Source organism: Longimicrobiaceae bacterium, assembly GCA_036375715.1.
In the GTDB taxonomy this organism is placed as follows: domain Bacteria; phylum Gemmatimonadota; class Gemmatimonadetes; order Longimicrobiales; family Longimicrobiaceae; genus DASVBS01.
This window is the reverse complement of the sequence record DASVBS010000074.1, coordinates 1-56,615: the sequence shown is the minus strand read 5'-3', so window position 1 is coordinate 56,615 and position 56,615 is coordinate 1. Positions and strand designations below refer to the sequence as shown.

54 protein-coding genes (1 of these 54 running past the window's edge) are annotated in these 56,615 nt (G+C 67.0%); 19 read left to right on the top strand and 35 right to left on the bottom strand.

Features of this window, described 5'->3' with window-relative positions; genetic code table 11:
• Positions 1 to 173, top strand: the end of a protein-coding gene (locus VF167_15820; protein ID HEX6926891.1) for a hypothetical protein. 1,036 nt of this gene lie to the left of the window's left edge; only the last 173 of its 1,209 coding nucleotides appear in the window; its start codon lies off the left edge, out of view; it ends in the stop codon at positions 171 to 173.
• 58 nt (positions 174 to 231) lie between these two features.
• On the opposite strand, the gene VF167_15815 is transcribed toward VF167_15820, so the two are convergent.
• Entirely contained in the window at positions 232 to 1,164 is a 933-nt protein-coding gene (locus VF167_15815; GenBank protein ID HEX6926890.1) for a right-handed parallel beta-helix repeat-containing protein, read from the bottom strand.
• A gap of 579 nt (positions 1,165 to 1,743) precedes the next feature.
• On the opposite strand from VF167_15815, the gene VF167_15810 reads away from it, so the two are divergent.
• The 3 genes from VF167_15810 to VF167_15800 are packed head-to-tail and all read left to right on the top strand — an operon-like array spanning position 1,744 to position 7,582.
• Entirely contained in the window at positions 1,744 to 4,704 is a 2,961-nt protein-coding gene (locus tag VF167_15810) for a protein kinase (GenBank protein ID HEX6926889.1), read from the top strand.
• A gap of 2 nt (positions 4,705 to 4,706) precedes the next feature.
• On the top strand, positions 4,707 to 6,353 hold the full coding sequence (locus VF167_15805; protein ID HEX6926888.1) for an Ig-like domain-containing protein: 1,647 nt from the start codon (positions 4,707 to 4,709) through the stop codon (positions 6,351 to 6,353).
• A 53-nt stretch (positions 6,354 to 6,406) separates the two neighbouring features.
• Positions 6,407 to 7,582: a tetratricopeptide repeat protein gene (locus tag VF167_15800; protein ID HEX6926887.1), complete on the top strand. Its 1,176-nt coding sequence runs from the start codon at positions 6,407 to 6,409 to the stop codon at positions 7,580 to 7,582.
• 36 nt (positions 7,583 to 7,618) lie between these two features.
• On the opposite strand, the gene VF167_15795 is transcribed toward VF167_15800, so the two are convergent.
• The 6 genes from VF167_15795 to VF167_15770 all read right to left on the bottom strand — a co-directional run bounded on the left by VF167_15795 (position 7,619) and on the right by VF167_15770 (position 16,271).
• On the bottom strand, positions 7,619 to 8,533 hold the full coding sequence (locus tag VF167_15795; protein ID HEX6926886.1) for a BadF/BadG/BcrA/BcrD ATPase family protein: 915 nt from the start codon (positions 8,531 to 8,533) through the stop codon (positions 7,619 to 7,621).
• A gap of 33 nt (positions 8,534 to 8,566) precedes the next feature.
• Positions 8,567 to 10,537, bottom strand: a complete 1,971-nt coding sequence (nagB, locus tag VF167_15790; protein ID HEX6926885.1) for a glucosamine-6-phosphate deaminase — start codon at positions 10,535 to 10,537, stop codon at positions 8,567 to 8,569.
• Between the two features lie 88 nt (positions 10,538 to 10,625).
• Positions 10,626 to 11,858: a serine hydrolase gene (locus VF167_15785; GenBank protein HEX6926884.1), complete on the bottom strand. Its 1,233-nt coding sequence runs from the start codon at positions 11,856 to 11,858 to the stop codon at positions 10,626 to 10,628.
• 44 nt (positions 11,859 to 11,902) lie between these two features.
• A complete protein-coding gene (locus VF167_15780; GenBank protein HEX6926883.1) occupies positions 11,903 to 13,447 on the bottom strand; it encodes a family 10 glycosylhydrolase in 1,545 nt (514 codons plus the stop codon).
• Positions 13,444 to 15,939, bottom strand: a complete 2,496-nt coding sequence (locus VF167_15775; protein HEX6926882.1) for a glycogen/starch/alpha-glucan phosphorylase — start codon at positions 15,937 to 15,939, stop codon at positions 13,444 to 13,446. The genes VF167_15780 and VF167_15775 overlap by 4 nt, the downstream gene beginning before the upstream one ends.
• Before the next feature lie 134 nt (positions 15,940 to 16,073).
• Entirely contained in the window at positions 16,074 to 16,271 is a 198-nt protein-coding gene (locus VF167_15770; GenBank protein ID HEX6926881.1) for a hypothetical protein, read from the bottom strand.
• 136 nt (positions 16,272 to 16,407) lie between these two features.
• Here VF167_15770 and VF167_15765 point away from each other — a divergent pair, with 136 nt between their 5' ends.
• On the top strand, positions 16,408 to 16,686 hold the full coding sequence (locus VF167_15765; protein HEX6926880.1) for an oxidative damage protection protein: 279 nt from the start codon (positions 16,408 to 16,410) through the stop codon (positions 16,684 to 16,686).
• A 246-nt stretch (positions 16,687 to 16,932) separates the two neighbouring features.
• Here the strand turns inward: VF167_15765 and VF167_15760 are convergent, their stop codons facing one another.
• The 9 genes from VF167_15760 to pyk all read right to left on the bottom strand — a co-directional run bounded on the left by VF167_15760 (position 16,933) and on the right by pyk (position 28,047).
• A complete protein-coding gene (locus VF167_15760) occupies positions 16,933 to 18,054 on the bottom strand; it encodes an AI-2E family transporter (GenBank protein ID HEX6926879.1) in 1,122 nt (373 codons plus the stop codon).
• 95 nt (positions 18,055 to 18,149) lie between these two features.
• Positions 18,150 to 19,004, bottom strand: a complete 855-nt coding sequence (locus VF167_15755) for a PspA/IM30 family protein (protein ID HEX6926878.1) — start codon at positions 19,002 to 19,004, stop codon at positions 18,150 to 18,152.
• Between the two features lie 11 nt (positions 19,005 to 19,015).
• Positions 19,016 to 19,405, bottom strand: coding sequence for a hypothetical protein (locus VF167_15750; GenBank protein ID HEX6926877.1), 390 nt, complete (start codon positions 19,403 to 19,405; stop codon positions 19,016 to 19,018).
• Positions 19,406 to 19,538: 133 nt separating this feature from the next.
• Complete coding sequence (gene uvrA / locus VF167_15745; protein ID HEX6926876.1) at positions 19,539 to 22,403, bottom strand: excinuclease ABC subunit UvrA; 2,865 nt, start codon at positions 22,401 to 22,403, stop codon at positions 19,539 to 19,541.
• A 32-nt stretch (positions 22,404 to 22,435) separates the two neighbouring features.
• Entirely contained in the window at positions 22,436 to 23,377 is a 942-nt protein-coding gene (locus tag VF167_15740) for a diacylglycerol kinase family protein (protein HEX6926875.1), read from the bottom strand.
• On the bottom strand, positions 23,374 to 24,270 hold the full coding sequence (locus VF167_15735; protein ID HEX6926874.1) for a zinc metalloprotease HtpX: 897 nt from the start codon (positions 24,268 to 24,270) through the stop codon (positions 23,374 to 23,376). The genes VF167_15740 and VF167_15735 overlap by 4 nt, the downstream gene beginning before the upstream one ends.
• Positions 24,271 to 24,396: 126 nt before the next feature.
• Complete coding sequence (locus tag VF167_15730) at positions 24,397 to 25,791, bottom strand: glucose-6-phosphate isomerase (protein ID HEX6926873.1); 1,395 nt, start codon at positions 25,789 to 25,791, stop codon at positions 24,397 to 24,399.
• Between the two features lie 61 nt (positions 25,792 to 25,852).
• Positions 25,853 to 26,629: an MBL fold metallo-hydrolase gene (locus VF167_15725; protein ID HEX6926872.1), complete on the bottom strand. Its 777-nt coding sequence runs from the start codon at positions 26,627 to 26,629 to the stop codon at positions 25,853 to 25,855.
• Positions 26,626 to 28,047: a pyruvate kinase gene (pyk, locus tag VF167_15720; GenBank protein ID HEX6926871.1), complete on the bottom strand. Its 1,422-nt coding sequence runs from the start codon at positions 28,045 to 28,047 to the stop codon at positions 26,626 to 26,628. The genes VF167_15725 and pyk overlap by 4 nt, the downstream gene beginning before the upstream one ends.
• 329 nt (positions 28,048 to 28,376) lie before the next feature.
• Between pyk and VF167_15715 the strand changes: the two genes are divergently transcribed.
• The 3 genes from VF167_15715 to VF167_15705 are packed head-to-tail and all read left to right on the top strand — an operon-like array spanning position 28,377 to position 30,189.
• On the top strand, positions 28,377 to 29,504 hold the full coding sequence (locus VF167_15715; GenBank protein ID HEX6926870.1) for a ribonuclease D: 1,128 nt from the start codon (positions 28,377 to 28,379) through the stop codon (positions 29,502 to 29,504).
• Between the two features lie 22 nt (positions 29,505 to 29,526).
• A complete protein-coding gene (locus VF167_15710; GenBank protein HEX6926869.1) occupies positions 29,527 to 29,895 on the top strand; it encodes a hypothetical protein in 369 nt (122 codons plus the stop codon).
• 15 nt (positions 29,896 to 29,910) lie between these two features.
• Positions 29,911 to 30,189 (top strand): hypothetical protein, encoded by a 279-nt coding sequence (locus VF167_15705; protein ID HEX6926868.1) that lies wholly within the window; start codon positions 29,911 to 29,913, stop codon positions 30,187 to 30,189.
• A 4-nt stretch (positions 30,190 to 30,193) separates the two neighbouring features.
• Here the strand turns inward: VF167_15705 and VF167_15700 are convergent, their stop codons facing one another.
• Entirely contained in the window at positions 30,194 to 30,880 is a 687-nt protein-coding gene (locus tag VF167_15700) for a hypothetical protein (protein ID HEX6926867.1), read from the bottom strand.
• Positions 30,881 to 31,120: 240 nt separating this feature from the next.
• Between VF167_15700 and VF167_15695 the strand changes: the two genes are divergently transcribed.
• A complete protein-coding gene (locus tag VF167_15695; protein HEX6926866.1) occupies positions 31,121 to 31,321 on the top strand; it encodes a hypothetical protein in 201 nt (66 codons plus the stop codon).
• Between the two features lie 110 nt (positions 31,322 to 31,431).
• Here VF167_15695 and VF167_15690 read toward each other — a convergent pair whose 3' ends face one another.
• On the bottom strand, positions 31,432 to 33,063 hold the full coding sequence (locus VF167_15690; protein ID HEX6926865.1) for a LysM peptidoglycan-binding domain-containing protein: 1,632 nt from the start codon (positions 33,061 to 33,063) through the stop codon (positions 31,432 to 31,434).
• Between the two features lie 304 nt (positions 33,064 to 33,367).
• Here VF167_15690 and VF167_15685 point away from each other — a divergent pair, with 304 nt between their 5' ends.
• Positions 33,368 to 34,111, top strand: a complete 744-nt coding sequence (locus VF167_15685; GenBank protein ID HEX6926864.1) for a PIG-L family deacetylase — start codon at positions 33,368 to 33,370, stop codon at positions 34,109 to 34,111.
• 15 nt (positions 34,112 to 34,126) lie between these two features.
• On the opposite strand, the gene VF167_15680 is transcribed toward VF167_15685, so the two are convergent.
• Positions 34,127 to 34,648 (bottom strand): hypothetical protein, encoded by a 522-nt coding sequence (locus VF167_15680; GenBank protein ID HEX6926863.1) that lies wholly within the window; start codon positions 34,646 to 34,648, stop codon positions 34,127 to 34,129.
• 212 nt (positions 34,649 to 34,860) lie between these two features.
• Here VF167_15680 and VF167_15675 point away from each other — a divergent pair, with 212 nt between their 5' ends.
• Positions 34,861 to 35,850 carry a M48 family metallopeptidase gene (locus VF167_15675; GenBank protein ID HEX6926862.1) on the top strand — a complete coding sequence of 330 codons (990 nt, stop codon included), beginning with the start codon at positions 34,861 to 34,863 and terminating at the stop codon, positions 35,848 to 35,850.
• Between the two features lie 18 nt (positions 35,851 to 35,868).
• The gene (locus VF167_15670) at positions 35,869 to 36,951 is read left to right on the top strand and encodes an AI-2E family transporter (protein HEX6926861.1); all 1,083 of its coding nucleotides are present in this window, start codon (positions 35,869 to 35,871) and stop codon (positions 36,949 to 36,951) included.
• Between the two features lie 321 nt (positions 36,952 to 37,272).
• On the opposite strand, the gene VF167_15665 is transcribed toward VF167_15670, so the two are convergent.
• From VF167_15665 to VF167_15655, 3 genes are read right to left on the bottom strand one after another with little or no spacing between them, the layout of a single operon-like run.
• Positions 37,273 to 38,103, bottom strand: coding sequence for a glycoside hydrolase family 16 protein (locus tag VF167_15665; GenBank protein HEX6926860.1), 831 nt, complete (start codon positions 38,101 to 38,103; stop codon positions 37,273 to 37,275).
• Positions 38,104 to 38,117: 14 nt separating this feature from the next.
• Positions 38,118 to 38,732: an adenine phosphoribosyltransferase gene (locus VF167_15660; GenBank protein ID HEX6926859.1), complete on the bottom strand. Its 615-nt coding sequence runs from the start codon at positions 38,730 to 38,732 to the stop codon at positions 38,118 to 38,120.
• A gap of 56 nt (positions 38,733 to 38,788) precedes the next feature.
• The gene (locus VF167_15655) at positions 38,789 to 39,214 is read right to left on the bottom strand and encodes an OsmC family peroxiredoxin (GenBank protein ID HEX6926858.1); all 426 of its coding nucleotides are present in this window, start codon (positions 39,212 to 39,214) and stop codon (positions 38,789 to 38,791) included.
• Between the two features lie 408 nt (positions 39,215 to 39,622).
• Here VF167_15655 and VF167_15650 point away from each other — a divergent pair, with 408 nt between their 5' ends.
• The gene (locus VF167_15650) at positions 39,623 to 40,378 is read left to right on the top strand and encodes an HAD family hydrolase (protein ID HEX6926857.1); all 756 of its coding nucleotides are present in this window, start codon (positions 39,623 to 39,625) and stop codon (positions 40,376 to 40,378) included.
• Between the two features lie 13 nt (positions 40,379 to 40,391).
• Complete coding sequence (locus tag VF167_15645; protein ID HEX6926856.1) at positions 40,392 to 41,879, top strand: trehalose-6-phosphate synthase; 1,488 nt, start codon at positions 40,392 to 40,394, stop codon at positions 41,877 to 41,879.
• Here the strand turns inward: VF167_15645 and VF167_15640 are convergent.
• Both VF167_15640 and VF167_15635 read right to left on the bottom strand, forming a co-directional pair.
• On the bottom strand, positions 41,866 to 42,270 hold the full coding sequence (locus VF167_15640) for a VOC family protein (protein HEX6926855.1): 405 nt from the start codon (positions 42,268 to 42,270) through the stop codon (positions 41,866 to 41,868). The genes VF167_15645 and VF167_15640 overlap by 14 nt on opposite strands.
• 4 nt (positions 42,271 to 42,274) lie before the next feature.
• Positions 42,275 to 42,631, bottom strand: a complete 357-nt coding sequence (locus tag VF167_15635; protein HEX6926854.1) for a hypothetical protein — start codon at positions 42,629 to 42,631, stop codon at positions 42,275 to 42,277.
• On the opposite strand from VF167_15635, the gene infC reads away from it, so the two are divergent.
• The gene (gene infC / locus VF167_15630) at positions 42,550 to 43,245 is read left to right on the top strand and encodes a translation initiation factor IF-3 (GenBank protein HEX6926853.1); all 696 of its coding nucleotides are present in this window, start codon (positions 42,550 to 42,552) and stop codon (positions 43,243 to 43,245) included. The two genes, VF167_15635 and infC, sit on opposite strands and share 82 nt — an antisense overlap.
• Positions 43,246 to 43,262: 17 nt before the next feature.
• On the opposite strand, the gene VF167_15625 is transcribed toward infC, so the two are convergent.
• Both VF167_15625 and VF167_15620 read right to left on the bottom strand, forming a co-directional pair.
• Positions 43,263 to 43,763 carry a DUF1572 family protein gene (locus tag VF167_15625; protein HEX6926852.1) on the bottom strand — a complete coding sequence of 167 codons (501 nt, stop codon included), beginning with the start codon at positions 43,761 to 43,763 and terminating at the stop codon, positions 43,263 to 43,265.
• Positions 43,760 to 44,191, bottom strand: coding sequence for a RidA family protein (locus VF167_15620; protein ID HEX6926851.1), 432 nt, complete (start codon positions 44,189 to 44,191; stop codon positions 43,760 to 43,762). Before VF167_15620 ends, VF167_15625 begins: the two co-directional genes overlap by 4 nt.
• A 158-nt stretch (positions 44,192 to 44,349) precedes the next feature.
• Between VF167_15620 and VF167_15615 the strand changes: the two genes are divergently transcribed.
• Both VF167_15615 and VF167_15610 read left to right on the top strand, forming a co-directional pair.
• Positions 44,350 to 44,724: a hypothetical protein gene (locus VF167_15615; protein ID HEX6926850.1), complete on the top strand. Its 375-nt coding sequence runs from the start codon at positions 44,350 to 44,352 to the stop codon at positions 44,722 to 44,724.
• 67 nt (positions 44,725 to 44,791) lie between these two features.
• Positions 44,792 to 45,004: a hypothetical protein gene (locus tag VF167_15610; GenBank protein ID HEX6926849.1), complete on the top strand. Its 213-nt coding sequence runs from the start codon at positions 44,792 to 44,794 to the stop codon at positions 45,002 to 45,004.
• A gap of 109 nt (positions 45,005 to 45,113) precedes the next feature.
• On the opposite strand, the gene VF167_15605 is transcribed toward VF167_15610, so the two are convergent.
• On the bottom strand, positions 45,114 to 45,890 hold the full coding sequence (locus VF167_15605) for a hypothetical protein (protein ID HEX6926848.1): 777 nt from the start codon (positions 45,888 to 45,890) through the stop codon (positions 45,114 to 45,116).
• Positions 45,891 to 46,167: 277 nt separating this feature from the next.
• On the opposite strand from VF167_15605, the gene VF167_15600 reads away from it, so the two are divergent.
• A complete protein-coding gene (locus tag VF167_15600) occupies positions 46,168 to 46,383 on the top strand; it encodes a hypothetical protein (protein ID HEX6926847.1) in 216 nt (71 codons plus the stop codon).
• Between the two features lie 254 nt (positions 46,384 to 46,637).
• Here the strand turns inward: VF167_15600 and VF167_15595 are convergent, their stop codons facing one another.
• The 6 genes from VF167_15595 to VF167_15570 form a co-directional block, all read right to left on the bottom strand.
• A complete protein-coding gene (locus tag VF167_15595) occupies positions 46,638 to 48,056 on the bottom strand; it encodes a DEAD/DEAH box helicase (GenBank protein ID HEX6926846.1) in 1,419 nt (472 codons plus the stop codon).
• Positions 48,057 to 48,239: 183 nt separating this feature from the next.
• Positions 48,240 to 49,106, bottom strand: a complete 867-nt coding sequence (locus tag VF167_15590; GenBank protein ID HEX6926845.1) for a DUF4159 domain-containing protein — start codon at positions 49,104 to 49,106, stop codon at positions 48,240 to 48,242.
• Positions 49,107 to 49,213: 107 nt separating this feature from the next.
• Positions 49,214 to 49,747 (bottom strand): GNAT family N-acetyltransferase, encoded by a 534-nt coding sequence (locus tag VF167_15585; protein ID HEX6926844.1) that lies wholly within the window; start codon positions 49,745 to 49,747, stop codon positions 49,214 to 49,216.
• A 239-nt stretch (positions 49,748 to 49,986) separates the two neighbouring features.
• Positions 49,987 to 50,397 carry a hypothetical protein gene (locus tag VF167_15580; protein ID HEX6926843.1) on the bottom strand — a complete coding sequence of 137 codons (411 nt, stop codon included), beginning with the start codon at positions 50,395 to 50,397 and terminating at the stop codon, positions 49,987 to 49,989.
• Between the two features lie 68 nt (positions 50,398 to 50,465).
• Positions 50,466 to 50,987, bottom strand: a complete 522-nt coding sequence (locus tag VF167_15575; protein HEX6926842.1) for a GNAT family N-acetyltransferase — start codon at positions 50,985 to 50,987, stop codon at positions 50,466 to 50,468.
• Entirely contained in the window at positions 50,984 to 51,400 is a 417-nt protein-coding gene (locus VF167_15570) for a GNAT family N-acetyltransferase (GenBank protein HEX6926841.1), read from the bottom strand. Before VF167_15570 ends, VF167_15575 begins: the two co-directional genes overlap by 4 nt.
• Before the next feature lie 92 nt (positions 51,401 to 51,492).
• Between VF167_15570 and VF167_15565 the strand changes: the two genes are divergently transcribed.
• Complete coding sequence (locus VF167_15565) at positions 51,493 to 53,358, top strand: Xaa-Pro dipeptidyl-peptidase (protein HEX6926840.1); 1,866 nt, start codon at positions 51,493 to 51,495, stop codon at positions 53,356 to 53,358.
• Positions 53,359 to 53,426: 68 nt separating this feature from the next.
• Here VF167_15565 and VF167_15560 read toward each other — a convergent pair whose 3' ends face one another.
• The gene (locus tag VF167_15560) at positions 53,427 to 54,773 is read right to left on the bottom strand and encodes a Gfo/Idh/MocA family oxidoreductase (GenBank protein HEX6926839.1); all 1,347 of its coding nucleotides are present in this window, start codon (positions 54,771 to 54,773) and stop codon (positions 53,427 to 53,429) included.
• A 284-nt stretch (positions 54,774 to 55,057) separates the two neighbouring features.
• Positions 55,058 to 56,615 (bottom strand): hypothetical protein (locus VF167_15555; GenBank protein ID HEX6926838.1); only part of this gene is annotated, 1,558 nt, incomplete at its 5' end.

Below are 56,615 nucleotides of genomic sequence, written 5' to 3'. Positions count from 1 at the left end.
AGGTGAGCGATGCCCACGACTTCAAGAACCTCAGCCTGGGCTGGGATCACACCTGCGGCGTAACCACCTCGGGCGAGGTCCTCTGCTGGGGCTACAACGGACACGGACAGGTCGGGACGGGAGACCGGACCAACGCGCTGGTCCCGCACCTGGTGAAGTTCGAGTCCGAGTGAGGAGGGTCGCTCCGGGATCGGGTACCCAGGTCGCGGGGCGGGGCCCGGGGCGCACCGGCTACGGACGCCCGATGGCGTTCGCCCGCAGCAACACCTTCTCGGTCCGATACCCGGAGCGGCACCTGGCCGGCCCGTTGCCGGCACGGTGGTCCTCCCAGATGCGGACGTCCTCCCGGCCGTTGGAGTGAATGACGTTGTCGTGAATCTCGACGTTCTTGCTGGAGGTCACGACGAGGCCGGCCCGTCCTTCGACGTTTCCCTGATTGTTGCGCACGATGAGGTTGCGCGCGATCACGGACGGGCCGCGTGAGATCTCGTTGAAAACCCCGGTCCCGAAGTTGTCGCTGACCACGTTGTCCTCGACCCGCCACCCCGGGTTGTCGCAGTCGGTCCAGAGGCCGTGGAAGTGGTTGTGATGGATGTAGGAGTGGCGAATGGAGTGAACGTAGATCGACTTGCTCGCGGCACTGTGGCCGGGGATGCGTGCGGCGGAATTGTCGGTGAGCTCGCTGTACTCCAGTGTCCCAGACCAGCCGCCGAGGCCCTTGTTGTCGTTGCCGTGGATCTTGACGAAGCGCACGGTACCTCGGCCGCGGTTGATCGCGACGCCGTCCTGATTCTGGTCGGAGACGAAGCGGGCGCCACTGATGTCGAGGTGCTCGATAGTCCAGCCCGAGCGGTTCTGCTGATTGAAGATCTGCGGACCGCTACCGCGGATCTTCACGGGCGCGTCGATCTCTCCCCGGGGGCCGCGGGTAGCATCGGGGCCACGGATGGTGGCGCCGTTCGGCAGCGTGAGCACGCGGTCGCCGATGTCGTAGGTGTATCCGCTTCCGTCGGGGAGGCCGTGCAGGAAGATGAAGCTCCCCTCCGGAGCGGTGTTCACGATGGTGACGAGGTCGTCGCCGGGATACACGTCGATCCGGTTAGCCGCCCGGGGGCCGGAAGCGGTTCCCAGTGGCTCTGTTTCCGAGGGCTCGGTTGCCGGCAACTCGGTTGTCGGTTCCGAAGTGGACTCAGCCGCCGGCGCCGGGGCTTCCGCGGCCGGCGCTGCCGATTCCGACGCAGCGGGGAGATCCGCGCGACGGGGTGATTCTGCGCCAACAGACGGTTGGCCCGGTTCCAGCGGGGGTTCGAGCCGATTCCTGGTACGGAGACTGACAACCAGGGCGACACCGGCAATCAGCGCGAAAAGGGCCACCAGCCCGGCGATGCGATAGCGATGCTTCACGGTTCCTGTCATCGAGTCACGAACTGCGGATAGGAGGGCGGCCGAGGAAAGAGTTGTACTCGCGCGCGGCAATGCCAGAGCTCGCGTGCCCTCGCGCCGACCCCGGTCAGGACGATGGCCCGCCTGGGTAGACGAAGCGCGCCAGGACCGCGTCACGAGCGGACGCCCTGTCGGAACTGGAGCCACCGATGCGGGGCTGGGTCGGGTGAGGGGTACGAGGGTGGGGTCAGGGTTCCTGGCTAGGGCGAGGCGGCGGGGGGTGGCACAGGGCATCTTCCGGGAGGCGCGCTACTTTCGACCGCCCGGCACGTTCTCCGGTGAAGCGATATGGGCCCAGATATGCTGGAAACGACGGAGACACCGCCTTCGGGCGGCTTCGTCGCGTCTTCGAAAGGCGAGGTCTATCACCCCGCGGATTCACCGGCCGCTCGCAACGTGCCCGCCGGCGAGCGGCGCTGGTTCGCGAGCGAGCGAGCGGCCCGCGTGGCCGGATATCGTCCGGCAGCGTACATCGTCGAAGGTCTCGAGGAATTCGAGATCGTCGATGAGCTCGGGCGGGGGGGGACCTCCTCGGTCTACCGGGCTCGCGACATTCTTCTGGGCCGTCAGGTGGCAATCAAGGTGCTGCACCCGACCGCCTCCGCCGACGAGGAGAGCCTCGCCCGCTTCACGCGGGAGGCCCGCCTGGTGGCCAACCTCAAGCACCCGCGCGTCGTCTCCATCTACGGAGTCAAGAAGCTGACCGACGGCGGGCTGGCCCTGATCATGGAGTACATCCCGGGCCGCACCCTCCGCGACCTGGTCCGGGAGGAGGGGCCGCTCCCCCTCGATCGGGCCATGGAGATCCTCCGCGACGTCGGCGAGGCGCTGATCGCCGCGCACAGCCAGGGGATCATCCACCGCGACATCAAGCCGCAAAACATCTTCCTGCACGCCACCACGGGGCGCGCGCTGCTCGCCGATTTCGGCATCGCCGTACCGCTCGACGACACGACTCGGATTACACACACCGGGTCGGTGATCGGAACGCCGGCCTACATGGCCCCCGAGCAGTTCGAGGGTGGGGCGCTGGACGCACGCAGCGATCAATACGCGCTGGGACTGGTCGCCTGGGAGATGTTGAGCGGTCGGGCGCCGTGGGAGGGGGAGAGCCTCTACAACGTCATCCGCAAGCAGAGGGAAGAGCAGCTTCCCTCCCTCCGCAAGCTGCGCCCTGACATTCCGAAGTCGGTATCCCTGGCGGTGAAGCGAGCGCTGGCGAAAGAGCCGGACGAGCGTTGGGCCGACGTCGCGGAGTTCATGGCCGCCCTCGAGGGCCGGTCGCCGCGCTTCTCCTGGCTGCGCCGCGAGCGTAGACAGGAGGTGATGAGCGCTCCTCCTTCGCCGTCGCGAGAAGACAAGGCGCTCGCAAGAGAAGTCACTCCGTTTGCACAGGACCCGGCGACTGCTCCCACCGTGCGCTTCGTGCCCGGGGAGACGCCGGTCCCTGCAGCCAGCCCGGCGACCGGGTCCGCCGAGGCGTCGGCGCTCGGGCCCCGTCCAGCCGCGGTCGTTGGAGGAGCCCCGGGCCCCGCGCGTCGTCCAGCAATGGTACTTGCAGGGGCGCCGGTCACCGGGCCTCGTCCGGCGATCGTGCCCACCCGCCGCGCGAAGTCGATGGCTCGCCGTCGCCGGAGGGCCGCAGCCGCGATCCTCTGTCTGGTCTTTGTCGCGCTCGCTTCCGCCGGGACGGCGTGGCATCTGGGATGGCCCCCCATAGCCGAGCCCGCCGAACGCCTGATCGCACCGGCGTGGGAGCAGGTCTCGGAGCAGGCGGAGCGCCTCGCCATGGTCGCGACGGGCGAACAGTCCGAGCAGTCGGGACCTGCGGGCGTCGAAGCCACCGCCGAGCGCGGCGGCAGCACTGGGGGCCCCGGCGCCACGAGCGGCCCGAGCGGCCCGAATGGATCGACCGGTGCGGGCGGTGCAGCGGGCGGGGCGGGGGCGCCGGACATCGAACGCGAGTGGATGACGCGGGTGCAGCCCGCCCTGCCGGCCACCGCGATCAGCACCGACGAATCGGACGACGCCGGCGAGGGCGGAGCCGACGCCGAAGCGGGCGAGGCCGACGTCGCGGCTGCGGAGTCCACCGATTCACCGGCAGCCACCGACTCCTCGGATGCGACTGAATCCGAGGAGGAAGCAGCCGAAGCGGAGGCGGACGAGTCCGAGCCCGAAGGCGCAGTGCCCGACCTGCCCCTCGTCCGGGATGGCTGGTCGCTGGCGGTGGGAGGTATGCACACCTGCGCGATCGAGGCAGGGATCCTCGCGTGCTGGGGAGGCAATGAACGGGGGCAGCTCGGCCCGGGAGGCCGACCGCGCACTCCGTCGCCTCGACGGATGGAGATCAACGTGCGCCCGCGCTCCGTTTCTGCCGGGAGCTTCCACTCGTGCATCCTGGACGGCCAGGGGACCGCCTATTGCTGGGGCGACAACCGGCACGGTCAGCTCGGTGCCGGAACGGTGGGGCCGGTCACCGGGCTACGGCGCATCGCCAACCGCCGGTTCGCTGCACTCGCGTTGGGTTCCGCCCACAGTTGCGGCATCGCGCTCGATGGGCGCGCCTTCTGCTGGGGGTCCGATTCCTACGGACAGCTCGGGATCGGCGGCGACGGCGCGCGGGCAGTTCCGACTCCGGTGGAAACCACCGAGCGCTTCGTCGGCATCGCCGCGGGCTGGAATCATACCTGCGCGCTGAACTCCCGTGGAGAGGCGTTCTGCTGGGGCCGCAACAACAACGGACAGCTCGGGGATGGCACGGTGGTTTCCCGTGTTCGCCCCGTTCCCGTCGCGGGTGGCCACCGTTTCCGCGCGCTTACGGCCGGCAGCGCGCACACCTGTGGCCTGACGCTCGAGGGGGAGGTCTTCTGCTGGGGTCAGGGAGCGGACGGGAGGTTGGGTGATGGTGGCAGTGGGGACAGCCTGGTCCCCCTTCGACTCCCGACCTCGCTACGGTTCGTGCAGGTCAGCGCCGGGGGCCGCCATACCTGCGGCATCGCCGAGGATCGCAGCGCCTACTGCTGGGGCCAGAACAACTACGGCCAGCTCGGGGACGCCAGTACGACCCCCCGTCTCGAGCCGGTCTTTGTCCATTCCGAGGTCGGCTTCACTGCCGTGCTGGCCAGCGGATCTCACACCTGCGCTCTGGGCACCGATGGCCAGCGGTATTGCTGGGGCTACAACATCGAGGGCCAACTCGGGGACGGAACGCTGGTTCACCGGACGGTCCCCACCCCCGTTGAAACGATTCCCGGAGGTTAGCCGTGAACCCTGTGCGCGCCGCTCTTGCGATCGTGCTCGGGCTACTGGTTTCCTGCGACTCCCCTTCCGAAACCGCGCGGCAAGAGATCGGGGCACTCAGCATCGAACCGGATCAGGCGGTGGTGACGGTCGGAGCGACCGTGCAGCTGCAGGCGACCGTGCTCGACCCGGAATCGAATCCTGTCAGCGACGCCAGGCTGTTCTGGTCCAGCGAGGACACGCTCATCGCCACCGTCTCGGAAAACGGCGAAGTGCTCGGAAGGGCTCCCGGAACGGTCCGGGTGGCAGCCAGCGCCAATGGAGTCAGCAGCATCGCGACGATCGTAGTGCAGAATCGCCGCCCCCACCGCGTGCAGGTCCTGCCGGCGTCGGTCGCGCTCCTGGTGGGGCAGGAACGGCAGTTCGAGGCGCGCGCCCTGGACGAGGACGGGAACGAGCTCGACGTCGAGTCGGTGGAGTGGTCCAGCTCGGATCCGGAGGTGGTCTCCGTTTCCAGCGAAGGGCTGGCCAAGGCACTCCGGCTCGGAGCCGCCGAGGTGGTCGCCACGATCGATGGACGGAGCGGCAGCGCTGGCGTGGCGGTCGGTCCCCAGCCGGTTGCTTCCGTAGAGATCACCCCAGAGTCGTTGGAGCTCATTGTCGGGGAGACGCAACAGCTCGAAGCGATCACGCGCTCCGAAGACGGCGCGGTGCTGAGCGGCCGGGACGTGGAGTGGAGCAGCAGCGACGAGAGGGTCGCGCGGGTGGACAAACGAGGGCTTGTGACGGCGGTGCGCGCGGGGAGCGCTACGATCACCGCGACCAGCGAAGGGAAGAGCGGGGCCGCCCAGGTTTCCGTGGAAGACCTGGAGGTCGGAAGCGTCGAGGTGGAACCGGATGAGGTCGAGATAGTGGTGGGGGCATCGCTCACGCTGGAGGCGATCGTGCGAGCGGCGAACGGGGTGGTGCTGACCGACCGGAAGGTCGAGTGGAAAAGTGAAGATTCCCGCACTGCCCAGGTCGACCGCGACGGCGTCGTCACGGGACGCCGTCCGGGTGAGACCGTCATCACCGCTCGCAGCGAGGGACATGAGGGAAGCGCCAGGGTCACGGTCGTTCCCCCACCCGTACACAGCATCGAGCTGGATCCTACCTCGCTCGAGCTCGCGATCGGCGAGTCCGCGGACATCCAGGCAACGCTGAGGGCAGAGGATGGAACGGTGCTGACCGACCGGGAGGTCGAGTGGGAAAGCAGTGACGAGTCGGTGGCGGTCGTCGACGACGAGGGCGAGGTCACCGCCGTCGCCAAGGGCAAGGCCGAGATCGTTGCCCGCAGCGAAGGGCAGGAGGCGACTGCCGAAGTACAGGTATTCGGCAGGCCTGCGCGAATCGAGATCGTGAGCGGGAACAACCAGGAGGGCAACAGCGGTGAGTCGTTGGAGGATCCGCTCGTCGTACGCGTTGTGGATCTGGACGGGGACCCGGTGCCGCGCGTGACGGTGGAGTGGAGCACGACCACCGGATCGATGGACCCGGAAACAACTGTCACAGACGAGGAGGGACTCGCCACCTCGACCTGGACGTTGGGGGGAGGGCTGGACCTGTTCTGGGCCGCCTGGGCTTCCGTCGAAGGGGTGAATCGAGTGGTCTTCCGAGCCATGCGGGACTGATCCGAACCATGCTGCTCCACACAGCGGTGCCAGCGCACCGACCGAGCGGTCGGATGGGATCGCTGCCTCGCTATGCGGCCCTTGCGGCAATGCTCTTCGCCAGCCTGGAAGCGGCGCCGCCGCTCCACGGGCAGACACTCACCCCGAAGACCGCCCTGGAGCCGGATCCGCTCGAGCTGTGCCGTCCCGCACCCGTCCCTTCCCTGATCAACACCCCCTCGCTGGCGGCGGTCGACTCCCTGCTGACCCTGGGCACCGAGGCCGCGATCCTCGGCGACCAGGAGGCCGCGGCGGACGCGCTCGAGCGCGCCGCCCGACTCGACCCGGGTAATCCGATCATCGCTTACCGACTGGCACGCATCTACGAGGAACGCGGAGAGCTCGATCGCGCCGCGGAGGAGTACTGCAAGTACCTGCGAGTAGCTCCCAACGGATCCGAGCTCCCCGTCGTTCGCGAACGGATGCGGCAGCTGCTCTCCAACGCCCAGGGCGACGACCGAGACGAGGTGGCCGCCATGGTCCGCGCCGGTCTCGAGGCGCTCGAGGGACAGCGATACTCCGCGGCCGTGCGCGCCTTCAGCAACGTGATCGAACGGCGCCCGACCTGGGCCGCGGCCCATTACAACCGGGCCCTCGCCCGCGCCGCGGCCGGGCAGGTGGCGGATGCCGTCGCCGACCTGGATCGCTATTTGGAGCTGGTCCCCAGCTCGGCAGACCGGCAGCTGGTGCAGGCCTTCGCGGATTCACTCCGGGCCTCGGAAGCTACTCGACGGGCTAACACCACCTCCGCGGTCACCGCACTGGCGGGAGGACTCGTCGTGCCTGGCCTGGGACAGCAGCTGACCCGGCGGCCGGTGGCCGGCCTGGCCGTTCTGGGGGGAACGGCAGCCGCTCTATGGTGGGGTTTGAGGGAACAGGAGGTCACCCAGACGAGAACTGCGCAGGATCCTTTCGGCAACCCGTACGAGTACGAGGTGGTGGCCCGTGAGCGGACCTATCTCGTCCCGGGGATTGCCGCGGCGGCGGGAATTGCCGTGGCGGGAGCGCTGGAGGCTTACCTGTACGCGCGCTCGCGCGTCGACGGGCCACCGGCGAGTGGCGCCGGCGCCCTGACTACCGGAGGCCCTTTGCTGCGGCCTTTCATCCGTACCTCGCCGGCGGGGGAGCGGACCGAGCTGGGACTGCAGATCTACACCGGCGGCGCCCGGCGTTCGGCGACCGGCCGCTGAGCAGGCTGGCCGGGACGGCCCGCCGAGAGCCCAGGATCAAGAGCGCAGCGCTAGCCGGATTGCCCCCGTGACCGGGTCGGTGAGCGGGTAGCGGATCTCCAGAGCCCCGCCGTCCCAGCCCCTTGCCCGGCTGAGCAGGTCGACCACCAGAGTCGAAAAGGCGCTCTCGCCGGCGAGCCCACCGTGCAGAACCACCGGCACCGCTCCCGACCACGGGGCGAGCCTGCGCGCCAGTGTGGTCGCGTGCTCCGCCAGCGCCGCCGCGGCGTCGCGAAGCAGACGCCGGGCGACGCCGTCTCCCTCCGCTGCCGCCTCCACCACATCGCGAGCAAGCGCTGCGATCTGGGCTTTGGTCGCCCGGGCGGTCCAGCCGGAAATCGCCTCCGCGGCCGCCACCACCCGCCCGGGGCCGATCACCCGACTGCGCAGCGTGGTGTCCTCCCCGCGCCCATCCGCCGCCCGCAGCACCGCGCGCAACGCCTCTCGCCCGAGCCAGTAGGCGCTTCCCTCGTCACCCACAATCCGTCCCCACCCCCCGCAGCGCGCGACGCGCCCATCCTCCCCCCGCCCCCAGGCGATCGAACCGGTCCCCGCCACGAGAAGCACTCCCGCCCCGCCCATCAGCGCCCCTTCCAGCGCGATCTCGCCGTCCGAGCACACCACGACCCGACGCGCAAGGCCAGCGGAAATCAGCCCGCGGCGCACGATCTCTCGGGAGGACGCATCGCCTGAACCGGCAAGGCCGGCGCACAGCACCTCCACGGGCGGCACAACCCCGGCGGCGTCGAGCACGCTCCGCGCGAGCCCGACCACCGCCTCGGCCGCGGCCAGCGGCCAGCGTGGATCGACGATCCCGGCGGGTCCCGTGCGTCGCACGAGCTCGCGGCCGTCACCGTCCGCGAGGGCGATGGTGGTCCGCGTCCCACCACCGTCCACCGCGAGGACGTGCATACGCGCTCGACGCGCGTGCGAGCCCGCTATCCTCTATCGGCCTCCGATGGCCATTCGGTCGCTGGCGCGTCGCAGCCGCGGTGGCGAGGCAAGCGCGGCCGTGGAGATCATCTCCCGCTCCACCGGCTCCCCTCCCTGGCGCACCACGTACGCCTCCATGGCGAAGTACTCGGGCAGGCCGAGCGAATCGACGATGCGTGCCGTCGTGGTGTTCCGCTCCTCCACGCGCTGCCAGAACTCGCGGTCGTCCTCGCCCGGGAAGGGGGCACGATCCTTCTGGCTCTGGTGCTTGAAGATGGCGAGGATCTTCTGGCGCAGCTCGTCCTCGGACATAGGCACGAGCACGTCGGCTTCGGCCACGCTCCACTCCTGCCAGGCGCCCCGGTAGTACCAGATCTCGGGTGGCTCACCGCTGTAGCGCTTGAGAGCCAGCTCCACTGCCTCGAGGCACATCCGGTGGGTGCCGTGCGGATCGGAGAGGTCTCCCGCCACGAGGATGTATTCGGGTCGGTGCTCCTCGATGAGCGCCAGCGTGATCTCGACGTCCCGTTCCCCGATGGGGTCTTTCTTCACCTTCCCCGTCTGATAGAAGGGGAGGTTGAGGAAGCGAGCCTGGTCGCGCCGCATCCCGAAAGTCTCGATGCCCGAGACGGCCTCGGCTTCGCGGATCGCACGCTTGAGCTCCTGTACCACCGGGATGTCGACCTGGCCGCGCTCCTTGGTGGCGAGGAAGCTTTCGATCTCCTCCAGGCGTCGCTCGAGGTCGCTCCCGGCGATACCGAAACAATCCTTGCTCCGGCGGACGAAGTCGAGATAGCGCCGCACCTCGTGATCGAAGACGGCGATATTCCCCGAGGTCTGATACGCGACGATGATGTCGTTGCCGTTCTGATGCAGCTTGTTCAGGATCCCGCCAGCGGAGATCACATCGTCGTCCGGGTGGGGGCTGAAGACGAGAATCCTCTTCCCGCTGGGGAGCCGGCTCCTCCCGCGAATCTTCGAGAGGAGGGCGTTGAAAACCTCCCCGTTCAGGGGCCCGGCGCTGCCGTAGCGAGCAACCAGAGAGCTGAGGTGGTGGCGGCGGTAATCAGGAGTGTCGAGCCGCAGGATCGATTTGCCCGTCTCCTGCGAGAGCCAGATGACCGCCTGGATCTCGAGTGGTCGCGTCCAGGTTACCTCGCCCACCACCCACGGAGTTTTGATGCGCGTTAGCTCGCCCGCCGCCGCGCGGTCGAGATAGACGATGGTGTTCGGGTGCTCCTGGAGGTAGGTCGCGGGAACGTCGGGGGTGATCTCGCCCTCCACAGCCCGGCGGATGATCCGCGCCTTGTGCTCGCCGGTGGCGAGCAGCACGATCTCCCGCGCGTCGAGGATCGTGGCGATCCCCATGGTGATGCCCTCGGTCGGCACCGCGTCCTCGCCAAAGAAGTCGGCCGCCGCGTCGCGCCGCGTCAGCGTGTCCAGCGCCACGATGCGCGTCCGGCTATCGAACCCGGAGCCCGGCTCGTTGAAACCGATGTGCCCCGTCTTGCCGATGCCGAGGATCTGGTAGTCGATCCCCCCCGCCTCCTGGATCTGGCGCTCGAACTCCTGCGCGTGGGCCTCCATCTCCTCGCGGGGAAGGTCGCCGCGCAGGATGTGCACGTTCTCGGGGAGGATGTCGATCTCGTCGAAGAAGTTCTCCCACATGAAGCGCCGGAAGCTGTGAATGCTGTCCGGCTGCATCGGGTAGTATTCGTCGAGGTTGAAAGTCACCACGTTGCGAAAGCTGAGCCCCTCTTCCCGGTGCATCCGGATCAGCTCGCGATAGATACTGATCGGCGTGCTCCCGGTCGCCAGGCCCAGCACAGCCCGCTTCCCGGCAGCGTCCTTCTCTCGAATGATCTCGGCGATTCGCCTGGCCGAGGTCTTGGTCATCTCGTCGTAGTCATCGAAGATGACCACGTTTAGCCGCTCCCGTCCGAGCCGCCGGGCGCGCGCACTGGCACTAAGTGGATTGGACATCTGAAACGTGATGGTCGAAGAGTGAACAGCGTCCTGGCCGCTCGTGCGTGCAGGGCGCACTACTGCCCGTCTCCTCCCTACTCCGTTGCTACTCCCTCTGTACCTCCCAGTCGATCAGCGGTGCATCGATCACGGCGCGCTGCACCGCATCGGCGAAGGAGCGCCTCAACGGAACGTGCTTCTGATTCTCGGCGGTGGGATCTACCCGGTTCGTCAACAGGATCACGAAGAGTCCGCGCTCAGGGTCCATCCACATCGAGGTGCCGGTGAAGCCGGTATGGCCGAAGGCACGCGCCGAGAAGTAGCGGCCCGAGCTGGACTCTCCGGAAGGGGTGTCCCAACCCAACGCGCGGCTCGAGTACGGGGATTGCCGCGCGGTCCAGCGCGCGATGGTCTCCGGGCGCAGGAGGCGCACCTCGTCGTACCAGCCGCCGTTCAACATCATCTGGGCAAAAATGGCGAGGTCGGAGGCGGTGGAGAAGAGTCCTGCGTGCCCGGCCACGCCCCCCATCGCCCAGGCATTCGGATCGTGGACGACTCCGTGGATGAGTCCGCCGCGCGACTCATCCACCTCGGTAGCCGCGATATTTTCGGCGAGGGAGGGCGGCGGCGTGAACATCGTGCGCGACATACCCAGCGGCTGGAAGATTCTTTCCGTCACCAGGCGGTCGAGCGGCTGGCCCGTGATGCGTTCGATCACGAGCTGCAGGAGGATCATGTCCCAGTCGCTGTACACCGTCCCCGTGCCGGGCGGATACTGCAGCGGACGGCTATTGATCGCCTGCAGGTACTCCGCGCGCCCGCGATAGGTCTCGAACAGGCGCGCAAAGGCCTCCAGACCCCCCGAGTGGGTGAGGAGCTGCTCGACCGTGATGCTCGCCTTCGCCGGGTCGGAGAACTCCGGAAGATAGCTGGCGACGGTGCGGTTGAGATCCAACCTCCCCTCATCCTCCAGCATCATGGCCGCGGTGGTGGTGGCGACCACCTTGGTGAGAGAGGCCAGGTCGAACATCGTCTCGGGATCGACGGGCCGATAGCCCGGTGCACCATGCGTGGTGCCGAACCCCTTCAGGTACACCAGCCGGCCGTAACGCCCGACTGCAGCGGCCACCGCGGGCGCGACCCCCTCGGCCACGGCGGCCGAGAGCAGGGAGTCGAGCCGCTCGTCCAGACGAGGGCTCATTCCCACCTCCTCTGGCGCTGCACGGATCAGGGTCATGGCGACCGGTGGAGGCGATGGCTCGGGCGGTGGTACAGCGGCGCGGCGGGCGGGAACACAACCGGCAAGCAGGGCCACGAGCAGCACTATCCGGATCAGCATCCGGCCTCCGCGTAGGGGTCGAGAATCGAGTCGGTGCTTCGCATTCAGGCGAGCGGCGAGACAATCGGTTCGCTCTCCATCCCGGTGAGGCTGATCGCGCGGACCGCGATCCACTCGAAGGTGCCGGGGAGCTGGAGTGTTCGCAATTCAGCCGGGATCACGCGCAGTCGCCACTCCCCTCCCTCCAGCGTCTGCACCGCCCACCAGCGCACCGGCACCTCACCGGCCGGCTCGAGATCGACCTGCACCCCTTCGTCCATCGTCCAGTGGGCGCTCACGCGCGGGGGATCAGGCCGACGGTCGTCGAGCCAGGGTGAGGCGGGCACCAGAGCCGGGCCGCGATACGGTCCGGAAGTGAGCAATTCGCACAGGCCGCTGGGGTTCTGGAGAAGCGTCTTCATGCTGAAGAGGACGTTCCCGGTTGCCCCAAGCTCGGCTCGGGTGAGCTCGATCTGCGCGACGATCTCCTCCGCGGGCCACTGCCGTGAATCCCCCACCCGATCGATGTAATTGCCCGGCCAGAGGTGCCGTCCGAACGTGTTCTGCTCCGCCCACCAGCCGAGCAGAACCGGGTAGCTCTGCTCGGGGGCGGAGATCCGCCAGTAGAGTTGCGGGGAAAAATAGTCGACCCACCCGTTGGCGAGCCACTTCCGCGCATCAGCGAAGAGGGTGCCATAGGCATCCAGACCCCGAACCGACGGGGGATAGCCCGGCCGCCAGATCCCAAAAGGGCTGATACCGAACTTGACCCAGCGCTTCGCCTCCTTGATCTCCCGGTAAAGCCGGGCCACCAGCGTGTTCACGTTTTCGCGACGCCAGTCGTCGCGGGGCAGATCTCCGCCCACCGCTCGATAACGGCGGTAGCTCTCGTCGTCGGGAAAGGCGATCAACCGGCCGGAGCGGTTCCGCTCCTGGTACGGATAGAAGTAGTCGTCAATGTGCACGCCGTCGATGTCGTACCGGCGGACTACGTCGACGATGACCTCCACCGTTCGGTCCTGCACCTCGGGCTCTCCGGGATCCATCCACAGGTGCGTGCCATACCGCTTGACGAGGTCCGGGCGGGTGCGGCTCAGGTGGTCGGGTGAGATGGGTGAACGGCCCGAGGGGTGCCGCGCACGGTACGGGTTGAACCAGGCGTGCAATTCGAGCCCGCGCAGGTGAGCCTCGCGGATCGCGAACTCGAGCGGATCGTACAGCGGTTGCGGGGGCTGGCCCATGGTCCCGGTGAGGTACTCGGACCAGGGCTCCAGCGGCGAGACGTAGAGCGCGTCGGCGGCGGGCCGAACCTGGAAGATGACGGCGTTCAGCCCGAGCGCCACGGCCGTGTCCAGGATCCGGATGAGCTCCGCCTGCTGTTGCTCAACCGGCAAGCCGGGTCGCGAGGGCCAGTCGATGTTGCCGACCGATGCCACCCAGACGCCGCGGAACTCGCGCGGCAGATCGGTCACCGGGAGGGGCGGCACCGGCTCGGATACCGCCACCTCCACCGATGGCGGAGGAGGGGGCGTGGGCGTGGCCACCGGCTGCACGCGCGCACAGCCGGCGGCTGATAGGACGGCCAGGATTGAAGCAGCCGCCTTCGTCACCCTTCGCCCCTCACACTCCCCTCGGTCGAGGCATCCTCCGGCGTCCATCCGGGCAGGCGCCAGATGCGCTCCGCGTACTCGCGCACTGCCCGGTCACTGGAGAAGTAGCCGCACCGCGCGACGTTGAGGATCGACCTGCGCGTCCATTCGTCGGGTCTCCGATACAGCGCGTCCACCTCCTCCTGCGCGCGAATGAAGTCGTCGAAATCGGCCAACAGCATGAAGCGGTCGTTTGTCTCCAGCTCGTCTACGATGGGCTTGAAGATCCCGCCTTCCTCGCTGCACAGCCCATTGCCCCGGATGAAATCCAGCACACGCCGGACGCGCGGGTTGGTCTCCAGGATCTCCCGCGGTTGGTACCCGTTGGCCTTGCGTTCGGCCACCTGCTCGGCGGTGAGGCCGAAGATGAAGATGTTCTCCCGGCCGACAGCTTCAGCGATCTCGATGTTGGCACCGTCCAGGGTACCGATCGTCAGGGCCCCGTTCAGCGCGAACTTCATGTTCCCGGTACCGGAGGCCTCGTACCCGGCCGTGGAGATCTGTTCGGACAGGTCGCTCCCCGGGAAGATCTTCTCCGCCAGCGAGACCCGGTAGTCGGGGATGAAAGCCACGCGCAGCTTGCGGTTGACCAGCGGATCGCTGTTCACCGCGTCGGCGATGCAGTTGATCAGCTTGATGATCAGCTTCGCGAACCAGTATGTGGGCGCGGCCTTGCCCCCGAAGAGGACGGCTCGCGGGACGATGTCCAGCAAGGGATCGTCCCGCAACCGGAGGTAGAGATCGACCAACCGGAGTGCATTGAGAAGCTGCCGCTTATACTCGTGGAGCCGCTTCACGTGCACGTCGAAGAGCATCGCCGGGTCGATTGGCACGCCCGTCAGCTCCTTCACCACCCGCGCGAGCTCTCCCTTCTTGATCTCCTTGACGTAGCGCCACTGTTCGCGGAACGCGGCATCGTCCACGTGCGATTCGAGCTGCCGGAGCTGGGGGAGGTCGCTCACCCACTCCTCGCCGATGCGCGAGGAGATCAAGCCGGAAAGCTCCGGGTTGGCGTGCAGCATCCAGCGGCGCTGGGTCACCCCGTTCGTCACCGAGGTGAAGCGGTCTGGCCAGAGCTCGTAGAAGTCGCGGAAGAGAACGTTCTTCAGGATGTTCGAGTGCAGCTCGGCCACCCCGTTGACCGTATGGCTTCCGGCGATGGCCAGGCTGGCCATACGGACCTCCCCGTTGGCGATGATGGCCATACGCTCCACGCGGCCGGGATCCCCGGGGAAGCGGTCCTGTACGCGCGCACGCAGCCGCCGATCTACTTCCTGAATGATCTCCAGGTGCCGCGGAAGCAGCCGCCCGAACAGATCGTAGCTCCAGCGCTCGAGCGCTTCGGGAAGAACCGTGTGGTTCGTGTAGGCGAAGGTACGCCTCGTGATCCGCCAGGCCTCGTCCCACGCCAGCCCTTCGCCGTCCATCAGCAGGCGCATCAGCTCGGGGATGGCCACAGAAGGGTGGGTGTCGTTGAGCTGGATCTGCACCTTTTCCGGGAAGTCGTCAAAGGTGCGGCGCTCGCGCTTGTACCGACTCAGGATGTCCTGCAGCGTGGCCGTGACGAAGAAGTACTGCTGCTTGAGGCGCAGCTCCTTGCCCGAGCCGGTGTCGTCGGGTGGGTAGAGGACTTTCGAGATGGTTTCGCTGTGGGCCTTAGCCTCGACGGCAGCCAGGTAGTCGCCACGGATGAAGTCCTGCAGGTCGAACTCCTCGGTCGCCTTAGCGGCCCACAACCGCAGCGTGTTGACCGTGTTGTTGCGGTAGCCGGGAATCGGCGTGTCGTAGGCTACGGCAAGCACGTCCTGGGTATCGACCCAGGAAAAGGCGATCCGACCGTCAGGCGTGCGCTCCGAATGGACCCGCCCGTAGAACTTCACCGTGTAGGTGCGATCCGGGCGGGCAATCTCCCACGGGTTGTCGTCGTGCAGCCAGTTGTCGGGCACCTCCACCTGGCGCCCGTTCACGATTCGCTGTTTGAAGATGCCGTGCTCGTAGCGGATGCCGTAGCCGTAGCCCGCGATCCCCATCGTGGCCATGGAGTCGAGGTAGCAGGCGGCAAGTCGCCCGAGGCCGCCGTTACCCAGCCCGGCGTCCGGCTCCATGGCCTCCAGATCCTCCACGTCGTAACCGAGGGGCAGAAGCGCCTCCGCCACCGGCTCGCGCAACCCCAGGCTGAGCATGGCGTTGCCCAGGGCGCGCCCCATGAGGAACTCGAGCGAGAGGTAGTAGACCCGCTTGGCATCCTCACGCTCGTAGCGGCGCTGCGTGGCGGCCCATCGCTCCGCGAGCTGATCCCGGACCGCCCACGCCGTGCTCATGTAGAAATCGCGGTCCGTCGCCGCCGCGGGCTCGAGCGCGAGCGTATAGATGATGTGGTCGTTGATCGCCCGCTTCATCATCTCGGCGCGAGTCCGCCGACGGGAAGTTTCGGGAGAGAACAGATCTGGCATTTGCACCGCACCAACAGACGAGTGAGGAGCTCCCGCTCGGGGAGCGGCGAACGCCGGAAGATACCGGCAACTTCACGGGCGGACAACGCGCCGACGGGGGTGCTGCACGGCTCGGGCCGCCGGGGATTGTATCCTCAGTCGTCGCAAAGGATCCGTTCTATGCGCTCCGGCTCGCGCACGCGGGCGCGCCCGCTGTTCATCGTTGTGCGGAGAACGAGCTCGCCCGAAGGGGTGCGGACCTCGATACTGACCTGCGCGGCACGGGTCAGCGCGGGGTTCCAGGTGGCGGTACGGCCATCCGGGGAAATCCTTGCGGGCAGTTCGCTCGGCATGTCGGCGACGAACGGAATCGATGGAAACAGGTATCAGGAGAGACAATTCGACCCCCGATAGGGCGACGCAGTCAGAGGTACGCTGGTTACGCGTTCAGGCGAGCCCGTACCGTTGCCTTCCGATCGAGAGAACATCATGTCAGAAGTCCAGTGCACTCGCTGCGGCAATACCGGTCAGCCTCTGCCTTATGCTCCCCTCAACAACGAGTTGGGGAAGCGGGTCCAGAGGGAGATCTGCCAGAACTGCTGGAGCGAGTGGTTGAAATACCAGACCATGCTGATCAACCACTACGGCCTCAACCTCCGCGATCCCGACGCCAAGAAGTTCCTGATGGAGAACATGGAGAAGTACCTGTTCTCCACGGGCGAAGCGGAGCAGGTGGACACCAGCAAGAAGGGAACGATTTCGTGGTAACTGGCCCGCGACCGGTTACCGGGGCTATCGGCCGTCGGCTATCGCTCGGGATCGGTGGGCTGGATGCTTGCCGATCCTCCGGGCAGCAGGCCAATGCCCGATAAGCGGTCCGATTTTTCTACGGTTCTACCCTTTCAACGGCGCCACCGGTCTCGACCTCGGCATCAACCCCATACCGTTCGAAGCCGACGGACCGGTCCGGGCTGATAGCCGATGGATGATGGCCGGTAGCCGATAGATTGTGGCTCACACCTCCGCCGTCTCCGCCGCCCCTGTGCGCTCGGCCGGCATACGCGCCCCGGGGGGCCGAAGCTTCCGCCGGAATCCCCGCCCTTCCAGGATCCTCTCCACGTAGAGCCGCCGCACGACCACCATGACGGTGGCGAGGGTCGGCACGGCGACCAGCAGCCCGATGGGGCCCAGCAGCTCGGCCATCACCAACACGCTCAGGATGGAGAGCACCGGGGGCAGGTGGACCTGGCGCTCCATGATCATCGGGTGCACGAGGTTCGCTTCGATGAGGTGGATCACCACACCGAGCAGCACCACCAGCAGAGCGTGCAGCAGGCCGTGCGAGCCCAGCACGAAGAGCGCGGGCAGAACGGTCGACACCAGGGTGCCGAAGAAGGGCACCACCACGACCACGCCGGTAAAGACCGCGAAGGCCAGGGCGTAGGGCACCTGCAGGATGAGCAGCCCGATCCAGGTCAGCACGCCCAGGAAGACCATCGCGAGCAACTGTCCTACGATCCAGGCTCGCAGAGTGATGGACAGCTCCCGCAGGATGTCCCGCCCCAGATCCCGGTGTACCGGCGGCAGGAGGCGGATGAACCCGGTCTCGTACACCGACGGCCGCAGGGTCATGTAGACCCCCATCACCACCACCGACACCAGCAGGATGAGGAGGTGCAGGACACTGTAGAGGTACGGGAACAGGTTGGTGAAGTACTGTCCGAGCGTCGCCAACGGCGAATCCAGCTCCAGCGGCCGCGGGTTCGTGGTCTCCACCAGTTGGCCGATCAGCGGGTAGTCACTGGCCAGATCGATCAGCGCCTGCTGCCACTGCACGAGGAGCCCCGGCAGGGCGATCAGCAGATCCTGGGTCTGCCGCAGGACCGGGGGAACGATCAACGCCACCAGCGCACCTACGGCGATCAGCGTGAAAATGAGCGCCGCACAGAGCCCCACAACCCGCGGCACGTCGAGCCGCTGCTCGAGGAAATCCGTGATCGCGTGCAGGTACAGCGAGAAGAGAACCGCGATGAAGAAGAGCAGCAGAATGTCGGCGATGCTCTTGATGAAGAGCAGCACCAGAATGGTGACGAGGATCGCCACGAACAGACCGAATGGATTGCGAACCCTCGCCATACCGCTTGAAGGTGAAGGACGAAAAAACCCGGACGGAAGCGACGCTCCCGTCCGGTTGAAACTACAGATAGCCGAGTGACCGGGGAAGTGGCGAATCAGCCTCCGGCGCCGGCTTCACCCTTCTCCAACTCCTCGAACTCCTCCAGCAGCTCGGCCTCCTGCACGGGGTGGTCGCTCGGCCCTGCCCCCGGGTGCTCGCTCGACCCCGAGTTGAGCTGCCGCTGACCGTTGTCACCGGAGCTCAGTTGCGCGGTTTCTTCCGGCTCCGGCGGCGGGAGCAGGCCCATCTTACGCTTGAGCTCGATGAGCCGTTCGTCAGCGTTGTCGCCGCTCTCGAGAGCCTTAAACTCCCTCTCCAGGTGGTCGCCCGCGCTCAGCTCAGCGGTCACCTCCGCTGAAGCGAGGGTGCGGCGTTCGTTGTCCTCGATCCGCTCCGCCATCCGGTCGAACGCCTCGAAGGCAGACCGGTCGGACAGCCCGGCCATGGTCTCGTGGATCCGCTTCTGCGCCTCCGCCCGCTTCTGCTTGGCGATGAGGAGGTTCTTCTTGCGCCGCGCTTCCTCGATCTTGGCGTTGAGCTGCCGGAGGGATTCCTTCAGGCGCTCCGTTTCGGCGGATTGTCGCTGCCAGGTCTCGTACAGGCTCTGCGCTCGCTGCGCGTACTCCTGCTGACGCAGCAGCGCCTGCCGCGCGAGATCATCCCTGTTCTCCTTGACGGCCAGCATCGCCCGGCGCTCCCACTCCTGCGCCTGTCGCGCCTCCTCCTCCGCCTGCGCCTTCAGCTTGCGCTCATCCGCGATCGCCACCGCGACCTCCTGCTTGGCCTTGGTGAGCTGCTCGCGCATGTCCAGGATGATCTGATTCAGCATCTTCTCGGGATTTTCCGCCCGAGCGATCAGATCATTGATGTTGGACCTGATGACCGTGGAGAGTTTGGAAAAGATGCCCATGGATCGTGGGGTTAGCAGTTGCGAAAGGGCGAAAGGCTCTCCAGGTGCGAGGCGACCGCGAGCTGCATCGAGTCGACGGACGCCTGGAATTCGTTGAAGTCGAGGTTCTCGAGCTCCAGCGAGTCCGAGAGGATGATGTCACCCTCCTCGATTCCATAAGCGCCGTGCACGAGATCGGTGGCGTTTAGCTCCAGCAGCCGGCGGTACAGTTCCAGGCAGCGCTGCTCATCATCCGGAACGTCCATGACTTTCGTGCGCAGCACCACTAGCGGTGGCGAATAGTGTACCACCAGGCGTGCACTGTCGTCGGCGTGGTGCGCCACCCACATCCCGGGTTCGACCTCCTCGACCTCCAGCTCCATCCGAAGGAGGAAGCTCTCCACATCTTCGCGCGTCACCATGCGATTCTCCGGTTGAGTGCGAGGGTGATCCCGGCATGCCGAGCGCCGCCGCCACCATGCCACTTCACATCTTGAATAGCCTTTACGGCATTTGGCAAGGATAGTTTCGGCAGGGCCCGCCGCAGCCGCTAGCTCAAACCCGCGCCAGCAGCACCTCCGCCAGGTGCTGCCCGGTGTACGATTCCGGCACCTTCATCACTTCCTCAGGCGGACCTTCAGCCACGATACGCCCGCCACCGTTCCCTCCCTCCGGACCGAGGTCGATGATCCAGTCGGCGGTCTTGATCACGTCGAGGTTGTGCTCGATGACCAGCACCGTGTTTCCTTTGTCCACCAGCCGATGCAGCACGTTCAGCAGCAGCCGCACGTCCTCGAAGTGGAGTCCCGTGGTCGGCTCGTCGAGGATGTAGAGGGTTCGTCCCGTCGCCTGCCGCGACAGCTCCGTCGCCAGCTTCACCCGCTGCGCCTCGCCCCCGGAAAGGGTGGTCGCCGATTGCCCGAGGTGGATGTAGCCGAGCCCCACGTCGGAGAGGGTCTGGAGGTGACGCCGCAGCCGCGGCACCGCCTCGAAGAGCTCCAGCGCCTCGTCCACCGTCAGGTCCAGCACGTCTGCGATCGAGTGCCCCTTGAAGAAGACCTCGAGCGTCTCCCGGTTGTAGCGTTTCCCCTTGCAGACCTCGCAGGGAACATAGACGTCCGGAAGGAAGTGCATCTCGATCTTCACCAGCCCCTCTCCCTGGCACGCCTCGCACCGCCCCCCCTTGACGTTGAAGGAGAATCGCCCGGGCGAGTACCCGCGCATCTTACTCTCCGGCAGGTCGGCGAAGAGGTCGCGGATGATGGTGAAGAGCCCGGTGTAGGTAGCCGGATTCGAGCGCGGCGTCCGCCCGATCGGCGATTGGTCGATGTCCACCACTTTGTCGATCCGCTCGAGCCCCTCGATGCGGTCGTGCAGGCCCGGGACGAGCTTGGCCCGATAGAAGTGCCGGGACAGCGCCTTCCACAGAATGTCGTTGATCAGGGTGGACTTACCGGAGCCGGACACGCCGGTGACCGCGATGAACGTCCCCAGAGGTAGGCGCACGTCGAGATCGCGCAGGTTGTGCTCCCGCGCCCTCCGGATGATCAACTCGTGCCCCGGCCGGGGCTCACGCCGCTGCTCGGGAATGGCGATGGTCCGTTCACCGCGCAGGTACGCCCCAGTCAAGGACTCCGGGGTGGCGATCACCTCCTCCAGTGTGCCCTCGGCCACGACCTGTCCGCCGTGCCTCCCCGCGCGCGGACCCAGGTCGAGCACGTGATCGGCCGCGCGCATGGTGTCTTCATCGTGCTCTACCACGAGCACGGTGTTACCCAGGTCGCGCAACCCCTCCAGAGTTCGGATGAGCCGGCGGTTGTCGCGCTGGTGGAGGCCGATCGACGGCTCGTCCAGGATGTACAGCACGCCAACCAGCCGCGAGCCGATCTGCGTCGCCAGTCGGATCCGCTGCGCCTCCCCTCCCGAGAGGGTTTCTGCCGACCGGCCGAGCGTCAGATACTCCAGCCCCACGTTCACCAGGAACTGCAGCCGCTCCCGGACTTCCTTCAGGATGGGAGCGGCGATCTCCCGCGGGATCGACGGATCCGCGTCGACCTGCTCGAAGAATTGCAGGGCGGAGACGATGGACATCTCCACCACGTCGCCGATCGAGCGGCCGAGGATCGTCACGGCAAGGCTTTCCGGACGCAGCCGCACCCCCCCGCAGGCGGTGCAGGGAAGGCTCGACATGTACTCCTCCAGCTGGCCGCGGATCGACTCACTGGTCGTCTCCGCGTATCGCTGGGCGACATCGTGGAGGATGCCGTTCCACTTCAGCTTGCGCGGGATTCCGTCGATCCCTTCCGTGCCGTAGAGCAGAAGGCGCTGAATGTGTTCGGGCAACTCACCCCAGGGCGTGTTGAGGTTGAAGCCCAGGGCATCCGCCAGCCCCTGGAGGATCGTCGTGCGCAGGTGCCCGCGCGGGACGCCCCAGGGAAGGACCACACCCTCCAGGATCGACACGCTGGGGTCACCGATCACCAGCTCCGGGTTGGGCTCCTTGCGCGTCCCCAGACCACCACAGGCCTGGCAGGCGCCGTAGGGGGAGTTGAACGAGAACTGCCGCGGCTCCAGCTCCGGAATGCTGATGCCGCAGGTGGGGCAGGCGTAGTGCTCGGAGAAGATGTGGTGGACTGGCTCCGCCTCTGTCCCGTGCAGGTCGATCTCCACCATGCCGCCCGCGGTGCGCAGCGCCGTCTCCACCGAATCCGCGAGCCGCTGGCGATCGCCCTCGCGCACCACCAGGCGGTCGACCACCACCGCGATGTCGTGATTCTGGCGACGCGCAAGTGCGGGAGGATTCTGCAGGTCCACCACCTCACCGTCGACCTTGGCGCGCACGAAACCCTTCCGCCGCATCTCCTCGAACAGGTCGCGGAACTCGCCCTTGCGGCCGCGCACCAGCGGGGCGAGCACCTCGATGCGGCTTCCCTCCGGCCAGCCGAGGAGCTGATCGACGATCTGCGTCGCACTCTGCCTGCGCACCGGGCGGCCGCAGCTGGGGCAATGCGGCGTGCCAGCGCGCGCCCAGAGAAGTCGCAGGTAGTCGTAGATTTCGGTGACGGTGCCGACCGTAGAGCGGGGATTTCGGCCGGCGGTCTTCTGCTCGATGGAGATGGCGGGGGAGAGTCCTTCGATGGCGTCGACGTCCGGCTTCTCCATCAACCCCAGGAACTGCCGGGCGTATGCCGAGAGCGACTCGACGTAGCGCCGCTGGCCCTCGGCGTAGATCGTATCGAAGGCCAGCGAGGACTTGCCGCTGCCGCTCAAGCCGGTGATGACGGTCAGCCGGTTTCGCGGGATCGCGACATCGATGTTCTTGAGGTTGTGCTCCCGGGCGCCGCGAACCACCAGGTATTCGCGACGATCCCCATTTCCGGCGTCGAGGCGGTCGAGCCGCGCTGGATCGAAGGTGCGCATTCCCGAAAATTTACCGCAAGGACCAGCCGCTTTCAAGCGCCGCGTATCGATCCCTCAGGCATGAGGACCTGCACGCCTCCGGGGATGGCGCGGGCGGCAAGAGGTGTCTCACCCATGCAGTCTCCATCCACCTGGGTGATGGTAGGTGGGTCGGCCTGGAGGGTCACTTCGCGAGCTTGCAGGTAGATCATCCGGTCGTCCCCCACGTACTTGCGGCGAGCGACCTTCCACAGCACCGCGGCGACGTCCGGCAGGGTGCGAGGCGCGAAGATGCAGATGTCGAGTTTGCCGTCCTGGAAGGACACATCAGGCGCGATCCGCACCTCCACCGGGAAGAGGCTCGAGAAAAGCTGTCCGGCGTTGGCGATGAGGACCGTCGCGGCCCGAACTTCGAATTCGGCGCCGTCAGCGATGATGCGAAAGAGGGCGGACGGCGGGGCGGCTGCGCGTCGCAGACCCTGGAAGAGATAAGCGCCGAAGCCCCAGCGCTCCTTCAGCTCGCGGGTGCAGCTTCCCATCACCTCCGCATCCCAACCCGCCCCTGCCATCAGGGCGAAGTAGCGCCCGCTATCGAGCTGGCCGATGTCGATGGGACGGGGAGACCCACTCACGGCGACCTCCACCGCCCGCTCGACGTCGGTGGGAATACCTAGATTGGCGGCGAGCTGGTTCCCCGTGCCCAGCGGGATGATTCCCAACGGGACATTGCCTCCCGCGAGACCGGTGATCACCTCGGCGATGGTACCGTCGCCGCCGGCGGCCACTACGCAGCCGTAGCCTCGTTCTACCGCCTCCTTCGCGAACTGCTCGGCGTGGCCTGCACCCTTCGTCTCGACGAGGTCGAACGAGGCCCCGCGTACGGCAAGTGCGCCGCCGATCTGGCGACGCACTCGCGAGGGGTCATCCTGCCCGGCGACCGGATTGAAGATGACCAGCATCCGGCCGGCGAAGGGATCCGGCGGAAGGAGGGTCACCGCGGCAGCGGCACTGCGCCGATCTGGGTGGTCAGCTGCTGCAGCCGCTCGACCCGCTCCTCGGTCGGAGGATGGGTGCGGAAGAGGTTGGTGATGCCTCCGAGCGCTCCCAGCGGGTTCACGATCGCCAGGTGCGCCGCGGAAGGGCTCACGTCCATTGGGTGACGGGTCGCGATCTGCTCGATCTTCTGCAGGGCACTGGCGAGGGCCAGGGGCTTGCCGCTGATGCGCGCCGCACCGGCGTCCGCCTCGAACTCGTTGCGGCGGGAGATCGCCAACTGCACCAACATGGCGGCAATCGGGGCGAGGATCGCGAGGGCGATCAACGCCAGCGGGTTGTTGTCCTCACTGTCGCGGCCGCCCATCCCGAAGATCGCGCCCCACTTGAGCATGTTCCCGATCATCATCACCGCGCCGGCCATGCTTGCCGCGATCGTGCCGACCAGCATGTGCCGGTGCTGGATATGGGCGAGCTCGTGCGCCATCACGCCCTCGAGCTCCTCCTCCGTCATGTGGCCGCGCGCGACCAGCTCCCACATTCCGCGGGTCACACACACGACCGCATGCTTCGGGTTGCGACCGGTAGCGAAGGCGTTGGGCTGCATCTGCTCGGAGACCGCCACGACGGGCATAGGAAGACCAGCGTTGCGACGCAGCCGGTCCACCATGTCGTAGAGCCGATCGAAGCGGCCACCCTCCTCACCCCGCTCGACGATGTGGGCGCGATACTGCTTGAGGACGATCCGGTCGCTGAACCAGTACATCCCGAAGTTCATCGCCAGAGCGATGAGGAAGAACATCAGCGCCCCGCCGTTGCCGCCCACGTACCCTCCGAGCCCCACCAACAGGAGGGTGAGGACGGTCATCAAGCCGACCACTCGGATCTTTTCCATACCTGTCTCGGGAATTCCTGAATGAGGAGATGGATTGTTGAAATGTGGTACCCGGATCGGAGTACAGGGTTTCGGAGCTGAGAAGAGGGTTTTTGGGTATTCGGAAGCTTCATCCCGCTTCCAACCTCACACCCTCCACTCCTCCTTCTTCCCCTCCCTTCGCTCCCATTCGGCGCGCGCTTCCTCGAAGCCGGCGCGACCGAAGACGCCGTACGTCAGCTGCTTGCCGAGCTCCACGCCGGGCTGGTCCAGCGGGTCGACCCCGTAGAGGCCGCCGGCGTACACGGTGGCGATCTCCAGCAGCATGAAGAGGGCGCCCAGCGAGCGGGCATTCACCTGCTCGAGCTCGATCGTCATGTTCATCCGGCCACGCAGGGTCAGCGCCGCTTCGGTGGCTTCCTTCTCCACCTGCAGGAGCTCGCCCAGGGTGTGGCCGCCGAGGTAGCCGAGCTCCTCGACCTCCGGATACAGGGAGGGGATGGTCAGATCGTTCTCGCGCTTCCGCTCGGTGATGAAGGTAATCGTCTTGTCGAAGGGCCCCTCCATGTAGAGCTGCACCTGCGAGTGCTGGTCGGTCGCCCCCAGCGACTTCACCGGCGTCGGCCCCACAAAGACCTCTTTGCCCTCACGGTCGCGCTGCTTGCCTAGGCTCTCGGCCCAGAGCTGACGGAACCAGTCGGCCACGTCGCGCAGGCGATCGGAGTACGGCATCATCACGTGAATCGGCGCGCCCGCCTGCGTGTCGGCGAGGTACTGTAGACAGGCGTACACCCCGGCCGGATTGCGCTCCAGCTCGGGGGTGGCGCAGCGGTCGACCATCTCCGCCGCGCCCGCGAGCAGCTCTCGCACGTCGATCCCGACCAGGGCCGCGGGCAGCAACCCGACCGAGGAGAGCACGCTGAAGCGTCCCCCGACATTGGGCGGAACCGAGAGGGTTGCGATCTGCTCGGCTTCGGCGAGCCGGCGCAGAACCCCTTTGCTGGGGTCAGTGGTGAAGAGGAGATGCCCCCGATACCCCTCGCCCAGCTCCGCCTCCAACCGCGCGCGAACCACGAGCATCTGGCTCATCGTCTCCGCCGTCCCCCCCGACTTGGAGATGACGTTGAAGAGGGTCTTGCGCAGGTCGATGTGGTCCAGGAAGGCGGAGAAGGTGACCGGATCGGGGTTATCGATCACGTAGAGGCGAGGGTAGAAATCCCGCTCCTCGCTGCTCAGCTCATTCCAGAAGGGGTTCAGCAGGGCGGTACGCAGTGCGATGGTACCAAGGGCGCTGCCCCCGATCCCCAGCACCACGACGTTCTCGAACGCCTGGCCCCCACCGTTGGCGAATCGCTCGATCTGGTCGACCAGCTCGCTGGCGTAGGGAAGCTCGAAGAAGCCCAGCTCGCCTTCGCGGCGCCGGCGCGCGGTATCCTCGTGCACCGCAGCAAAGCGCTCCCGTAGCCCCGTCAGCGCCTCGGGATCGATCCCCCGTCCACCCAACCGGGGGGAAAGCATATTGTTGTAGTCGAGGGAGAGCATCGAATCTCCGATTCTCAGATTTCTCGGTTTTCTCGTCAGACGAAGAAGGCCCCGGAGCTTCTCAGACCTCCACCACCAGGCCGTCGAAGGCCGGCTCGATGCCGGGGGGAAGCGCGGCAGCGAGCTCGGCGTGGCGAACGCGGTGGCTGAGGTGCGTGAGGTAGGTGCGGTCGGCGCCGATCGCGCGCGCGACCTCCACGGCTTCCTCCACGTTGAAGTGGGTGGGGTGCGGATCACCCACCCATAAGGCGTTCAGCACCAGCACCCGCACTCCCTCGAGGGCATGAAAGGTTCGTTCCGGCAGGCTCTTCCCGTCGGTGATGTAGCCCAGGCCGCCGAGACGGAAGCCGTACGCCTGCACCTGCCCGTGCGGCACCGGCAGCGGGAGCATCTCCAGGCCGCCCACCTGCACGGGCTCGTAGGCGTGAAACGGCCGCAAGTTCGCCTCAGGGCGGGAGGTCCCCTCCATGGGCTTCACCCTGGGGTCGAACACATAGTCGAACTTCGACTCCAGCAGCTTCATGCACTCGGGGTCGGCGAAGACGTCGAGCGCCCGGCGCCGCCGATCCGAAAAGACCCGCAGGTCGTCGACCCCGTGGGTGTGGTCGGCATGGCAGTGGGTGTACCAGACGGCGTCGATCGATGCGACCCCTGCACGCACGAGCTGCAGCCGTAGCTCGGGCGGCGTGTCGATCAGCACGCGCCGCTCACCTTCCTCCACCAGCGCGCAGTGCCGCATACGCTGGTCCCGTGGGTCGGAGGAGGTGCAGGTCGCGCACCTGCACCCGATCACCGGCACCCCGAACGACGTGCCGGTGCCGAGGAAGTGCAGCCTCACAGAACTTCGACCTGGAGAAAGTTGGTGGTGCCGGGTTGATGCAGGGGCAGGCCCGCGGTGACCACCATCCGATCGCCTTCGCGCGCGAGCTCGCGCTTCAGCACTTCCCGCTTCACCTGCGCCAGCGTTTGATCGAAATCGAGCCCGGGCGGGCAATGGACAGGAATCACGCCCCAGACCAGAGCGAGCTGGTTGAAGGTCTTGCGGTCGTCGGTGATGGCGAGGATGGGGACTGGCGGACGGAAGCTGGAGACGACGCGTGCGGTGAACCCGGTCTGCGTGATGGTGACGAGGAGCGGCGCCTGCACCCGACGAACCGCCTCGACGGTCGCAGCCGCGATGGCCCACTCCGTGGGCGTTGCAACGTCCTCCTCGCGCGGCTCGACGGGGATATCGTAGTGCGGGCCGCTGTCGATGATGTGGCTGCGCTCGATCTCTTCCGCAATGCGGACCATCGCCTTCACCGCCTCGACCGGGAACTTCCCGGTTGCCGTCTCGGCAGAAAGCATCACGGCATCCGTTCCGTCGATGATCGCGTTCGCCACGTCGGACGCCTCCGCCCGGGTGGGCCGCGGATTCTCGATCATCGACTCCAGCATCTGGGTCGCGGTGATGACCGGCCGGCTGGAGAGGTTGCAGAGCTGGATCATCCGCTTCTGCGCCAGCGGGACCTGCTCGAAGGGGAGCTCCACGCCGAGGTCGCCGCGGGCCACCATCGCCGCCGCGCTCACCTCCAGGATCGCCTTCAGGTTTACCAGCGCCATCCCCTTCTCGACCTTCACCACTACCAGCGGCCCATTCGGCGGGATCCTGCGTTTCAGCTCGAGCACGTCCTCCACTTCGCGCACGAAGGAGAGGGCGATGTAGTCGACCCCCTGCTCCAGAGCGAACTCGAGATCCCGGATGTCCTTCTCGGTCAGGCTCGGGACACTCATCTTCACGCCGGGGAGGTTGATCCCCTTGTTGGAGGTGAGCACCCCGCCGTGCACCACGCGCATCTTGACCCGGTTGCCCGTCACCTCCTGGACGATCAGCTCCATCAAGCCGTCCGCCAACAGTACGACGTCACCCGCCTCCACGTCGTGGGCCAGCTCGCGGTAGGTGGTCGGCAGCTCGCCCGGTCGCTCCTCCCCCTCCGGCGCGAAGACCACGCTCTCGCCGACCCGGAGCTCCACCGGCTGCGGCAACACGCCCACCCGGATCTTCGGTCCCTGGAGATCCCCGAGCACCGCGACCGGCTTGCCGAGGCGCTCCGCCACCCGGCGAACGGTGGCAATGGTCTCGCCGTGCCGCTGCAGGTCTCCATGAGAGAAATTGATGCGCGCCACGTCCATCCCTGCCCGCATCAGGGCTTCGACGCGCTCCTCACTCCAGGAGCTCGGCCCCAGCGTGCACACGATCTTGGTCCGTCGGATCATCCTCGGCTCTCCCTGGTCGCTTCCGGGTCCCCCTGCGCCCTCCGCTCACCGATCCCCCTCCCTGCGAGCGGGATGGTTGGCAACGGTTCACCCGTGGAGCGGGTGCGGCACGGTTCGGCCGCCGGGCGCTCGAAGCCAGCGAATGTAGACCACCGGCCGAGCGGACGGCAATGGGGACCGGGTTCCGGGTGCCGGTCTTGCGAGTACTCGGGGGCCCGACCATTTTCCGCCGGCTCGACGCCACCTGTAATCCGTCACCAAACGCGTCGCAACCTGGCTTCCGCGGGCGGGGGTGTCGATCGGATGGAGGCGATCCGCGAACCGCCGCTATGGAATACGAGTACATCGACAGCCCCGGTCGGCTCGCAAGGGTCGTGCAACGCCTGGCAGGCGAGCCACTGCTCGGCGTGGACACGGAGGCGGCCGGCTATCACCGATATCTGGACCGCATCAGCCTGGTCCAGATCTCCTCTCGGCGGGAAAACTTCCTGATCGATCCCGTGGCGATCGAGGACCTGTCGCCGATCGGGCCACTGCTGTCCGATCGTGCGATCGAGAAGGTCCTGCACGACGCCGACTACGACCTGCGCATTCTCGATCGGGACCTCGGACTCTCCATCGCCGGACTCTTCGACACGCAGATTGCGGCAGCGTTCCTGGGAGAGCGGTCTCTCGGGCTGGGAGCGCTGGTGGAGCGCTACCTCGGTCCGGTACTGCCCAAGGCCTACCAGCGGGCAGACTGGGCGGAGCGTCCCCTTTCGGAGGGGATGAAGGAGTATGCGGCCACGGACACCGCGTATCTCCCCGCCCTTCGCGATCGCCTCCGGGAGGAGCTGATCAAGATGGACCGGTTGAGGTGGGCGGAGGAGGAGTTTCAGCGGCGCGAGGCGACCCGCTGGATCGAGCCCGGCGACGGGCGGGAGGCCTTCCTGCGCGTCAAGGGCGCGCGCGAGCTGACGCCGCGTGGACTGGCCATTCTGCGGGAGCTTTACGCCTGGCGGGAAGAAGTCGCGCGCGAGCGAGACCAGGCCACCTTCCGCGTGATCTCCAACCAGGCGCTGGTCGAGCTGAGTCTGCGGCCGCCAACGAGCCAACGGGAGCTGGCGGAGATCAAAGGGGTGGGAGGGGGTCTGATCGAGCGCCGTGGTCAGGAGATCGTGGCGGCGATCCGGCGGGGGCTGGAGCTGGCGGAAGAAGAGCTGCCCCGATTCCCGCCTGGACGGCGCTGGGAGCGCGACCCCGAGGTAGAGGCGCGCGCGGAGCGCCTGCGCGCTGCGCGAACCCGACGCGCGGAGGATCTCGATCTCGATCCGGGCTTCCTGATGCCGCGCGCGATGCTGGAGGAGGTCGCGCGGCAGAACCCTGCCTCGGTGGCGGAGCTGCAGGGAATACCGGAGATCCGGCGCTGGCAGGTGGAGGCGCTCGGCGACGCGCTGCTGGAGGCGCTGCGAAGCTGAACCTCTAACCCGGAGTACGGGGATGGCGAGTGAGATGCTGCAGCGGGATGATCTGACGGCGTACTTGATCGCCGGGCTCCCGAAGAGCTTTCTCGCGAAGCTGCGAAAGCTCGTCGAGTCGGAGAAGGCCGATGCCGAAGTGATGCAGCTCGAGGACGAGCTCACGGAGTGGCTCGTTGCACAGCTACAGGCGGAGAAGCGCAGGCCGCACGAGCAAACCCCCGCTTCGGCCGCCCTGTGGCGAGCCTACAGGGCTCTGAGCGCCGCGCGCTACCACCTGCAGGATCGTCCGGAGGAGGAGCAGGTGCGCGAGCTTCGCCGTCTAGTCGAGGAGCTGTGGCGCGAGATCAGCCCGGAGTTCGCCGATAATCCGGACGAGGAACAGAGCTGAGCGGAATCAACGAGAATGACAACCGAGTCGAACGCAGATACACGGACGGTCCGCCGCATCGTCGACCCGCATGGCGTCGCCTGGGAGGCGTTCGGGGTGGACGACATCGTTGCTCACGGCAAGCTCGGGGTGCGATTGGCGTTCCGGCCTGCCGACGACCCCACGGCCCCGCCGCTCCCCTCGCGGGTGACTTTCAACAGTCGGGAGGCCGCCGACTTCGCCCTGCGGACCCTAGGGGAGAAGGAGCTCCTGCGGCGCCTGACGCTCGCACAGGCGCAGGCGGGTCGGGTCTGACCCTCTAGCGGTCCGCCGGAGCCTCTATCGACTGGAGCACGGCGACGTTGCGGAGAGCCAGAGCCTCGGAGCGGCCGATCCACTCCACCACGGCCGGAACCTCCCGCCGGCGGACGAACGACTGCTCCACCTCCGGCATCGACGCGAACTGTTGGGCGAGGGCCGCAGGGACGATCAACAGCACGTCCGGCGCCGTCGCCTGGCTGCCCCACTGACATTCGGCGCCCGGGACCCGGCCGTCGCTCCCTGCGTGCGCCATGACCGATGCGTGCACGCTCACCTCCGGATCGCGCCGGATCGCCACCGATCGCATCGGCTCACAGTAGAGAGTGGTCCGTACCCTCGTGCCCGCCGCGGCCTCCCCCTCCGCCAGCAGCGCTTCGAAGCCGGCGGGACCGTCGGCATCTCGCACCCCACCGGGCGCAGAGTCGAGGGACGCCGAGTCCACGTAGGGGAGCGCCACGCGCGTTCCGACCGGGGTCGCAGCCGTGGGTTCCTCCGGCTCGTCTCCCCCGAGCGAGAAGAGCACCACCACCGCGAAAGCTCCCACCACACCATAGGCCACGAACGCCCAGGAACGACGCCATAGCGGCACGGGGGCGCGACGATCGGCCCTGCGCCGGTCCTGGCGCCGACGATCTCCACCGCGCGGCTTGGCAGAATCCGCGGCTGGTTGATCCGGACTGTTCATCGAGTACAGGGGTGAGTCGGTCGGCCCGGGAAGCCAGTCCCCCGGTCGCAATTGCGCCCTCGAATCCTGGGCTCCCGCACCGGCAGGTGCAAGGCTCACGCCGAGCTAGGGGGCACGCCTCTTGCCCTCGTCCACCGCCCGCCCGCGAGACGGCGAGAGAGCGGCAGGGGTCGACCGCGGGAGGAGAAGAGGGTGATCCGATCGCGGAGATCTTACACAAGCTGGTGGGAGGGTCGAACCATGCACAAGATCCGCGTCGTCAATCCCCAGTACGACCAGTCCCGCCCCTACGCCGGCAAGGTGGGAGAGGTGATCGGGCATTGGGGAGCCGAGAACAACCGGGAGGGGCGCGAGGGGTACCTTGTGGAGTTCCCTGACGGGAAGATCGTGGGAGTCGCCGTGGACGAGGTGGAGAACGTCACGGCTGACATCACCGGGTGAGCGGGGCGAGGCTCACGAAGCGCAGGGTGGTCCGCAGTCGGAGAAGACTGCGCCCGGATCCAGCCGGGCCGGGGAGTGGATCCCCGCCCTCTCCCGGCCTGAACCCATTCTCATCCGCCCTCGCCCGAATCCGGTCCCAGGGGCACACGAAGTCTCTGACCCGGCCGGATGGGCCGCTTTCCGAGCTGGTTGGCTTCCTCGATGGCGGCAACGGTCGAGCCGTACTTCCGGGCGATCCCCCAGAGCGTGTCGCCCGCTGCAACCACATGCTCGACCGCCTTGGGCGCCTCCTCGCCCACCTCCGCGCTCCCTCCATCCGGCAGCTTCAGCTCCATCCCCGGTCGGATCGTCGCACTCGTCAGCCCGTTGGCCTCCTGGATCGCCTCCACCGTGGTGTCGTTGGCGCGGGCAATCGCCCACAGCGTCTCCCCGCTCCGGACCCTATGCACCCGCGTCGTCGCCGAGGCATACGCGCGCCCCTCCGAAGCGGAGGCGGACGAGGCCTTCGGCGCATCAGCGGAACCGGACGCCCGCGAAGCTCTCGGGGCCTCACTCGCGGCCAGACGCTCGGCGGCTGCGCGGTTGGATTCTTCCAGACGCTGCAGAGCCGTGTAGGGTAGACGCAACTTCTCGCCGATCTGCAGCGGCTCGAAATCCACGTCAGGGTTCAGCTCACGGATGCGAGCCATCTTCACCCCCGAACGCTCGGCGATGCGGCCAAGGTAGTCTCCCCGCCGCACCACATAGGTGGCGAAACCGCGCTCGCGGTGGAAATCGCTGGCCAGGTAAGCTCGCTGGATCTCGGGGCCGCGACTGCTGGGCACCCACACCCAGTAGCCCGCCGGGGTTATCCCCCTGATCAGGTGCGGATTGAGCTTCTGCAGATCCGCCAACTTCACGCCGCCGATATCGGCGAGCACGGTCAGCGGAGTTGCGTATTCGACGTAGACGCTATCGAAGGCGAACGATTCCGATCGGGAGGTATCGAAGCCGAACTCGGCCGATCGGTGCGCGATGACGGTCATCGCGTAGAGACGAGGCACGTAGTGCTTCGTCTCGGCCGCCAGGTCGCCTCGCTCGGCAAGCTCCCAGAAGTCCTTCGCGTCGTGTGCCTGCAGGCTGCGATTGATCCGTCCCGGGCCCGCATTGTACGCGGCGGCGGCAAGCGCCCAGTTCCCCATCGACCGCTGGAGGTCGCGCAGGTGCCGTGCGGCGGCGCGAGTCGAGCGCACCGGGTCCATCCGCTCGTCCACGCTGGCGTCGATTCGCAGCCCCATGGCACGCGCGGTGGCGGGCATGAACTGCCAGAAACCGACCGCTCCCGCCCGGCTGCGCGCGGTGGGGATGAATCCGCTCTCGATCATCGCCAGGTGGAAGAGATCGGTGGGCACGCCCTGCCGTCTCAGCTCAGCCTTGATGAACTCCTCGTAGAAAGAGCCCCTCTCCAACCAGCGCGCGATCACATCGCGGCGCTCCTGGACCAGGAAATCCAGCTCCGCCTCCACCCAGGAGTTCGCCTCGACCGGTAGATCGTACGCAACATCGCCGAGGATGTCGCGCCGGGGAGCGGTGATCTCCACCTCCAGCAACTCCGGGGACTCGTTCAGCTCCTCCGGCTCCGGCTGCCACACGGGCGCTGGGGCCGGAGGCGGTGGCGGGGGGCGATTCGGCACGCACGCGTTGAAACCGAGGACGAGCGCGGCCATCGCCATCGGGAGTCGAACCGGAGTGCAGCTGTGCATCGGTGCGGTAACTCAGTGAAATTGATCTTCGCCTGGACGGGAATTGCCGCGGCGCGCCGACAGCTTTCGGGCCACAAGAAAACATGAACTTGCGAAAAACGCCAGACGCTCGACAGAGGTGCGCGCCGCGCAGGTCGTGCTCCCGACCGCTGTCTGGCTAGATTCGGCTGCACCGGATCGAGTCTTGATCCTGATCCGGATACGGGAAATCGGTATCCGCAGCCGAGGAGACACGCGAAGAATCACTTACGGAAGCAAGCGCCCCTTGCGGAAAGGGTCGCCCAACGGTTGGATCGCGGAAGACATGGAAACGCTGCTTGTGGGACTGGCCCATCCGGACGACGAGGTGGGAATCGCAGGTACTCTGCTGGCGCAGAGGGCCCGGGGGGATCGAGTCGTGATCGTGTGGCTGACCCGAGGGGAGATGACGGAGGCCTTCGGGCCCATTCCGCCGGCGGAGGTGGCCCGCCGCCGTACCGAACAGGGCCATCGCGCCGGGGAGATCCTGGGGGTCGAGACGCGCTTCCTGGACTTCCCGGACACGGCGCTAGTCGACGATCGCGAGACCGCTGTGTATGTAGCGCGCCTGATCTGCGAGATCCGCCCGACCGGGTTGATTACCTGGGGAGAGGCATGGGTCCGGGGCATGCGCCACCCCGATCACCAGGCGTGCGGACGCATCTTCCGCAACGCGGTCGGATTGGCACGAATGGCCAAGGTGGTCGCTCCGGCGACGCCCCACCGGGCAGACCTACCGATCTTCACCATTCGCGACATCCACTCGACCCTCCCTCCGGTCGCGGTCGACGTGAGCCCGTACCGCGAGCGTGTCGCCGAGCTGGCGGACTTCTACTTCCACGGCGTGGGATTCGGGCACCCGGAGTGGATGGAGCATCGGCTGCGACAGGCGGGCGAGCGCTGGGGATGCCGCTACGCCGAGGAACTGGACGCCTGGGAGACCGAAGGAAATCGCCTCGTAACGAGCCTTCTCCCTGCTCCCCTGGCCGACCACACCTTTCATCCGGCCCGGCGGGAAGGCGGGGGGTGACGGGCCGGGACTACCTCATTGCCTCCGGTATCGCAGTGTGTACTCCACAGGCCTGTCGAGGCGGGGGCTGGCGACGACCACTCGCATCTCCAGGGTGCCACCATCGGCGCTGAGGGTGAAGGTATTAGTGCGCTGACCGTCGTCGGCGACGAAGGTCTGTTCGAGAGCCCCGTCGGCCCAGCGCGTCGTCAGATCCAGTACCTCGCCGTCTTCCCGCGTCCACTTCATCGGGTTGCCGTCGGCGGTGGCGACGATGGGGCGCTCATCCGTGACGATCGTCACCTGATCTCCGGATTGTTCGATGCGGATGGTTCGATAGGGCACGTTGGTGCGGGTCAGACGGCCGCGCGCGATCGGGCGGGTGATGAAGTTCATCCCGCGCACCGCCTGCTCGATAGCCGCCTTTACGTCGTCGCTCTCCGCCTCCACCAGGGCGAAGGTGCCGGTGAGATCCGGATTCTGAGCGGCGGCTGGAAGGGCGGACCCAGCCACAAGGGCGAAGCCCAGAGCAGCGATGGCGTGCCGATGGAGACGCATGTAGTTTCTCCGAGGTGAGCGGGGCAGCGGGAGAAGGCGCGGAAACGCCGGTGGTGTGGCATGATACATCCACCCGTTGTGGGTGGATCTCGTACCGCTCCGCTCAGCCAGAAGTTCCCGGTCCCTCTGGCCGCGGCCCTTCCGAAACCACCGCCGGGTCATGGCCGTAGAGCCCGCCGTTCCACCATTCCCCTGCTTTCCCCCGAAGAGCCATGACCGAAACTCTGCCGCCCATCCAGGTTCTCTCGCAGATCGATCCCCGCACCTGGGAGCACCCGGCGGACCGAGCCGCGTTGAATGCGCTGCGTAAAATACCCGCCTTTGACGAGGTCCTCCGCAAGGTCTTCGGCTTTTTCGGCGAGAAGCCGATCCGGCTCGCCTTCCTCGCCAACGCGGTGCGCTGCTCGCCGACGCAGTACGCGCGGGTCTACCGCCTCTACCTCCGTGCCGCCAGCGCGCTGGACGCTCCGCAAGAGTACCCGATCTTCGTGTCCCAGTCACCAGTGGTGAACGCCGGAGCGTACGGGATGGAGAAACCGTTCATCATCGTCAACTCCGCTTCCCTGGTCCTGCTCGACGACGACGAGCTCCAGTTCGTGATCGGACACGAGATCGGCCACATCATGAGCGGTCACGTGCTCTACACGACGATGATGGCGCTGCTGGTGCAGCTGGCCGAGCGCGGCTTCCCCATTGTCGGTCTGGCCGCCCGCGCGGTCCTCATCGCGCTGATGGAATGGTATCGCAAGGCGGAGCTCTCGAGCGATCGGGCCGGGTCGCTGGCCGTGCAGAAGCCGGAGGTGGGGATGCGAACGATGCTCAAGTTCGCCGGCGGGGGCACGTTGAGCGATACCAACCTGCCGGAGTTCATCCAGCAGGCGGACGCATACCGGCAGGGCGGGGATCTGGCGGACCAGATTTTCAAAGTGCTGAATCTTCTCGGCACGGATCATCCGTTCCCGGTGCTGCGGGTTGCCGAGTTGCGAGATTGGTTCGAGTCCGGCGCGTACGAGCGGATCCTGGGAGGCGAGTACATCCGTCGGGGGGAGGCGAACACTCCTTACACGGAGGATCTCCAGGCGGCAGCCCACGCCTACGCGGAAGACGCCAGGCAGGGCTTCCAGGCCGCGTCGGAAGCGGCGAAGCGGGTGGTGGATTCCTTCCGAACCGGGTTCACCAGGCAGAACCGAACGCCATCATGAGGCCTTAGAGCCGCGCCGATGATCGAAAATCCGGTCCAGAGGATCACCTGGAGGACAGCCGACGTCGTCCGCATCCTGATGCTGGGCGTGCTGGTGCTGTTCCTCTGGAGGTTTTTCTGGATGGTGCACTCGGCGCTGCTGCTCGGCCTGCTGGCCGTGCTGATCGCCATCATCCTGCACGCACCTGCCCGGCTCCTCGCGCGCTGGCTGCCCTTCCGCCTGGCCTTCGCGCTCAGCGTAATCGCCTTCCTCGCCGTACTCGCGGCACTCTTCGTCCGCCTGATCCCGCAGCTCCTCACCCAGATGTCCCAGCTCGCCGGGCAGCTGCCCGCCGCGATGGAGTACCTCGGGGAATGGATCGAGGAGCGAACGGGGACACCGACGAGCCCGGAGCTCGCGGCGCAGGTCAACGCCCAGCTCGGGGAGTTCATCGGGCGCTTCGTACCGCTGGCCTTCAACCTCATCTCGGTGGTCGTCGGCGGCTTTGCCATCATCATCCTGGCCATCTTCCTGGCGGCACAACCCGACACCTACCGGGACCTGCTGTTACGGCTCGTCCCACCCCCCTCGCGCGAGCGCGCCCGCGAGATCTACGACGAAGCCGGGCGCAACCTGCGCAACTGGGTGCTGGGCAAGGTCTTCACGATGGCCATGACGGGGGTGTTCATCTGGATCGGCCTGACCATCTTCGGCGTGCCGGGGGCGCTCGCCCTGGCGGCGCTGGCGGCGTTGCTCGAGTTCATCCCCAACTTCGGGCCGACCCTGGCGGCGGGGCCCGCCGTGATCTCCGCCTTCCTCATCTCGCCCGCGACCGCCCTCTGGGTAGCGATCTATTTCTTTGCTTTCCAGCAGATCCAGTCCGCCGTTACCGTGCCGTTGGTGGAGCGGCGCGCGGTCGACATCCCGCCCGCCGCACTCCTCATCTGGCAGCTCATGCTGGCCGTGGGCTTCGGCATCCTGGGCCTCTTCGTGGCCACCCCTCTGCTCGCGGTGATCTCGGTGGTCGCGCGGATTCTCTACTTCGAGCCGACGGAGCGGCTGCCGGAATGGGACCGGCGCGGGGAGTTGGGGGTGCGGGCGGAGGAGGGGCAGGCGGGGTGACGGGGGGGGCAAGGTGACGGGGGTGACAAGGTGACGGGGGACAAGGAGACAAGGAGACAAGGGGTGAACGGGTAAACGAAGGCGAGGCCGGCATCCAGATCGATGCCGGCCTCTTACTGTAGCCTGATTTAGGCGCTGGAGACGGCCAGCTCAGGTCGGGGTGGCAAGGTGAACATTCGTTGACTGGTAAAGTGACACGTGCTAGTCGCTCCAGGGCGGCCTCGCCAGGCGCGGCCAGCCTACGACATCACTCCTTGTCCCCTTGTCCCTTTGTCCCCTTGTCCCCCCGTCACCTTGTCACCTTGTCACCTTGTCACCCCATCACCCCATCACCCCATACACCCTGACATAATCGACATAATACCGTTGCGGGAAAATCGAGTCGTCGACGCCCTCCTGGCCGCCCCAGTCGCCGCCGATGGCGGCGTTGATGATCAGGTAGTGGGGCTGGTCGAAGGGCCATTCGGCTGTGCCGGCGCCGCTGTTCTCGAAGGTGAGGTACTTCGTGTCGTCGACGAAGAAGTCGATGCGGTCGGGGAACCACTCGATGGCGTAGACGTGGAAGTTGGCGTGGGAGTCCGGCACCCAGATGGCGGCGCCCTTGTTAGTCTTCAGAACGTGGTTGAAGGACTTCGTGTGGACGTTGCCATGGATCAGGTCGGGATCGAAACCGACGTTCTCCATGATGTCGATCTCGCCGCACTCGGGCCAGCCGACTTCGTCGATGTTCGTGCCCAGCATCCAGATCGCCGGCCACATCCCCCGCCCTGTCGGTAGCTTCGCCCGTACCTCGACCCGGCCGTAGCGCCAGCTCGCCTTGCCGCGCGTTGTCAGGCTTGCCGAGGTATACTCCGCCTCACCGAAGGACTCGCGGCGCGCCTCGATGACCAGGTTGCCGTCTTCTACCCGCGCGTTCTCCTGACGTCCGCTCGTGTAATACTGCAGCTCGTGGTTGCGGATGAAGCCCTCCTCGTAGCTCCACTTCTCCGGGTCCGGAAGCCCCTCCCGGTCGAATTCGTCAGCCCAGACCAGCGTCCAGCTTACCGGAGCGGGGCCCGAACCGGTCCCCGGACCCGGCAGAGCCTCCGTCCCGGATCCCGAGGCGCAGCCGGTCGCGAGGAGGAAGACAGCGCAGAAGGCAGACCTGTGCATGGCAATGTCGCTGGTTAGAACTCCGTGAGCGCGCGGACCGGGCAGCTCTCCGGCAGGCGCGAACGTCCGCCGAGCTCGAGTAGCTCGATCACGAAGACAACCTCTACCAGGTGCCCGCCGAGCTCCTCGATCATTTCCACCGCCGCGCGCGCGGTGCCCCCGGTAGCCAGCACGTCATCCACCAGGAGGATCCGGTCCCCGGGCCGCAGGGCATCGCGGTGCATCTCGAGAGAGCCGCTGCCGTACTCGAGGGCGTACTCACGTCGAATGGTCGGCGCCGGGAGCTTGCCGAGCTTGCGAATGGGGATGAAGCCCGCCTCCAGCTCGAAGGCCAGCGGAGCGCCGAAGATGAAGCCGCGCGATTCGATGGCGGCCACCGCATCGATGTCTCCCGGGCGAAACTGGCCGGCCAGCGCGTCGACCACCTCGCTCAGCGCATCCGGATCGCGCACCAGAGGGGTGATGTCTCGGAACGTCACCCCGGGGCTCGGGAAGTCGGCTATGGGGCGCACCAGCTGCGTCCAGCGTTGCACCTCGGGCTTGCTCCTGGAATGCAGTTCGGGAATGAGGTTCGGGTGGTAGATAGCGGTGAGTCCGCCGACGGGTGAAGCTCCACCGGCTGCAGACATCCGGGCCGCCACCCGCGCGTGACTGAGCCGGCAGCGGCCCGGACCTGCGCGGACGGCTACTCGAGCGCGGCGTCCAGCTTGATGTCGACTCCGGCGAGGGCCTGGGACACGGGGCAGCCCGTCTTGGCGTTCTGCGCCGCCTCCTGGAACTTCGCCTCGTCCATCCCCGAGACACGGGCGCGGGTCCGCAGCTCCATCGTCGTGATCTTGAAGCCCTGACCCACCCGCTCGACCGTGCACGCGGCCTCGGTGGTGATGCTCTGCGGGGTCCCTCCGAGCTTTTCGATCTGCCCGGAAAGGGCCATGCTGAAGCAGGCGGCGTGCGCCGCCGCGAGCAGCTCCTCGGGGTTGGAGCCGGGAGTGTCTTCGAAGCGAGTGCCGAAGTTGTACGATCCTCCGACGCTGCCGCTCTCCGCCTTGTAAGTGCCCTTCCCCTTCGTCAGGGTTCCTTCCCAGGTCGCTTCGGCATTCCGTGTCGGCATGGTCATCCTCCATTGGTCCGCAAGAGCCGGGATCGCCGCTGACCGTGCAGGATGCGGGCCCGGCGGTGATTCCCGGCAACGACATTCGCCGGCAATCTATGCGCACACGCGACCGGGGGCACCCCCCGCCGTCCCTGTTCGTTCCGCCAGCGGATCGCAGCTGCGGCCCGAACTACCAGGAGGGGCCGCGGCGTGGAGTCACCCTGCGCCACCCCGCCATCTTCGGCAAGGGCTCATCGACTGCGCCGTCATCCTCGGTTGGGGCGCCGGCAAGCGCGACGTGCGAACCGGGTTGCCCGGCAAGACCATGATGGCGTCGACTCCGGATGGTGGGAACCGTTTGCATCCCCCGGCGGGGAGGCCTAGGTTCGGCGGACTGGACATGATCGGACTACAGACCAGAATGGCATGACGTCAGACCGGAGTGACCTTAGAGCCGAACGAGAATCCCTCATCCTCGCCACCGACCTCGACGGGACATTCGCGGGTGGCACTCCTGCCGATCGGGAGCTGCTGCAGCAAACCCTGAGAGGGCTGCCTGGCGCGACGCTGATCTACGTGACGGGTCGCAGCGTCGAAGCCACCCGTGAGATCATGGCGGAAGCTCCCCTACCGACCCCCGACATTCTCATCGCCGACGTCGGCACCAGTGTACGAAAGGGACCGCATCTGGAGCCGCTGACCGAGATCGAGTCGCAGCTGGATGCCCTCTGGCCCGGAGGCGAGGCGATTCGCCAGCGGCTGGCCGAAGTTTCCGGGCTGGAGGAACAGGAGGTTCGAGCTGCACGCCGCGTCTCCTACTGGATCTGCCACGGAAGCATGGACGAAGCGATCGACCGGGCCGCCAGAGCGCTGGGTGATCTGAATGTCGATCTGGTCGCGTCGGCTGGGATCTACCTGGACGTGCTTCCTCCCGGCGTGAACAAGGGGACCACGCTCCGTCGCGCGCTCGATTGGTTGGAGCGGGTTGACGCCGACGTAGTGGTTGCCGGTGACACACTGAACGACCTTGCTTTGTTCGAGACCGGGTTGTGCGGTGTGGTGGTGGGGAATTGTGAGGAGGCCCTTCGCGAGCGTGTCAGCGGCCGCGAGCACCTCTACCTGGCGAGCGGGGAGGGTGCCGCGGGTATCCTGGAAGGCCTTCGTCATTTCGGTTGGCTTTAGCCCGGGAGCATCGATGTCCAGTGACTTCATCGTTCTGTCGCACCGGGAGCCTTACGAAGAGGTCGAGACGGACAACGGCACGGAGCTGCGCCGCAAAACCAACGGCGTTTTCACTACCCTCGACTCGGTCATGCGCGCCCGACGCGGCACCTGGATCGCCTGGAAGGAGAGAGCTGCGGGACAGACTTGGCCGGAGCGGGTGCAGGTCCCCGCGGAGGACCATCCTCAATCCTACACGGTGCAGCGCCTGCCGCTCTCGCCGGAGAAAGCCGAGCGCTTCTACTACGACTTCACCTCGACGGCCCTATGGCCGGTGCTCTTCTCGCTCCTCGACAAGGCGCGCTTCACCCAGAGTGCCTGGGAAACCTACCGCGAGGTGAACGAAGCCTTCGCCGAGGCCACCTGCGCGGAAGCGGCACCCGGGGCGCTGGTGTGGGTCAACGATTTCCACCTGATGCTGGCGCCGAAGCTGATCAAGCAGAAGCGCCCCGACGTGACCATCGCCCTCTTCCTGCACACGACCTTTCCGCCGCCTGACATCTTCGGGGTGATACCCTGGCGGGAAGAGTTGCTCGACGGCCTCCTGCACCTGGACCTGATCGGCTTCCATATCCCCTCCTACGCACGCAACTTCGCCGATACGGCGGAGCGCTTCATGGAGGCCACGCCCACCGCGGTAGCGCGTACCGACCTGATCCCGCACGGGCCGGCGGTGGCGGTTCCGCGATATCCCCTCAATCTTCGCTACGGCGACCACGACGTCGGGATTGGCGTCTACCCGGTTGGAGTGGATGTCGAGTACTTCACCAGGCTGGCACAGGCACCCGGCACTCGCCAACGCCGCGACGAGATCCGGGAGCGCACGGGAGCCAGCACGCTCATCCTCAGCGCCGAGCGACTGGATTACGTCAAGGGGGTGCTGGAGAGACTGGAGTGCTTCGAGCGCTTCCTGCAGCGCCATCCGGAGCGCCACGGGGACGTCTCTTTCGTGCAGATCGCGGTGCCGACCCGCACGGGTATGGAAGAATTCCAGGCGATGCGCCGGCTCACTGAGGAGGCGGTGGGAAGGATCAACGGGCGTTTCGGGACTATGGACTGGCAGCCGGTCATCCACTTCTACGGCGCTTTCGACCGGGAGGAGCTGATCGCCTTCTACACGGCGGCGGATGTCGCCTGGGTGACCCCTCTGCGCGACGGCCTGAACCTGGTGGTGAAGGAGTACATTGCCTGCTCGCTCGGGGGTGATGGGGTGGTGATCCTGTCGGAGTTCGCGGGTGCCGCCGCCGAGCTGCCAGGCGCGATCCTCACCAACCCGTACAGTCCAGACGACATGGACCGGGCGCTCGAGCAGGCTTTCGACCTGGCGCCCGGTGAGCGGGTCGCCCGCATGCTCACCATGCGCGATCGCGTGCTCACGCACGACATTCACCGCTGGTCGCAGCGGTTCCTCAGCGACGCGGAACGAATCAGTGCGGCTCGGGGGCGAGTCACTCCGAGCTGAGCGGCCAGATGTCCGGGGTGGCGAGCTCCACGCAGTTGCCGGCGGGGTCGCGGAAGTAGAGCGAGAGACCTCCGCGCGGCCAGGTCACCTCCCTCTCCACTGGAATCCCGAAGGAGCGCAGGCGCTCCCGCCAGCCGTCCATCTCTTCCGGTTCAACCGCAAAGGCCACGTGCCCGGGTCCGCTGGCGCCGTGAGGGGGGACGTCCGTCGATGCCGCCGTGCTCTCGGGCTGAAAGAGAAGGAACATCGCCCCCGGCAGCCGGAAGAAGGCGTGCCGGCCAGGCACGCTGCTCAGCGGCTCCAGGCCGAGGACTTCTTCGTAGAAGCGGGCCGTACGCTCCAGATCCATTGCGTACAGGCTGGTTTCCAACACGCGAGTCAGGCGTGGCACGCGGTCAATCCTCCTTCCCTTCCTCTGCTTCGACGGCGCGATGCACCGCGTCGAGGGTCATCATGCTCAGGGCGTCGGCAAAGGGATAATTTTGGGCATACAGCAGATCGATGTTCTGGAAGATCGTGGAGAGGAGCGTTACGTCCTCGATCAGCAGCTGCACCGCCGATTCCGCGTCGTTCTGCTCGGCTGCGAGCAGGATGCTGGTCAGCCGATCGGCCAGCTCGTCGAGCCGCTCCTGCGCGCCCAAACCCGCATCGCCGATGCCGCGCGCGAGCTGTGCGAGCACCGCGTCCACGAACGGGCCGGCACCGTATCCAGGCGCGAGCCGGTCCGGCCCGGCTTCATTCGCCCGGCTCATGCCCAAACCGGCAGGCCAGACGAACGCAGGAGCCCGGGGCGCGGTCCGGTGTATGCAAGGGGACGAGACGTGCACAGCATCAACATCAACCTAGAGAGGACATCATCGCGCATACGAACCGAATCAACGACCAGATCCGCTTCTCCCCTGTCCGAGTAATCGGCCCCGACGGCGAACAGCTCGGAATCCTTCCCATCGAAGCCGCCCGAGAGCGTGCCCGCGAGCACGGGTTGGACCTCGTCGAAGTCGCCCCCACCGCTCGCCCCCCGGTCTGCCGTATCATGGACTGGGGCAAGCACCAGTACCAGCAGCAGAAGGCGGCGCGTGAGGCACGCAAGCGCCAGCACACGGTGGAGGTGAAGGAGCTCAAGCTCCGCCCCGGCACTGACGTCCACGACCTCGACGTGAAGCTCCGGCACGCCCGCCGCTTCCTCGAGAAGGGGCAGAAGGTGAAGGTAACGGTGCGCTATCGCGGCCGGGAGCTGCGCCGTCCGGAGCAGGGCTTCGACCTTCTCGACCGCATCACCGTGGAGCTGGACGACCTGGCCAGCGTCGAGAGCCGCAGCGGCGACATCAACGCGCGGCAGCTCACGATGATGCTGACCCCGGATTGAGGCCGTTGCACGCCATACTACCGGCGGCGTGGAATGCTGAGTGACTGCCACGCCTCGCCGCGCAGGTGCTTGGCGAGAAGCACGATCTGACCGACGTGATAGGCCGCGTGCAGCAGGTTCCGCTGGATGGCCTGCAGCACCGAGTGGGGCTCGCCGCGAATCGTCACCACACGGTCCAGATCGGTGGGGCGGAGCGACTGAAGCGCGCTGATCACTGTGCTCCAGCCTTCGTCCCACCAGCGTTCCACCTCCTCACGCGTCGTTCCCTCCGCCATCTCGAACTCTGAATCCCGGTCGCGGTCCGGCTTCTCTCCGTCGCTGGTGAGAAAGTCTGTCCAACGCGAGAGCATGTTGCCGCGAAGGTGCTTCACGATCACGGCGATGGAGTTGGATTCCGGATCGAGGACGTGGAAGAGCTGTGCATCGTCCAGCTGTGCCATCGCTCTCGCGCCGAGGTCCCGATACTTCTCGTAGCTGCGGATGGCGTCGTCGAGGTATTCGGAAGGGATTGCGTTCATGCTTCGGTGCTCGCAGAGGGTGATGTCTGCCCGGTTCCCGATCCCACCACGGCATCGGCTTCTATCTCCACCATCATGCGGGAATCGATCAGCCCCGCCACCTGCACCATGCTGGTGGCGGGCCGGATCGCCCCAAACACTTCGCCGTGGGCCCGACCAACCTCCTCCCAATGAGTGATGTCGGTCACGTAGATGCGGGTGCGGACCACGTCCTCGAAGGTGGCGCCGAGAGCGTGCAGCGCGCGCTCGATGTTGCCTAGGGTCTGGCGGGTCTGCTGGTAAGGGTCGTTTACGCCCACGACGTTCCCTGCCTCGTCAATGGCGGTGCACCCGGAAACGTGGACCTGGTTTCCCACGCGGACGGCCCGGGAGTACCCCACCTTCGGCTCCCACGGTGCACCGCTGGAAAAGAGTTGTCGCTCAGCCACGAACGTTGCGGTACGGGTGAACACCCTCGGGTCGTACCCCGGGTCGGATAGCGTTGGAACGGCCCCTGCACGCGCCCGATGGTACATCACTCCCGATCTTACAGTGTAGGGGAGCCACACGCACGGGGAGCGCACCACCCCGCGACCGGAGGAGGCTCATGGCCAGATACGTCATCGTCACCCTCCCGGGCCAGCCGCGATCTCGCAGGCCGCCGTTCGAGATCTCGCTGGCAACGGAGGAAGACCGCGCCGACCCGGGATGTGCCTGGCTGTTCCGCGCGTCAGCCGAAGTGGCAGATGCCGAGGAGGCGCTGAAGAGCGCGGTCCGCGAATTCATGCTCTCGCCAGAGGGCGAGGCGGCCCTCGGAGGCGAGAGCGACGATTGGCTGGACTGGTGCGAGGCGCTCGGATGGGTGCCCGACGAGATCTGGGAACGTCATGGCCTCCGGGTGTTTCGTCACCCGGACGTGGAGCGCATACTTCTCGATCCGGAGGAGGACGTGGCGGAGGCACTCTCGCTCCCCGGTCGCTAACAACCGGGCACAGCGAGCTCCCATTTCTCCTCCGGCAGCCGGTTACACCTGCACCGGATTCTTACGGATGAGCAAAGACGACGTGAGGAAGAAGCCCGGGGAGCCCGGGATTTCGAAGCTGAAACTGGCGCTGGGCGCCGCGAGCCTCTTTCTGTTCATCATCGGGGTGAAGCGCACCTTCCAGATGGAACCCGCCGAAGGCGCTGGGGAGCCCCAGAAAAACCGCACAAAGGACAGGAAGGAGGGGAAAAAGAAAAAGAAACGGAAGAAGGGGCATTGAGCCCCTTCCCCATTTCGGTAGCGTCCGGCCTACTGTACCGCGTCTGCGCCGGCGGAGGCCTCGGCTGGGCGGGAGTACCCTCGGCCGCCAGACGCGACCGGTCAGAGCACTACACCTGTGAGGGAATGCGCACGATGATCCACTCCCCGAAGCGCAGGTCCTCGGCCGGCCGCGGAGGGTCGCCACGGAAGAAGGGTGCGTAGCCGACCGCTCGGATGCGGTCCTCCGCGAGCAGGGGGAGGTCGATGATCCCACCGAGGATCCCGTTGGCGACATCCGTGGGTTTTGCGAGAATCCCCGCGACCACGTCGCCGGCCGACTCCGGCAGGCTGCTGTAGCGCATCAGCACGGAAGCATCCAGCGTGTGTAGGGTGGCTCCCAGCTCCCGCTGGACAATCTCCTTGGCCTCCTCCGCTGAAAGCGCCACGTACGACTCGCCGTCGAAATCGAACCAGAGCTCACCGTCGGGTCCAAGCCCGAGGAAACTCACTCTGCCCTCGGGGGCCTCGACGAATCGCTCCACCACCTGTCGGCGCTCCTGCAGGAGCACCAAGTACTCGTCCAGAATTTCCGCGCAGGAAGAGAGGTACGCCTGCACGCGCGGGTCACGCAGGGCTTCCCCCGCTTCGATGCGCGCTCCCCAGTCGCTCGCTGCTGCGCTGGACAGGACTCCCGACTCCAGCGCCCGGGCCACGATCTCGTCGTAGAGGCTCGCCTCCGCCGTGGGCTCCGCGTCGCCGCGGAGCACCGCCTCGGCGTGATCCATCACCCCCGGTCCTGCCGCTTCGCGCGCGGCGCGTACAGCCTCGGAAAGCCGACCCGGAGAGAGGCTCTCCAGCGAGGTAGTGAGCAGCTCCAGAGAACCGTGGTCGCAAAGGATGCACATATCCGGGTTGGGGTGGTGAGGTCGATTTCTACCGCACGGTTTTTACACCGTGCGGCTGCCTTCCCGCTGTTACCCCGCCTCGATCAGTTGGGTCGCCTCAGGATTGCAGAAGGTGCTCCAGCAGGCGGCCCGGGCCAGGATAGAAGCGCCTAAGAAGATACCGGTACTCGACTTGCGTTAGCGAACGCGAATTCCGCGGTCAGCTCACGCGGCACGAGGGGACTCGGCAAGCGGCCGCCCGAGGCCGACCCACGGACGTACACCCCCGGAGGAGCAAATGGCAGACATCAACGTACAGAGGAAGGGTCACAGCGTCTGGCCCTGGATCCTCGGACTGCTCGTGGTGGCGCTCCTGATATGGGCGTTGATGCGGCTCGTCGGAGGTGACGACGCGGGAGCCCGGCTAGTAGAGCCGGCCTCGGAGGTGGGCCCCAACCCCGAGGCGACACCCCCGGTTGACGCGCCGAATTCTCCGGCCGGGGCGGCGCAGTAGGGCGCCAGCTTCCGGCGCAGTACCAAGCCACCGTCTGGGCCGACCGGCCAAGAGCGCGTCAGGCCGGACATTCCGGAATCGAACCGCCTCGGATCTGGGCCGGTCTGCCTCAGCGATGCGCACCGCTCGGTGCCCATTTGCGTTCGATGATTTGAAATCCGATCCGAACGTACCGCTCATGCTGCTGCCGAAGGTGCCACTGGGGGTTACTCGGCGCGGCCGGTCGAGACACCGGTCGAGCGTAGCTTCCCCGGTCAGCTCTCCGAACGTCCCCCTCTGCCACCTCCCCCTCCGCGGCGCCGCCGGCGCCGGCGGGATCTCGGCGGTCCTCCAGCCATGGCGGGTTCGCGCTCGCGGCGGCCCTCCGTGCGGGCCGGGACACCACGCCGATCGCGGCCGCCACCCGGTGAGCGGCGCGCCGCGCCCTCGGTCTCGCGCTGCGCCTTCCGCTCCGCCTTCTCACGAGCACGCGCCCGCTCCTCCGCCCTGCGCCGCCGAATCTCGGCGATGCGCTCCGCCAGTGGCACCTCGAAGCGTTCGGTGGGCCGGGCAGAATAGTCGAACCCATCCAGTCTCACCCGCGGGAGGCGCTTGCCCACCGCCCGCTCGATCGCCTGCAACTCCTTCTCCTCCGACGGCGAGACGAGCGTGTAGGCGTCGCCGGTCGCTTCCGCCCGGGCGGTGCGCCCGACCCGATGGATGTAATCCTCCGGCTGCGCCGGAACGTCGAAGTTGACGACGTGTTCCAGGGCCTCGACGTCGATTCCACGCGCCACGATATCGGTCGCCACGAGCACCCGGTACCTGCCGCTCTTGAAGCCGGCGAGCGCCTCCGTGCGAGCAGCCTGGCTGCGGTTGCCGTGGATGCGGGCGGCGGGGATTCCCGCCTGCTCGAGCACCTCGGCGAGGCGGTTGGACCGATGCTTGGTGCGACAGAAGACGATGGCGTTGCCGACTTCGCCGCGCTTGAGAAGCTCCACAAAGAGCCGGGGCTTCAGGTCCTCAGGCACGGGATAGACCGCCTGGGTGATCCCCCGCGCCGGCGCCGACTTCCGCTCGAGGTTGATCGCGATCGGATCGCGCAGCATCTCGGCCGAGAGCTTGACGATCGGCGCGGGCATGGTGGCGCTGAAGAAGAGGGTCTGCCGCCGCGCCGGGAGGTGCCGAAGGATGCGTCGGATGTCCGGCAGGAAACCCATATCCAGCATTCGGTCGGCCTCGTCGAGGACGAGGATCTCAATGTCGGCGAGGCTCGCGTATTCGTTCCTCAGATGATCCAGCAGCCGCCCCGGCGTGGCCACGAGGAGGTCGACCTTCTCGCGGAAGGCACGCTCCTGGGGGCCCATCGAGACACCGCCAAAGATCGCCGCACCGGTGAGCTCGGTATGGGCCGCGAGAGCTTGGAAGTGCTCGTGGATCTGAGCAGCCAGCTCCCGGGTCGGCGATAGGACGAGGGCCCGCGTCGCGCTGCCAGGACGCTGTAGCAGACGGTGCAGTGTGGGTAGGAGGAAGGCAGCCGTCTTGCCGCTGCCGGTCATGGCGCAGGCGAGCAGGTCGCGCCCTTCGAGCGCGGGAGCAATCGACTGTGCCTGGATCGGGGTGGGGGAGGTAAAGCCGAGATCACGGACGCCAGCGAGAAGGCTCGGGTGGAGCTTGAAAGTATCGAAAGCCATGTGCTGTCTGGTATCCCACGGGAGCCCCCGCTTGCGGTGGCCGGATACGCCGCATCCGTGGCGACTTATAAAAGAAGCGGCGGGCCCGCGGCGTGGCCCGCCGATTCGTTCAGAGTTGGTTGTTACCCCGGGGCTTCGGAAAAGGTCGTGTCGGCACGCGCGTGAGGAAACGAAGATCGCCCCTCAGTGCGTCATCGCCCAGAGCGCGATGTTGATCCCCAGGGCATAGGCGTCGGGAGAGAAGGCGTCGAGGAAGCGCAGGTCTTCGCCTTCCCGCTCCCACCCGTCAGCGATATCGGTGTTGTGGCTCATCAGTACGAGGATGCGCCCGCTCTCGTCAAAGATGGCCCGAAGGTGGGGCTCGGCGCTCTCGTCTCCCCGCTCCGAGGTCGCTCCACCGCTCCCCCGCCAGAACTGAATGGAGGGGATCTGGGGGATGTGATCCACCTGGTAGAAGGTCGAGAGGATCCGGTGGTCGAGCGGCACCTCCTCGATCGCGTACCCGGGCAGCACGCGGGCGATCTGATCCACCCAGTGCCGCCAGGCGCGATCCCCCCAGAAATCGTCCACCCAGAAGAAACCGCCCTTCAGCAGGTACTCGCGCAGTCGCTCGACCTCGGCATCCTCCAACCCCATGGTCCCCACGTCGGAAGCGAACAGAAGGGGGCACTGGAAGAGGTTCGGATCGGTGGCTCGGACGACGACGTATCCCGGTTCCTCCGGAGACCAGCGCGAGATCGGCGTCTCCGTGAACTGGGAAAGCCGGGTCATAAAGTTCCCGTCAGAGACGGGATAGTCCGTGCTCCACCCCTGCCCGCCCGGCTCCCTGCGCACGCTGGTGTAGAGGAGTCGGCAGAACATGAAGCCCCCGCGCTCCTCGGGAAGCCCCTCATGTACGGCACGTGGCTGCCAGGCCCCCCGCCCCCAGCGTGGGGACTGCGCAAGCGCAGTCACCGCTCCGGCCAGCACCATCAGTGGCAGAGCAGTACGCAGCAACGGCCCCCGCCCAGCGCGGACGGCGGCCAGGAAACCTCGGCCTCGAACGAACATCAGCGCCCTGTTCCGGAAACTTCGAACGTGCTGAGGGCATGGAAAAGATCAGGGAGCGCGAAGCGCAACACTCGGTCCACCGGAGCCACGATCGCCGGACAGTGGCTTCAGCGTCGTCGCCCCGCGTCGGCGAGGCTCATCTGGTACCGAACCTCGGGCGTCTCGTGCCCGAGCCGCTCCGGATCCGTCCGCCGTGCGCCGTCCAGACGGAAGCCCGCACGCTCGTAGAAGGCCCGCGCACGGTAGTTCTTCTCGAGCACCCATAGCACGGCCCGTTCCAATCCGCGCGCCGCAATGTCCTCGAAGGAGCGCGCCAGCAGGGCTCGACCCACCCCCATGCTCTGAGAATCGGGGGCCACGTACAGGTGCGATATCTCGGCACTCAATGGCGGTGGATCGTACTCGAGATCGGCCGGGAGGACGCGGGCGAAACCCACCAGCTTTCTTCCTTTCAAGGCGGCGTACGTGTTGGCCTCCGGTACTGCCAGCCAGCGCATCCAGTCACGAAGGCGGTCGGCAGCGTTCAGGCTGTCGAGGACGACGTCGGGAAGGATCCCGCGATACGCGCTTTGCCAGGACGAGACGTGGAGGGATGCGATCGCCTCCAAGTCGTCCTGGCGGGCCGGTCGAATGGTTGGCATCTGCTCGGGGTTCAACCTGTGATGACCGCCGGAGACGGCTACAGGTGTAAAGCATCGCCGCGGGCGTCGCGGCTCGCGGGTGGTACGGGGCTGTAGCGGGAGTCGGGAGGTACCGCTGGATTTAGCGCCGCTTTCCGAGGAGCGGCCCGGTCAAGCTACGTAGCGAAACCGGGCCGGTCAACGGGGAGCGGCGCAAAATTGTCGCGAACCGAGAGTGGAGGCGTACCAGTCAACGCTGGTTACGGCCGCCGTTGGGCGACCATCGTACCGCGCTCGTCGGGGAAGACGATGGTGAAGCTGGTGGCACGGTCGTTTTCGACCGCGAAGGTGATCACCGCCTGATCGGCGAGCACCGGCCGGAAGCGATGCTCTCCTAAGGGGATCAGCGGAGAGGGTTCCTCTTCGTGCTCCGGTCGCGCCATCAACCCATCGCCCTCTTCATAGACGTGGATGGCCATCAGCCCGTCGGAGGTCTCCACTTCGTACGTACCGACGTATCGGGCCCGCTCCTCTGCCGTCAGGGCAACGGCGGTGTCCGCTTCGGCGGAGGGCGCGGTGGGCGTCGACTGCGCCTCGAGCAAGGCGGGTCCGGCGACGAGCACCACCGAAAACACGACGGGGCGGAGGACTCCGCTGAGCGGGATGGCCATGGCAGTTTCTCGCTGCAAGGGGGAAGGCGGTGAACCGCACTGGGTACGCGTCCACCGAACGCCCGGTTTCAGGCGCCACCGCACCATCGCTGATAACGTGCCACGCGGAAGGGGCCAACGTCGCGGTCGCTGTGATGCTCGAAGCGGTTCCGCTCGTAGAAGGCCCGTAGCCGCGGTCGATCTCTCTCGCAATCGAGGCGCAACCACTCGTAGCCGAGCTTGGCCGCCTGTCGCGCGGCCCAATCGAGCAGCGCGGCGCCGATCCCCCGCCCCGCGTAGTCCCGCCCGACTGCCAGCCGGTGCACGTAGGCCGCCTCACCCGACGGACGGTCCGGCCAGAACTCGGGATCCTCGAGCTGGAAGCGAAGCGTCCCCACGACCTCCCCCTGGATCTCCGCCACATAGTGGAGGCCCGCCGCGACGTCGCTCCGCAGCCGCTCAGTGTCCAGCTCATCCGGGCGCCACATCGGTATTCCGAGGGAGCGAAGCCACGCCTCGGCGTCGTGGAGAAGGGCGGCAGTCGCCGCCGCATCCTCCAGAGTCGCCTGCCGGATCAGGGGAGTTGCGTGGCGGGTTGGCGGGAGGCTCACAGGTCCATCCTGAAATGGAAGGAGTTGATCGTCAGTCGGTTGGTGAAGTAGAACCGGTGCGCATCGGCCCGATGGACGCCGGAGTCGAGTTCGAGCGTCTGACAGCCCTCCTCTCTGGCCAGGCCGATCAGCCAGCGGAGCAGCCGTGCACCGTGGCCGCGCGAGCGAGCGCCTTCGTCGGAGACGAGGTCATCGACGTACAGCACGCGCCCGCTCGCCAGATTCTCGAGAATGCGGAACCCTGCCACCGAGCGCACCTTGCCTTCGCTTTCGAGGCAGGCGAGGCGGTATCCGCCGGAGATCTGCCGGCGAACGGTCTCCACGAACCGTTCCTCTACCAGGTGAGGCCGGAGCTGGCGCATCACCGGGTAACAGCGGGCGATCTCTCCGTCGGTCAAGACTTCCCGGATCATCGATAGAACGCTCTGGAGGTTTCCTGACGGAATGACACAGAGGCAGCACCACGATATCTTCCCGGCGACATTCCGCACCACTCCCCGACCGAATGACCAACGTGAGATCGCTGCATTCCAGCTCCGCTGCGCGGACGATCGGCCTGCTGACCGCCCTGCACGGCGCGGTTGCCTCCGGCCTCGTTGCGCAGCAGGAACCCGCCGGGCCGATCATCCGTGACGGACAAGCCCAGATCGTGCCCGCCTTTGCGGACCCCTCCACCTGGATCCACCATCACCTCTGGGTCGAGGCGGAATTCGACTCCGACGGCGACGGCAAGCCGGACCGGCTGCACGTGGACGTGTTCCGCCCCGGCCAGACCGAGACAGAGGGGCTGAAGGTGCCAGTCATCTACGAATCAAGTCCCTACTACGCAGGAGTCGCCGGCCAGCGTCAGTACCTCTGGGACGTGCGGCAGGAGCTCGGCTCGCCACCTCCCCCGCGCCAGAACCAGCCCGAGATCCCCTTCGAGCCCCATCGGACGACCATCTCCGACTCGCACGTGGAGACGTGGGTGCCGCGCGGCTTCGCCGTGGTCCACTCCGAATCGCCCGGAACGGGGCTGTCGCAGGGCTGCCCGACCGTGGGGGGCGAGAACGAATCGCTCGCCCCGAAAGCAGTGATCGACTGGCTGAATGGCCGGGCGAAGGGCTACACGACCATTGACGGGAACGAGGAGGTCACCGCCTACTGGTCGACCGGGAAGGTGGGGATGATCGGGACCTCGTACAACGGGACGCTCCCCATCGCCGCCGCGACGACCGGCGTCGAGGGGCTGGAGGCCATCATTCCGGTCGCTCCGAACACGTCGTACTACCACTACTATCGCTCCAACGGCCTCATCCGGCACCCGGGGGGCTGGCTGGGAGAGGACATCGACTTCCTCTACGACTTCATCAACAGCGGCAGACCGGAGCGGCGGGCGTACTGCAACGCTCGCATCCGCGACGGCGAGTACGCGAAAGGGCGCGACCGCATCAGCGGCGACCTGAACGATTTCTGGATGAGCCGGGACTACCTGCGCTCGATCGACCGCGTAAAGGCAGCGACCTTCCTCGCCCATGCGTTCAACGACTGGAACGTGATGCCCGAGCACAGCGTGCGCGTGTACGAGGCTCTCAAAGCGCGCGGCGTGCCCGCGGAGATCTACTTCCACCAGGGAGGCCACGGGGGGGAGCCACCGCTGGAGCTGATGAACCGCTGGTTCACCCGCTACCTCTACGGAGTGGACAACGGGATCGAGGATCCGCCGCACGCCTGGATCGTGCGCGAGGGAGAGGACCGGCTGAAGCCTACGCCGTATCCGGATTACCCACATCCCGATGCGTCGCCCGTTCGAGTCCGGCCGCTCGCGGGTGGAGGAGAGATCGGAGCGCTCTCCCTGGCTGCGCGACCCGTCGAGGCGCAGGGCTCGGAGCGTCTCACCGACGATGTGTCCTTCAGCGGAGCCGAGCTGGCGCAGTTGCCCTCCTCGGAGCACCGGTTGCTGTACGCCACGGCGCCGCTGCACCAGGACGTCCACCTGTCGGGTAGGCCGCGGGTGAACCTGATCGTGTCCGCCGACCGGCCGGCGGCCAACCTCTCGGTGTGGCTGGTGATGCTGCCGTGGGATGAGGAGGCGGGAGACCCGGGGAACATCATCACCCGGGGCTGGGCCGATCCGCAGAATTACCGCTCGCTCACGGAGAGTGAGCCGCTCATCCCAGGCCGCTTCTACCAGGTCTCCTTCGACCTGCAGCCGGACGACCAGGTAATCCCCGCGGGAAGGAGGATCGGGCTGATGGTCTTCTCCAGCGACCGTGACTTCACCCTCTGGCCCTCGCCGGGAACGCGGCTGACCCTCGCGCTCGACGGTACCTGGCTGGAGTTGCCGGTGGTGGGTGGCGCCGCCGCGTGGAGGGCGGCGGTGGGCGACTGACGCGGAAGGCGGCCGAGGCGCTGAACGACATCCCGCTGGTGCAATCCGAGATGAGAGTGGCTCGCCTTTCAGAGTGAGGGCTCCCACCCGGGCGCGTACGTCCGGCTCCAGAGCTGCATGGCCTCCGCGTCGTCGAGGATGTGCCCGCTCGCGGGGTCCACCCGCAGGGTGCGGCCGGTGCGATGGGCGATGTTGCCGAGGTGACAGAGGAGGGTGCTCCTCTGCCCATCGTCGATCGGCGCGCGGAGGCGCTCGCCGCTGCGGATGGCGGCAAGGAAGTTCTCCAGGTGGGCGCGATCCGCGGCGAAGCCCGGCCCCGTAACCCCGATCTCCCCGGCCTCCCCGCCGGTTACCTTCTCGACCAGCTTCCCGGCGCGGTCGTAGAGGGCGTAGCCGAAGCCCTCGATGACCAGGGCCCCGTCGCGCCCGTGGAAGGAGGCGCCGAACCCGGAGCCCTCGATGCCGCGGCGGTTGCAGCTCATCCCCTCCCAGGCGATGGTGCGCTCGTCGGGGAATTCGAAGGTGAGGACCTGGGTGTCCGGCGTCTCCTGGTCGTCGTCCCAGTAATAGCGCCCGGCGGTGGAGGTGACCCGGATAGGGCGGTCGACGTCGAGACCCCAGCGACAGAGGTCCAGGGCGTGCACGCCGTTGTTGCCCACCTCACCGGTGCCCCAGTTCCAGAACCAGTGCCAATTGTAGTGCAGGATGTTGTCGCGGAAAGGCTCGCGAGGGGCGGGCCCCTGCCAGAGCTCATAGTCGAGATGGGAGGGGGCGGGACCGCGTTTGCCGACGCCGATCGAGTCACGGGCGTTGGCGTACCAGCCGCGGGCGTAGTGGACGGGACCGATGTCGCCGCGGCGTACGCGCTCGATCCCCTCGGCGACCTTCGGCCAAGAGCGGCGCTGGTTGCCCATCTGGACTACGCGCGAGTAGCGGCGGGAGGCTTCGACGATCAGCTCGCCCTCGCGCGCGTTGTGGCTCGCCGGCTTCTCTACGTAGACGTGTTTGCCGGCCTGCATGGCCAGCATGGCGGCGGGGGTGTGCCAGTGGTCAGGCGTGGCGATGACCACCGCGTCCACGTCGGCGCTCTCGAGGGCGCGGCGGAAATCGGCGACGGCCCGTGGCCTCTGCCCGAGGGCCGAGACCTTGCCCACAACCTCCGCGGCGCGCTGCGCGTCGGGATCGCAGACGAAGACCACCTCCGCGACGTCGAGGCGGGCAAAGCCCTCGGCGAGCGGGGTGCCGCGTCCTCCCGCGCCCACGATCGCCACGCCGACACGCTCGGTCGGCGGCATGCGACGGAGGGGGCTCGCTGCGGAGGCAGCCGGCAAGGTGGCCGTGAGGCCGGCGCCAACGGCCCCACTGGCCAGCGTCTTCACGAAGGTCCGTCGGGAGGTGTGCTCGGGTCGGATCATCTTTCGAATCCCGGCTGGGGTGGTCAGCGGCGGGGGGTGAGGATCGAGGGTCGGATCATCGTATGACTTTAATCATCCGGGAGCCCTGTCGGACCTGACATCGAGGAAGACCGCCGCGGCGGATCATGTCCCCGCACTGCACAAAATTAGTAACCCGGCCGCCGTATGGCGACCGGGTCATGCGTATCGTTCGGGCGTAGACGGGTCAATATTGCTCGCGCTCTGCGTGCCACGGCATGACCCGCCGTCGAGCCTGTGACTTTTCGGATGGGAACATCAGCGGCTCATCCGCATTCGCTGTAGCCGCAGACGTGGCACTTCATGCACCCCTCGGCGAACTCGAGCTGGCTCGAGCAGTCGGGGCAGGTGCCGATAAAGGTCTCGCCCGGGTCGTAGGTCAGCCCCAGGTCGAGCGTGGGCTGCGCCGGCTTCGACGTCCCCTCCAGATCGCCCGTCGGTATCAGCTCCTGCTGGATGCCCGCCTTCTCCGCCTCGCGCAGGGCGATGGCCTGGGCGATCGCGTCGGGCACGGAGAGCACCTTGTTCTCACCGAAGCCGATCGCCTTGTCCGAGGAGATCCCCCGAAGCTGGGTGTGGATCTCGGAGATGGGGATGCCGAAGCGCAGCGCCAGCGAGATCAGCCGCCCGATCGCCTCGGTGTCCGCCATGGCCACGGAGCCCGCCTTGCCGAGGGTGGCGAAGACCTCGAAGGGCACCTTGTCCTCGTCCTCGTTGATGGTGACATACACGTCGCCGATCGGGGACGCCATCCTGCGAGTGGTGCCTCGCAGCACTGCCGGCCGACGACGCTTCTGCCGGCGCACCGACTGGGACGCGGCTTCCGCCGCGGCCAGCTTCTCCTGCGTTTGCCGCAGCTCTGCCTTCAGCGCCTCCACCTGCTTCTCCAGCTCCTCGATCTTCGCCTTCTGATCCGCCTGCTGCACCGGGCTCTTGGTCTTCCCTGTGGAGAGAACCTGGTTTTCGCGACTGCCATCCCGATAGACCGTGACGCCCTTGGCTCCGAGCTTGTACGCCAGCTCGTAGATCTTGCGGACGTCCTCCTCCGTGGCGCTGTGCGGGAAGTTCGTGGTCTTCGAGATCGCCGAGTCCACGAACTCCTGGAAAGCCGCCTGCATGCGCACGTGCCACTCGGGCGTGATGTCGTGGGCGGTCACGAAGACTCGCTGCACGTCATCCGGCACTTCGGGGAAGTGGATGTGCCCCTCCTCGGCGATGCGCTGCATCAGCTCATCGGAGTAGAAGCCGCGCTCCCTGGCGATGCGCACGAAATCCTCGTTCACGTCGGGCATCATCACACCGGCCTGGTTGCGCATGAAGGCAACCGCGAACAACGGCTCGATGCCGGAGCTGCACCCGGCGATGATGGAGATGGTGCCGGTGGGGGCCACCGTGGTGACGTTGCAGTTGCGCAGCCGGCGCATCGGCCGGACCCGCTCGCCGGTGGGGGTGCGGGCGCAGGTCTCGTCGGGGCCCCAGATGCTCTGCGCCCACTCGGGGAAGGTGCCGCGGACGGCGGCGAGCCGCTCGGACTCGGTCTTGGCCTCGTCGTCCACGAACTGCTGGATCCGGCGTCCGAGCTCGACGCCCTCGTCGGAGTCGTAGGGCACGCCGAGCTTGATCAGCACGTCCGCCAGCCCCATGACGCCGAGACCGATGCGGCGAATCCGCTGGGCCAGGTCGGTGATCTCGGGCAGCGGGTACTGGTTGGCGTCGATCACGTTCTCGAGGAAGTGGGTCGAGAGGTGGATGACGCGGCGCAGCCGCTCCCAGTCGATCTCCCCATCCTTCACGAAGGCGCCGAGATTGATCGAGCCGAGGTTG

Coding starts and splice junctions, on each gene's coding strand:
- VF167_15735 (HEX6926874.1), bottom strand. CDS start 24,270: ATGGAAAAGATCCGAGTGGTCGGCTTGATGACCGTCCTCACCCTCCTG.
- VF167_15560 (HEX6926839.1), bottom strand. CDS start 54,773: ATGATCCGACCCGAGCACACCTCCCGACGGACCTTCGTGAAGACGCTG.
- VF167_15675 (HEX6926862.1), top strand. CDS start 34,861: ATGACCGAAACTCTGCCGCCCATCCAGGTTCTCTCGCAGATCGATCCC.
- VF167_15770 (HEX6926881.1), bottom strand. CDS start 16,271: ATGCCGAGCGAACTGCCCGCAAGGATTTCCCCGGATGGCCGTACCGCC.
- VF167_15810 (HEX6926889.1), top strand. CDS start 1,744: ATGCTGGAAACGACGGAGACACCGCCTTCGGGCGGCTTCGTCGCGTCT.
- VF167_15625 (HEX6926852.1), bottom strand. CDS start 43,763: ATGAACGCAATCCCTTCCGAATACCTCGACGACGCCATCCGCAGCTAC.
- pyk (HEX6926871.1), bottom strand. CDS start 28,047: ATGATCCGACGGACCAAGATCGTGTGCACGCTGGGGCCGAGCTCCTGG.
- VF167_15785 (HEX6926884.1), bottom strand. CDS start 11,858: ATGCTGATCCGGATAGTGCTGCTCGTGGCCCTGCTTGCCGGTTGTGTT.
- VF167_15700 (HEX6926867.1), bottom strand. CDS start 30,880: ATGAACAGTCCGGATCAACCAGCCGCGGATTCTGCCAAGCCGCGCGGT.
- VF167_15655 (HEX6926858.1), bottom strand. CDS start 39,214: ATGCCGACACGGAATGCCGAAGCGACCTGGGAAGGAACCCTGACGAAG.
- uvrA (HEX6926876.1), bottom strand. CDS start 22,403: ATGCGCACCTTCGATCCAGCGCGGCTCGACCGCCTCGACGCCGGAAAT.
- VF167_15760 (HEX6926879.1), bottom strand. CDS start 18,054: ATGGCGAGGGTTCGCAATCCATTCGGTCTGTTCGTGGCGATCCTCGTC.
- VF167_15705 (HEX6926868.1), top strand. CDS start 29,911: ATGACAACCGAGTCGAACGCAGATACACGGACGGTCCGCCGCATCGTC.
- VF167_15595 (HEX6926846.1), bottom strand. CDS start 48,056: ATGGCTTTCGATACTTTCAAGCTCCACCCGAGCCTTCTCGCTGGCGTC.
- VF167_15565 (HEX6926840.1), top strand. CDS start 51,493: ATGACCAACGTGAGATCGCTGCATTCCAGCTCCGCTGCGCGGACGATC.
- VF167_15775 (HEX6926882.1), bottom strand. CDS start 15,939: ATGCCAGATCTGTTCTCTCCCGAAACTTCCCGTCGGCGGACTCGCGCC.
- VF167_15755 (HEX6926878.1), bottom strand. CDS start 19,004: ATGGGCATCTTTTCCAAACTCTCCACGGTCATCAGGTCCAACATCAAT.
- VF167_15690 (HEX6926865.1), bottom strand. CDS start 33,063: ATGCACAGCTGCACTCCGGTTCGACTCCCGATGGCGATGGCCGCGCTC.
- VF167_15590 (HEX6926845.1), bottom strand. CDS start 49,106: ATGTTCGTTCGAGGCCGAGGTTTCCTGGCCGCCGTCCGCGCTGGGCGG.
- VF167_15670 (HEX6926861.1), top strand. CDS start 35,869: ATGATCGAAAATCCGGTCCAGAGGATCACCTGGAGGACAGCCGACGTC.
- VF167_15715 (HEX6926870.1), top strand. CDS start 28,377: ATGGAATACGAGTACATCGACAGCCCCGGTCGGCTCGCAAGGGTCGTG.
- VF167_15635 (HEX6926854.1), bottom strand. CDS start 42,631: ATGAGCCGGGCGAATGAAGCCGGGCCGGACCGGCTCGCGCCTGGATAC.
- VF167_15615 (HEX6926850.1), top strand. CDS start 44,350: ATGGCCAGATACGTCATCGTCACCCTCCCGGGCCAGCCGCGATCTCGC.
- VF167_15665 (HEX6926860.1), bottom strand. CDS start 38,103: ATGCACAGGTCTGCCTTCTGCGCTGTCTTCCTCCTCGCGACCGGCTGC.
- VF167_15680 (HEX6926863.1), bottom strand. CDS start 34,648: ATGCGTCTCCATCGGCACGCCATCGCTGCTCTGGGCTTCGCCCTTGTG.
- VF167_15585 (HEX6926844.1), bottom strand. CDS start 49,747: ATGCCAACCATTCGACCGGCCCGCCAGGACGACTTGGAGGCGATCGCA.
- VF167_15730 (HEX6926873.1), bottom strand. CDS start 25,791: ATGCTCTCCCTCGACTACAACAATATGCTTTCCCCCCGGTTGGGTGGA.
- VF167_15695 (HEX6926866.1), top strand. CDS start 31,121: ATGCACAAGATCCGCGTCGTCAATCCCCAGTACGACCAGTCCCGCCCC.
- VF167_15765 (HEX6926880.1), top strand. CDS start 16,408: ATGTCAGAAGTCCAGTGCACTCGCTGCGGCAATACCGGTCAGCCTCTG.
- VF167_15580 (HEX6926843.1), bottom strand. CDS start 50,397: ATGGCCATCCCGCTCAGCGGAGTCCTCCGCCCCGTCGTGTTTTCGGTG.
- VF167_15800 (HEX6926887.1), top strand. CDS start 6,407: ATGGGATCGCTGCCTCGCTATGCGGCCCTTGCGGCAATGCTCTTCGCC.
- VF167_15645 (HEX6926856.1), top strand. CDS start 40,392: ATGTCCAGTGACTTCATCGTTCTGTCGCACCGGGAGCCTTACGAAGAG.
- VF167_15600 (HEX6926847.1), top strand. CDS start 46,168: ATGGCAGACATCAACGTACAGAGGAAGGGTCACAGCGTCTGGCCCTGG.
- VF167_15610 (HEX6926849.1), top strand. CDS start 44,792: ATGAGCAAAGACGACGTGAGGAAGAAGCCCGGGGAGCCCGGGATTTCG.
- VF167_15650 (HEX6926857.1), top strand. CDS start 39,623: ATGACGTCAGACCGGAGTGACCTTAGAGCCGAACGAGAATCCCTCATC.
- VF167_15570 (HEX6926841.1), bottom strand. CDS start 51,400: ATGATCCGGGAAGTCTTGACCGACGGAGAGATCGCCCGCTGTTACCCG.
- VF167_15660 (HEX6926859.1), bottom strand. CDS start 38,732: ATGTCTGCAGCCGGTGGAGCTTCACCCGTCGGCGGACTCACCGCTATC.
- VF167_15710 (HEX6926869.1), top strand. CDS start 29,527: ATGGCGAGTGAGATGCTGCAGCGGGATGATCTGACGGCGTACTTGATC.
- nagB (HEX6926885.1), bottom strand. CDS start 10,537: ATGTCCAATCCACTTAGTGCCAGTGCGCGCGCCCGGCGGCTCGGACGG.
- VF167_15605 (HEX6926848.1), bottom strand. CDS start 45,890: ATGTGCATCCTTTGCGACCACGGTTCTCTGGAGCTGCTCACTACCTCG.
- VF167_15795 (HEX6926886.1), bottom strand. CDS start 8,533: ATGCACGTCCTCGCGGTGGACGGTGGTGGGACGCGGACCACCATCGCC.
- VF167_15685 (HEX6926864.1), top strand. CDS start 33,368: ATGGAAACGCTGCTTGTGGGACTGGCCCATCCGGACGACGAGGTGGGA.
- VF167_15750 (HEX6926877.1), bottom strand. CDS start 19,405: ATGGTGACGCGCGAAGATGTGGAGAGCTTCCTCCTTCGGATGGAGCTG.